Below are 53,388 nucleotides of genomic sequence, written 5' to 3' on the forward strand. Positions count from 1 at the left end.
TGGAACGCATTGGTGGCCGCGAGCCGGCAGGAATGGAGCAAACTGGAATAGTCCTCCTACGCATGTAGCAGGTGACGACGATGGACACGAAGACCCGCATCAGCAATGCAGAGCGCCTCGGCCGCTGGGTCGGCGGGATGTGGCGTGCAGGCGTCCGTCGCGAGCGCCGGCTGGCCGGCTGGCTGGTGGTGCGCGGCCTGCCTGCGGGCGTGGCCGCGGCGCTGCTGTGGGTGGTCAAGCTGGCCGTGCTGGGCGTGCTGCTGTACGCCGCGTTCTGGCTGACGCTGCTCGTCGTCGCCGTCATGGCGGTGGCCTGGGCGACGCAGCGCGGCGACGACGCGCCGGCGGACGACTACTCGTTCACCACGCTCGACGAGCTGCGGAACACGCCCGGCTACGACCCGAACCTCTACAACGACCACTCGCACGAGCGGTACGAGGACAACTGACTGGCTGGCCTGCCTGGCCGGGCGCGCCAACGGCAGGCCATCATGGGCGCTGTCGTTCGAGAGGGCGTGATCGAAATGGCGAAGACATGCATCGTCTGCGGGAACCCCGCAGGCTCCAAGGAACACGTGTTCCCCGCGGCGCTCGGGGGCCGGAGGACGAACTCCGGCATCTACTGCACCACCCACGACAACAGCCACTCCGGCCTGGTCGGGGCGATCGCCGGCCAGATCGACTTCATCAACGCCTACCTGGGCGTCCGCCCGGACCATTCCGACGCGATCAAGACGGTGCACGCCAACGATCCGCTGACGGGCGAACCGATCACCATCTCCGCCGAGGAGATCAAGTTCCAGCAGTCGCGCGTGCTCTCGCAAACGCCGGTGGAAGGGGGAGGCATCGCGATGCAGGTGGCGAGCCCGGATCGGCGGGCCGCCAAGGAATGGACGGCCGAGATGGAGCGCCAGGGCTACACCGTCGCGTTCCAATCCCAACCCACCGAAGATCGCTACATGCTCGGTGCCGTCCACCATCGCCGCGCGTTCGGCGGTACGTGCGGGCTTGGCGCCGTGGCTTACATCGTCCAGACCTTCTTCGCCCAGGAGTTTCCCGACGTCGCCAGGTCGGGAGCACTGTCCGGCTTCATCGCCTACACCCAGGCCGTCGCCAAGGTGGCCATCCTCGGCGGCTGCACGCGCATCGACGGCGAGCGGCCGGAACTGGTCGAGGCCCGAGCGATCCTGGCCGCCGCGCTCGCGGGCACGGGCTGCAGTGCGCCGGCGAACTGGGACTTCACCCGCATGGCCGGCGCAGCCCCCAACGCGTTCGAGTTCGGGCATCGGGTCATCGTCGGCGTCGATGGGTCCGATGGAACTATGTACGGACGCCTGTCGCTGTTCTCCGCCTTCGACTTTGCCGTCTGCCTCGGGACCGCGCCACCCGGCAAGGAGACGCGCGAAGTCACCATCGACATCGACCCGCTGGCCGAGCACCCGCCCCAGGACATCAGGAAGGTCACGGCGCACACCGCATCCAGCCGCGTCGATGCCTCGCAGCTCGGCGGCGATGCCCTCGCGAAAGCGATCGCCGATGGCACACAACAGCAAGTCCTCCACAGTCTGCTGGAGCGTTTGACCGACTACCAGCTCGCCAGGCTCGTGCGCACCATGGTCGCCTCCCTGGCGCCGCTTCCGACCTTGCAGGCGCTGGATCGCCGTGCCTTGATCGCGCAGTCGCTCGATGAGCAGTCGCAGCAGGTCTGGCGCGCGGTAACGTACATGATCGGCGGATTCAAACAGCAGTTGATCGCGGGAGGAGCCGAGCGCGTCGCGCCCATGCTCGACATGTTGGTCGCGCACGACGTGCGTTCCGCCAGCGGGTTGTCCCGGGAAGCACAGGCGATGCTGTCGCTGGCCAAGGCGGCGCTTGCCGACCAGATGGAACGGGACTTCGCCGCCGGCGCGCTCGACGAGCAGCGGATCGCCGACCTGATGGGGCGCGGGCCCGGGCTGCACATCGTCGGGTCCGCCGTGCTGGAACCGCTGCTGCAGGCGTTCGACCGCAATACCTGATTCGTCCCCGGCGGCTACCGCAGCTTCGGCGAGATCGCGCCCGCCCCCTTGCCGCCCGCCTGCGTCGCGCCCTTGGTGCCCTCCGACATGCCCTGCAGCGCGTAGCCGGCGCGGATGCCGACCCAGCTCAGGCCGGCCAGCCAGAAGCTGGGTAACACCACGAACATCGTCGCCATGACGAAGTTCAGCAGCATGTCCCCGAACGCGTTGTTCAACCCGATCAACGGATCGAAGTTGGTGTGCGGGCGATTCCACCCGAATCCCCAGCCATACAGCGCATCCAGGATCGTGCTGTCGATCCAGCGCGCCAACTGGAACCAGAAGTCGACGAAGAACATGGCGAACTGCACAACGCTCAGCGTGACCAGCGTCTTGAGATCGTAGGTGCCGATCAGTAGCACCAGTGGAATGCAGATCACCAACGCAAGCTTCAGCAGCGCCAGCACCATCGGCAGCGCCTGGCGCATCACGTCCATTGCGGGAAAGTATCCCAGCGACCCCACCGCCAGTCCCACGTCGCTGGCCGCGCGCGTGACGATGTTCGGCAGCGTCATCTCAATCTGCCCGCCGTAGTCGCTGTAGACCGCGCCCTGGTTCAGCTTCTGCTGCCGTGGCGAGGCGATCGCGCGGATCACCGAGTCGTCCACCTGGTCCCGGCTCAGGAACCCGGCCCACCCGGTGATGCGGGTCGTCAGGCTGGGGTCCACCTGCGCCAGCAGCCGCGCACGCAGCCCGTTGGTGTCGGACCACCATTGCCGGCAGGTTGGATAGCCTGCGCCGCTGGGGACCTCAGCCAGGCCCGCATCGCGGCCGCTGTTGTACGGCCAGCCCTCACGTGGCGACTTGGAGCGATAGGTGTCGTAGAAGCCGGGCGTGTCCACGAAGAACCGGGAGCCGATCCAGGTCACATCGTGCATCTGCTCCTCGGTCAGGTCGGGACGGTTCATGAACAGCCGCGCACGCGCCGGCCCGTAGCAATTGTGGGTGAAGTCGGCCACCTCTTGGGCCAGCACCGGGTCGTCGATGCGGGTGTTATCGATGTCCATGCGGATCTGTCGCAGGTCCGTGCCGCACGGGATGGCGGCGACGGAGGCGCCCGTCACCGCGCGCGAGATCGCGTGCATGAAGAACCACCACACCGGCACCTTGGCCGACTGGTTGTTGAGCGTGCTGAAGGACTGCGACCAGCCCGTCTCCGAAGGGGTCGGCACGTTGACCTGGCACTGGGTCGAGCGCGAGCGGTCGAACTGCAGCGTGTTGAAGTCGACGTCGATGAACGGGATGCCGGCGAACATGATGACCACGATCGCCACGAATACACGGTTCTCGATGCGGGCCGCGCTCAGGATGCCCTTGTTGCCTTCGTCTGCCCCCTCGCTGCGCGCCTTGAGCCATTCCTGGATCACGATTGCCAGGAACGGGATCGCGAACACACCGCTGGTGACCAGCACGTTCCAGATGCCGTTGTGGACGATCCACGAGACCAGCGTCAGGTAGTATTCCAGGTAGTCGGTGGTGTAGAGGGTCATGGGAGGCTCCGACTCATCTGGCCTACATGAAGCGGCTGACTTCCAGCGCAACGACCGCCAGCACCGCGGCGATCTCCACGCGCAGCAGGCGCTGGCGCGCACCGCCATCCGGCTCCCGCGCGTGCAGCCGGCGGCGCATCCACAGCCAGCCGTAGACCGTGACGGTGTAGAGCAGCAGCCGCCAAGCCAGGAACCAGCCCGCATGCGCGCGCATCCACTGGTGCCAGCCCTCGATGCTCCCGGCCATGCGGATGCCGACAAGGTTCACCACGGCGGCGGCGATCAGCACCATGACCAGCATCAGCAGCGCCAGCAGCGCGCGAGCACCGTAGCGGCGGACGGCGACCCAGCTCACGGGTTGTTTCCGTTCCGTGGCCGCTGCAGCTCGTCGAGCCGGTTGCGGGTCGGATCGCCTTCGTAGATGCCGCGGGAGCCGGTTGAGCGCGTGCTGTGGCGCTGGATGATGGCCGAGGGGGAGTTGCTCGCAAGCTCGCGGCGCAGTTCGAGTTCCGTCTTGAGGTTGTGGATCTCGCGGTCGAGGATGTCGCTCTCGTGGGTCACGGCCTGCTGTGCCAGCTCGTTCGCCGCCACGTTGGGCTCCTTGCGGCCGGTGAGCAGCGTGCGTTGTAGCAGTAGCGCCTTCTCCAGCACGCTGGACAGCGCCACTTCCGAGGCTAGCCGCCGCGCGAGGATGTCCTGGTCGGGTTCGTCGCGCAGCGCTTCGATCACGCCGCGGGTGATCGGCAGCGAGGCGCTGCTGGCCTCCCGCAGGTTCTCGAAGCTGGTGGGCCGCGTGCCAGCCACCAGTTCCTGCAGCACTTCCAGCTTGTCCTCGTATTCCTCTTGGATCAGCGGGGTCAGCCCCACGCCGGGCGTGGTGGTGGTCTTGGTGCAGGATTCACACGTGCGCTGTTCCTGTTCGCCGAGCACGCGCACGGCCCAGGCGACGGCATCGTCGGGCGAGCGCCAGGTCTCGCAGGCCAGGTTGCCGTTGCAGCTACCGGGATCGATGCTGCCGGTGTCGGTGACGTCGCGGCCGTTCAGGAGGTTGTAGCCCGCGCGGGTAACGTCGCCGACTACGCGAACGGGGCTCTGGCCTTGGCCGCCGGCGTTGTCGCCGCCTACCCAGGGCACGCCGTTGTTGCCGCGGTTGGCTTCGGCTTCGTCGATGGCGGAGACCGCATCGCCGCTCTGCGCGGACTGAGTCAGGGCCATGCCTTCGGCAATTTGGTCCCAGCTGCGTTGGCCGCCCGCCATGTCGGCCATGCGGTTCGCGATCGCGCGGCAGGTCATCTTGCTGCGGTCGAAATCCAGCCTCGCCTGCAGCACGCCGTTGGTGAGCAGGTTATAGAGGCCGGGGTCGGCGCGCTGGATGATCAGCGCGGGCAGCGAGGCGACCGCTGAGGTGGCGTTCTGGATCACCGAGGACATGATGGTCTGGAAGCCGTTGGTGATGCCGTTGAGTTGGTTCTGGATGGTGGCGCTCAGGCTCATGTCGCCGCAGATCAGGTTGCTGTTCCAGCCCACGCCCACGCCGATCGAGCGCATGTTGGCCGCGCCGCTCATCGAGACCGCGCGGCCGCCGCCGATGCTGTAGAGCACGTCGTCGCCGATCACGCTGCCCTGGTGCTGCACGCCGTACTCGTTGACGCGGGTCTGCGCGCGGATCTCGGTGCAGGTCAGCAGCAGCGCGAGGACGAGCAATGCGGCGTCGACGCGGCGGGTGTTGCGGGATGCGGTGCTGGCGGTCATGGCGTGCCTCAGTCGAAGTCGATGCTGCCCAGGAAGACCTGGCCCCGCCGCTCGCAGCAGCTGTACGGGCGCCAGAGCGCCCAGGCGTAGTCGCCCTGCTGGGCTTGGACGCGCGTGTCGGTGTGGGGGAAGACGGCGCAGGAGTTGGAGAGCGTGGGCGTCAGCTCCTGCCACTTGCCGGTGCTGGCGTCGGTTTCCATCAGCGCGCCGGCCGGCCAGTAGCCGTCGCGCTCGTCGGCCAGCAGGGGCTGGTAGACGTGCGGCTGGCCGCGGCGGGTGACGATGTCGCCGGCGCGCTGGGCGACGACGGCGCCGGACTTGTAGTCGTCGGTCTGGTGGAGGAAGCCGCCGCGCGGGTAGACGTTCCCCCACATGTTCAGGCCGGTCCGGGTGCCGATCTCGCGCCGGCCCGGGATCAGCGACTCGGGGTAGACCATCTCGGGCACGTTGTAGCGCCAGGCGAGCGTGTCGAGGGTGCTCAGCAGATAGGGCATGAACGCGGTGCCCGCGCCCTCGCAGGCGTAGCCGGAGGCGCTGGCGAACTGGCTGAACACCTGGCCGCCAGGATGGCCGATCACGTCGGCGTTCTTGAACTTGGCGAGGTTGTTCTCGTGTTCCTCGTTCGTGGTGCCGTCGCCGCCGTCCTCGGCGGTCGGGTTGGGCGGGCTCATGAACCGCACTTCGGTCCAGGGGTTCTCGCCGGTATTGCTGTAGCTCGACACCACGGCGTCGGGCACGTAGTGGCGCACCTTCACCGAGGTGCGCACGGTGCAGCCGGTCCAGGTGCAGTAGAGCCAGTAGCAGATGCCGACCACCCGGTATTCAAGGCAGTCAGGCGAGAGCGTGGAGGCGACAATCGTTCCGGTGTTGACGGCGTGCGACGACGCGGCGGCCGCGAGCAGGACGGCGCCCATGCTGGTGCGCAGGCGGCGCGAGGGCTTCATGGCCGGCTCCTGCGGTGCGCGTCGATGCGGGCGACGGCCTTGGCAACGTCCGCTTCGCCGTAGACGACATAGCGCTGGTCCACCACCACCGCAGGGATGGTGGTGATGCCGAGGCTCCAAGCGTCCACGACACCCTGGTAGGCGGTCGCGACGCGGGTCTGAAGCGCGGCGCCGCCGGCCTTAAGGCGCTGTTGGACGAGCGCGGTGCTGCGGGTGGCGTCGGCCGGCAGGTCGGTGGCCAGCTCGGCCTCGATGCGGGCGGCCTGGTCCAGCGTGATGACGCGCGCATCGGCCGGCGCCTGTACGGGGTGGCGGCTGTCGGTCACGACGATCAGGGCGTCGTTGGCCTGGGCGGCCGCATGGCCGGCGAACGCGGCGAGCAGCGCGACGGCCAGCAGGCCTCGCCGCAGCATCGGAGAATCGAGGGATGAGGTCGGCATGGTGAACTACCGTCGAGTGGACGATGGCGGTAGTCGACCGCAGTCGATGCGGGGGCACGACAAACAAACGGGCACCGGCGCGCCCCGATTTGCCGGGATGCGCGGAACGGCCTGGGGAAAATGGGAGCCGAAGCCCCTAGCTCAACGAGATCAGGTTCGGCAATGGACGCAATGACGCGACGCGCGCGGCCATTCTGTGTGCAGATCGTCAATGATCAGAGGATGCTGGTGTCTGCCTCGATCCGCGTGCTCGCGCATGTGAGGGTGATCCGGCGAGAGGTCGTGGTGATCGTGGGCGATGTTGGAAGGATCGCTGGCAGGCCAAAGCCTTAGCGCCAATACCACGCCGGCAAGGCCGATCAGCGACATGAGAGTGAAGGTCGGTTGCAGGCCAAAGGCGGCGCCGAAGCGCCCCGCCAACGGATAGCAAACCAGCCAACAGGCATGCGACAGCGCAAACTGCGCGGCGAACATTGCAGGCCGATCCTCGGCATGGGCGGAGCGACGCAACAGCCGGCCAGAAGGCGTTTGCGCCACGCTGTAGCCGAAACCGATCACCACCCAAAGCGGCAGCAACGCGATATAGGACGGAACCAGCGCCCCTATGGCTGTGCCGATGACCAGCACGGCAGCTCCGGTGACCATGACTAGGCGATCCGCCAACCTGTCGAGCAGGCCGGGCAAGACAAACGCAGCGATCATCGAGCCGCCCCCGAACGCCGCCAACGCCCAGGCCACTTCCGCTTCGCCCAAGCCGAAACGGGCTTTCACGAGGACGACCGTGTTCACGATCACCATGGCCCCCGCGGCCGACACGGCAAGGCTGATCGCCAGCAGCCCCCGCAGCCGGGGGGTGGCGAGGTAGAGGCGAATGCCCCGCGTGGTGCGCTCCCAGATGCCACGGCGCGGGCCAGGAATGGATGCGGGCAACGCCACGCTGACCACCAGCGCTGCCGAGACAAGAAAGCCAAGCACTGTCCCGGCAAACAGGTTGTGGAAACTGATGACGGTCAGCAGCGCCGCCGCCAGCACCGGAGAGATCAGGCTTTCCAGGTCGTAGGCCAGCCGGGAGAGCGACAGGGCCTTCGTGTAGTCGGCCTCGTTGGGCAGGATCTCAGGGATCGTCGCCTGAAAGGTTGGCGTGAATCCGGCGGACGCCGCCTGCAACACGAAGATCAGCACATAGATTTGCCAGACCTCGGTGACGAAAGGCAGGCAGAGGGCCACGGCTGCTCGAACCAGGTCCAGGGCGACCAGCAGCGATCTGCGCGGCAGGCGGTCGGAGAACGCCTGGGCGATCGGGGCGATGCCGACATAGGCCACCATCTTGATGGCCAGCGCCGTACCAAGCACCGCCCCGGCATCGGCGCCCGCCAACTCGTAGGCGAGCAGGCCCAGCGCCACCGTCATCAAGCCGGTACCCACCAGCGCGATCACCTGGGCGGCGAACAGGTGGCGATAAGCACGATTCTTCAGGACGGCCAGCATCGCATCACCTCAAAGCAGCTTGGCGAGCGCCTTCATTTCAGCCAAGACGGAGGCCGAGCCATGGTCGAGGCAATGGTCGATGTGGTCGTGGATCAGCGCACGCTTTGCCGCCGTCACCGCGCTTTCCACCGCCGCGAGCTGGCGGGCGATGTCGAGGCAGGGCTCCCCCGCGTCGATCATGCCGATGACGTGGCGGAGGTGGCCTTCGGCACGCTTGAGGCGCTTCACCAGATCGGGATGGCTTGAGTGTTTGCGCGATTCCTTCATGGAGGGACTGTATCCCCCCTGGGGGGATATGGGCAAGAGCACGAGGCTTCAACAGAACGTCTTGTTTTAGGCCAGTTTCGCGTCTCAGGGCGCAGCAAAAGGAAAAGCGGGAGCCGAAGCTCCCGCGGTGGATCACGATGGGACGTGCTGCTCGATGGCCTTGCGCGCGGGGACGCGCCAGAACCGGTCTACCAGCCGCCCCTGGAGCACGCGAGCCTGCAGGCGCAGGTTCTTGGCCGTGCAGTAGTTGTCCCAGCTGTGCTCGTAGGAGGCTTCGTCGTACAAGGCACGAGCCTCCTTGATTACCTGTTCCGCTTCCTGGTCGGAGGTGACGGGCAGGCACCAGCGGATGCCAGGCGTCCTCACTTCGCCGGTCAGCACCAGACGCTCGTTGCGATCGACAACGGTGAAGGACTCGGGGCGAAAGCTGAGGGCTTCATCGTCGTCGCTGAGATCAAAGCGATCCTCGGCATAGCATTGCTCGATCAGGGATATGGCCTGTTCGATGAGGCCGCACTGGCCGATCTCGAGCGTGCAGGGTCTCCAGAAGGTCCCGTAGATGGGATCGTCTTCGCGATACTCCACCTCGCCCCGGCAGGTGATGGTGAACTGGCGCCAGAACACGTCCTCGCGGACATAGGTGCCGGCGCGGTAGGGATCGGCGACAAAGGGGACGCCGTCGAAGTGATGGATGGCGGGTTGCATGGTGCGCTCCTTGGAATGGCACATGGGCACACCCGCCCCATCGGACAGGTGCGCCCGCACGGGGTGGAAGAAGGCCGCCCGGCGAGCGGGCGGCGATGGGACTAGATGAGGCCGTTGAGGGCGAACGAGTACGGCTCGCCCTTGCCGATCACGAAGTGGTCGAGCATGCGGACGTCGATCATGTCGAGCGCCTCGCGCAGCCGTTGGGTCAAGACCCGGTCGGCGGTCGATGGCTCGGTACCGCCGGACGGATGCTGGTGCGCCACGATCAGCGCCGCGGCGTTGTGGACGAGCGCTCGCTGCATGATGACGCGGGGGTGTACGTCCGCAGAGTCGATCGTTCCTCTGAACAGGACCTCGAAGGCGATGACCTGGTGCTTGGTGGTCAGGAAGACGACGGCGAACACTTCGCTGGGCTCCTGCATGAGCTGCAGGCGCAGGTAGTCGCGTGCGACATCGGGCCAGGTCAGCGTTGGACCGCTGGCATAGAGCCGGTGCTCCAGTAGCGCGATGGCTTGCGCGACGATCCAGTCGTCGTGTTCGCTGTTGGGGGTGGTGGACGCGGCTCCGATGGCATCTTGGACGGTCAGGGACGAAAGCATGGGTATGGCCTCCATGTTTGAAGTCGGAGGCGCGCCCATGGGAGGGACTGGCCCTCCGGGACGATGGGTGGATACAGCGGGAAGAAGTGGCATCCACCATCGCGGGTGCGATGGCTGTTCGCGTCGAGGGATGCGATGCGAACGGTTCGGTCAGCGCGGTATCACCGCGCCGTAGCCTCGAAGACCGTGGCTACCTGGGCATGTCGCCATCGTCGATGGCGGACAGGTCCGGGGGCTCGGCCGGCGCGGCCGGCAATTCGTTGGACGTGAGCAGGTCCAGCGCGGAGAGCAGCGCGTCGGCCTCGACCGGGCCGGGCAGCAGCAGGGATTGGCCGGTGGCCTCGTCGCGCACGCGCAGGGTTGGCGTGGCGTTGATACCGTCGCGGCTGCCCTCGCGTGCCTGGGCCTGGATGCGCGCCACGGTGCGGTCGCTGTCGAGGCAGGCTTGCAGCGCGGCGGACTGGCCGGGAAAGCGTGCCTCCTCCGGCACGCCCTGGCCGTTGCCGCGGGTGTGCTGGTAGAGCCAGGTCACGGCCTGCCAGAACGCGGCCGGTCCGCCGGTCTCGCCGGCGCACTCGGCCAGGCTGGCGAGCTGGGTGGCCGTCGGCTCGTGCGCCGGCAGCGGCAGGTGGTGCCAGCGCAGGCGCGTGTCCGGGTGCTGGTCGATCCACGCCATCACTTGGGGGACATACGCCTTGCAGTACGGGCACTCCAGGTCGGCGTAGAGGATCAGCGTGAAGCGGGCCTCGGCGGCGCCGTGGTGCCACGGCGGGCCGGCCTGCTGGGCCGGCGTGGCGGCCGGGGCGTCATTGCCGGCCGGCAGCGGCGGCAGCGGCGCGTCGGGCGCCGGTGGGCCGGACAGGAACCAGGCCAGCAGCAACAGCAGCACCAGCGCTGCCGCGGAGGCAGGCCAGACAAGGCGGCGCCAGGCGCCGCGGGGGGACGGGGTCGTCGTTCGCATCGCTGTCCCTGTGGTCGAATCCGGGCCGATTGCCGGGGGTCGAGTCCATCACCTGCGCGCGGGCGCAGGGGGCAACAATCCGGCATGGCCGGGTTCCCCTTGTGAGGTGGTATGTGACAAAACCTCTGCTATATTCTCCATGTAGCAGAGGAATCGTCACAGTGGCAAACACCAGCACCCAGCGCGACCAGGCGCTCAAGCTCCTGGGCGCCCGTTCCACGATGCGGCAGAGGGACTTCGCCGCCCGAGGCATCGACCCGGAGACGCTTGCGCGCCTGGTCCGGGAAGGCGTCGTCGTGCGTCCGGCACGGGGGCTGTACCAGCTGGCCGACGGGCCGGCCGACGCTCGCCGGGCGCTGGCCGAAGCCGCGGCGCTTGTGCCCAAGGGCGTCGTCTGCCTGGTGTCGGCGCTGCAATTTCACGAACTCACCCTGCAGATGCCGTCGAGCGTGTGGATGGCGATCGAGCGGACCGCCTGGCGCCCGCGGATCGACTACCCGCCGATCCGGTTCGTGCGCTTCACCGGGTCGGCCATGAACGAGGGGGTCGAACGGCATCGCATCGAGGGCGTGGACGTGGCGATCACCGATCCGGCGCGGACCATCGTCGATTGCTTCCGCTATCGCGAGAAGATCGGGATCGACGTGGCGCTGGAAGGACTGCGCGAGGGCCTGCGGCAGCGCAAGGCGACGAGCGATCAGCTGTGGCGGTACGGGACCAAGGCCCGGGTCTGGTCGACCATGAAACCCTATGTCGAGGCGACGGTGGCCGATGGCGCGTGAACCCCTGAAGAATGTCGGCGCATCGGTGCGGGCTCGCCTGCTGCAGCGCTCCCGTGACGAGCGCACCGACTTCCAGATCCTGCTGACGCGCTATGCGCTGGAGCGGCTGCTGTACCGGCTGAGCGTGTCCGCCCATCGCAACCGCTTCATCCTCAAGGGTGCAATGCTGTTCGTGACCTGGGTGGAAGCGCCGTTCCGTCCGACGCGCGATCTGGACTTGCTCGGCTATGGCGAGAACAGTCCCGAGGCAATTGCCGAAGCGTTTCGCGCGATCCTGGCCCAGCCCGTCGATGACGACGGTGTGGCGTTCGATGTCGATGGGCTCGAAGCCGCGCCGATCCGCGAGGAACTGGAGTACGGCGGCGTGCGGGTTCGCACGCGGGCCACGATTGCCGGCGCTCGCGTTCCGATCCAGGTCGATGTGGGTTTCGGCGATGCGATCACGCCCGGGCCGATCGAGATCGACTACCCGGCGCTGCTCGATGCGCCGGCGCCGCACCTGCGGGCGTATCCCGTCGAGACAGTGGTGGCGGAGAAGTTTCATGCGCTCGCGTCGCGCGGCATCGCCAACAGCCGGCTGAAGGATTTCTACGATCTGTGGGTGATCGCCTCGACGTTCGAGCTGGAGCGGATGCCGCTGGCCGCGGCCGTCCGTCAGACCTTCGAGCGGCGCGACACGGCGCTACCGCAGGAGCGGCCGACCGGGTTCACCGCTGCCTACGCCGAGACCTGGGGCGGACAGTGGCAGGCGTTCCTGACCCGCGAGCGGATGGCGGCAGCGCCGGGGGACCTGGCAACGGTGATCGCGGACCTGGAGCGCTTCCTGATGCCGCTGCTGGAGGACGTGGAAGCATCCTGGCGCTGGAAGCCTGGTCATGGGTGGCACGAGGCAAGGTAAGCGCGTATTCCGCACAGGCACGTTCGCGATTCACCCAATCGCCTGACTGCGCCAGAGCGCGACGTCACCCTAGCGCGGTTAGCAGACCCTCGTCGCCGTGCATCGAAAACGGTTCGATGCCGCGGGCGCGGTCGATCTGCTCGGCGATCTTGTAGGCGGCGTCCAGTTCGCTGATGCCGAATGCCTGCATCATCCGGAAGCGCTCGGCCTTCTCTTCCGGTTCGGTCTGCGCCAGCGCCAGGTGCAGGCTCGGCGGTACCGCGCGGAACAGCAGCTCCATGCTGCGCGAGAGGATCACGCCTTCGCTGAACTTTCCCGCCTCCTTGCGTGCGGACAGCATCAAGGCTTTCTGTGCGGGCGTGAGTTCGCGGAACCTGGCGATCTTCTCGACCTCGTCGGGCGGCATGCTGAGGCAGATCCACCACTCGATCATGTTCAACATGGCCTCTGCCGCCTTGGGCAGGTCGTCCAGGTTCTGCGTGGCAAGCCAGAACCACGCGCCGAGCTTGCGCCACATCTTCGTGATCTTGACGATGTAAGGCGCCAGCAGCGGGTTCTTGGTGATGATGTGGCCCTCGTCGGTGACGTTGACGATCGGCCTGCCGAGGAACTGGTCGCGCTCGGCGATATTGTTGACCGCGTTGATCAGCGACGTGTACGCGACCGAAAGCTGTGCGTTGTATCCCTCCCGCGCGTAGGTCGCGAGGTCGACGATGGTGATGTCCGCCTCGGGCCATGGCGTGCCGGGGCGGTCGAACATCTCGCCGTCCGCGCCCTGGCAGAACATGTCCATGGCGTCGGCCATTTCCAGCAGCCGGGTGCGCCGGGTCTCCGGAAGCGTGGCGTCGCGGCCGCGCTCGCGCAGCGCGTCGCGCACGTCGCGGGTAAGCACGGTGCGCTGCTCGGCAACGCAGCGCTTGGCGGCGTCGAGAATGCACTGCCGGATCAGGCTGCGGTCGGCGCGCGTCATGCGCGCTTCTTCCTTCTCCTCGCCGCCGGTGATCATCAGCCGGGCGGTGATCTCCAGTTCGCCGAGCACGTCGCGCTGCTCGTCGCCGCTGTCCTCCTCGTCCTTCTCCTCGTCCAGCGCGTCGGCATCGAGCGTCTGTACCTGGCTGGGGGTCTCGACCAAGCGATGCGCGTCGGCGAACGGCGCCAGGCTCACGCCGGAGCCGGGCGCGAGCTTCACGCGATTGACGGTCATGCCCAGCCGGGCGGCATGGTCGCCGAGCAGGCCGAACGAGTTGCCGGCCTCCACGATGAACATGCGCGGCCGGTAGATCGCCGCGACCTGGTTGAGGATGTTGTTGAGGGTGGCGCTCTTGCCCGATCCGGTCGGCCCGAAGAAGAACATGTGCGCGTTCATCTGCCGGTCGAGGCGGTTCAGCGGATCGAAGGTGACCAGGCCGCCGCCGCGGTTGAATACGGTGATGCCGGGGTGCCCGGTGCCTTGGCTGCGCCCCCACAGCGGCGCCACGTTGACGGCGTGCTGCACGAACATCAGCTGCGTGTACCACTGACGCTTGTCCTTGGCCGGGTCGTAGACGCAGGGCAGCCAGCGCAGGTAGGTGTTGAGCGGCGCGACCTCGTCGTCTTCGCGCACGGGCTGCAGGCCGGCGTTGAGCAGGACATTGCCCAGCTGCAGGCCGCGCGCGTCGAGTTCGGCCAGGTCGCGTCCGCGCAGGTAGAACGTCAGCGCGCCGCGATAGAGCTTGTGCGCGCTGCCGATCAGCCCGCGCGCCTGCTCCACGTCGTGGCGGGCCTGTTCGGACGCCAGGGTCTCGCCGACGGCTTTGCGCGCCAGGTGGTTCAGGTGCGCTTCGAGCACGTCCTGCGGCGTCGCCACCAGGGTCAGGCAGAGGGTCGTGTCTTCCGGAAGCTGGTCGAACAGCGCATTGATCGCGTCGCCGCCCTTGCGGGTCTCGCCCGTGATGTGGCCGGTGGACGGCGGCACGCGCAGGCGGTCGACGCTAATCGCCCGATGCGGCAGCTCGTCGAAGTACCACAGGCCCTCGGCGACGTCCGAACGCGGCTGACCGAAGAACAGCCGCTGCGCGAAGTCCGTGCCGCTGGCCAGCTCGATCTCGCCAGGCTCGGCTTCGTCGGGATAGCGGGCCAGTGCGTAGAAGCGTTCGCGGTCGGCTTCGCTCGGCCCCAGCAGCGTCGGGTTCGGGTTGAACCAGCGCAGCAGCCAGGCGTGGATGTCGGCCGCGCCGAGGCGCCGCGCGCGCACGCCGGCGTTGGCAAGTCCGCCGACCAGGCGGTCGCAGACGATGTGCAGCGCCTGTTCTGGCGACTGTCCGCGGCGGCTCGGTCCCTGGCCGACGCGGCGATACACCACCATGCGCGTGCGTCGCGACTGGCCGCGCCAGGGCAGGCGCGTGACGGCGGTGTCCTCGAACAGTCCGCCGGCCTTGGCGATCGCGTGCAGGTGATGCCCGAACGATTGCAGGTAGAACTCGCTGAAGGCGGTGCCGCGCGCGCGCGGCTGCAGGTAGTTGCGCAGGTTCTCCAGGTAGCGGTCCCAACTGGTTTCGTCCTGCGCGTAGAGCTGGACGACCCAGGGGTTCTCGTCGAGTTCATCGAACGAGTCCTGCAGCGCGTTTTCCAGGGTGTCGCGGACCTGACTCAGCCATTCGGGTTCGCGGCCCTCGGTCCCGACCGGCTGCAGCTCGAAGAAGGCCGCGACCGAAGCGCCGTCCTCCAGCAACATGCACTGGGAGTCCGGCAGGTACTCCGCCCACGGCAACAGGTCCGCGAACGATGGCGCGACGTCGTACAGGGCCTGCTCGTCGGCGACCGTGGCCCGACGGCGGGTCCGCGGGCCGCCTCCGGGTTCGGGGATGCCGTTCGCGCGCAACTGGGCAACGTGGCGTTCCCAGGCATCAGGCGGTGCCGATGTCGTGGCCGGCGCCGGCCGAGTTCGGTGTTTGAGGGAGGGCCACGCGAACATCAGTAGTCCTCGATCCGCTCGCCGGGCAGCGCGTACTGGATCCGCTGATACAAGGGGAACACCGTCGTGTAGCCGGGCACCGGCGCCTGGTCCGTGCCGGCTAGGTGCGGAAACACGTACATCACCAGGTCTGGGTTCGGCAGGCGGTGGAACTGGCGGTAGATCTCGTTCTGCGCGGTGCGCGTGTAGCGGGCCTGCTCGGCGGGAGCGGCCCGCACATCGGTGGCCGTGAGTGGACGGCGCAGCGACTGCCGGGCATCGAGCAACCGGCGTTCGCTCGGTCCACCGGCACCACCGCCGGTCTCGGCGTTCCAGATGTCGAGCATGGTCTGGTCCGAGCGCGGCATCAGCTCGTCCTTCGTGGTCGCGCAGCCGGCCAGCACTAGGGCAATCCCCAGCGCGGCCAGCGCGTCAGTCCAGGTCTTGCGCATGGGTGGTGTCTCCGAGTCGGTGATCGACGCGGCGGCCGGCCGGGTCGTAGTCGATGGTCAGGGGTTCTTCGAGATGCACGGCGACCTTGGCGCCGGGTTGCACGTAGACGGCTGCGAACGCCTGGCCGTAGAGCTTGTTGACCCAATCGGCCATGTCGCGGACACCGCCGGCCAAGATGCGGCCCATCGCTTCGTTGCCGGTGATGCCCACCGTGCCGATGGAGCCATCGGCGCCGACGTAGGACATGCGGCCGCTGGCGGTGTCGATCAGGGAGGCCACGCCGGCGCCGGCAGCGGTGATCAGTGCCTGGCTGCCGAGGTACTGCTGCGCGTTGGAGCGGCGGTCGCCGCTGACGCAGGGAATCCCGTGCGGGTCACTGATCCAGCCGAGGCCGTCCTGGGTGGTGTTGCCATCGTTCTGCTGGCGGTTGCCGCCGCGCTCGCGATCTTCGGGAACGGTGCGGATGGTCCCGTCGTTGAACACGAACGTCACCGAGCGGATCTGGCCGCGCACGCACGAGAGCGTCCAGTCGCCCGACGCGGTTCCGCTGACGACGGCACCGGCCACGTCGGGGATATCGATGCCGTTGGCGGTGAGGTTGTCGGGGCCGATCAATACCTTGAACGGGTAAGGATCGTTCACCGTCCCGTCGATCGGCACGCGGCCGATCAGTGCCGTCATGGCGACCGATCCCATCAGCGTGGAGTTCGTCGGGACGGTGTAGACAGGCTTCATGCCCGGCTTGCCGGCTGCGCGGCGACCAGCGTCCACGGCGTCGTCGGTGGCTTGGCTAATGCCTTCGCCGGCCTCTCCAAAGCTCGTGGGAAAGCTGAAGTTGTCCGTGCCGCCTGGGGAACGTCCGCGTCCTTCCTCGCGTGCGTCGTCCGGCTCGACCCAATGGATGGCGTCGCTGCCGGCACCGGTACTGTCGCCCGGTTCCAGGCCCAGGCCCACTGGCAGGTCGGCGTGGCCGTCCCGGCGACCGGTCACGCCGTCTAGGCGTTGCTGTAGCTCCTGCAGCAGGCCCTGGGTCTGCTGCCGTTCGGCGGCGGCCTGCTCCCTGTCCTGTCGAAGCTGGTTGCGCTCGGTTTCGATTGCGCTCTGGATACGGCGATCGACGGCACCCTCGCGCTGGCGCAGGCGTTCGTTCTCGTCGCGCTGCGCCTTGTTCTTCGTCACTGCTGTCTGCAGTTCGCCGCGCAACTGCCGGACCTGCGCCACGAGCGTGGCGACTGTATCGCGGGGCGTATCGCCCGTGATCCCGAGCGCGGCGGCTTCCTCCGGGGTGAGTTGGTCTGTTGGTCCCGGGGGGGAAGTGTCACCGCCACCGGAAAGCAGCTTGAAGCCGACGAAGACCAGCAACAGCACCATCGGGATCATCAGCCACTTGAGCAGGCCGTTACTCTTCATCGCGGCCTCCGTTACTGTCGCCAGGTGCGGCAGGCACCGGCAGGTTGAGCGCGGCGTCGACGGGAGCAATTGCCGGCAGCAGCGCCTGCGGAAGGCCATGTCCGCGGGTGACGAGGTAGACGACCGTGGTGTCCTCCGGTGAGCCCGCCGGCCCGAGGTCGGGGTGCTGGAACGCCGCGGTCAGGAAATCGCCCTGGAGGGCGCGGGGGTCGAGATCGAGCCAGTGCTTCGCGATGTTGCGCAGGCGTACGGCGCTTACCCACAGATCACCCAGGCGCCAGGCTGCCAGCGCCTGTGCGTGCACCGGCAGTGTCGGCAGCAGCGAGTGCAGCGGCAGGTCCTGACGCAGATTGGCGCGCGTGATGCCTGGTACCGGCTCGACCGTGCGCAGCGGCGCGTAGAGGTTTTGTGCCGCGTAGCGGGTAAGCACCACCGGCACGGGCGTCGGTGGCGCCAGTCGGTCGGTCGGCGCGGTGCGCGTTGTCGCGTCCTTCCCGGTCGTGCCGCGCTGGCCCGTCGCCGGTGCCGCGGCCACGATGCGGACCGGTTCTAGCGGCGGCTGTCCGTCCTGCGGCGTTTCGGCCGCGATGTCCAGCAGGATCACCGTGCCGCTGTCGGCATCCTGGAGTTGCAGCCGCGTCGGTTCGATCGGCTCGCTGGCGCGCAGGTAGACGGCACCGGCCGCGCTCTGCACACGCAGTCGTGCACCAACCGATGCGGGCACGCCGATGCGCACGTTGCGGTCGATGAAGATCACCCGTTCCTCGCCGACGACGAGCGGCACCGCCAAGGGGAGCCGTTCCCAGCGCAGGATCTCGACGGCATGGACAGGAAGGGACAGCGCCAGCAGCAGCGCGGCACCGAGGGTGGCGAGTGGGCGGTTCATGGTGTGTCTTCCGCGGGAGGGGGCGGCGCGGGAATCGGCGCGGGATCGGCAGGAGTGGCGATGCGCTGCGGTGTGCCGTCGTAGCAGTCGATCGCCAGGCCAAAGGGGTTGCGCTGCGGATCGACGTCCGCGCGCACGACCTTCAGCGGGTAGCGCACGAGCGCGCGCTTGACCTGCTCGGCGCCGTAGTACTCGTCGGCGGTGACGTCGAGCGTGACGACCCAATCGCGGTCCGAGACCGTGCGCACGCGCGTGGCGGGGCTGGAGCCGTAGCCGCGCCCCGGAATCTCGTAGATGCCGCGCACGCGCTGGCGCAGCTCGCCGGCATTGCGGCGGTACTCGTAGTCCTGTCGCAGGAACGCCTGGCAGGCCGGCGTGAAATAGGCCGACAGCGCGTGCAGGTTGCGGGGGTAGTCGTCGTCGCCGTTGGTCGGCCAGCGCTGCAGCTGCTGCCAGACGTAGAACGTGAAGGCGTAGACCGACTCGGGCGGCACCTCCCACCATTTGCGCGTGCTGCCCGAGCGCAGGTCCGGGGGCACGTGGATGGTCAGGTCGCGCGGTGCGCTCCACCAGCCGAACCCCATCACCAGCGCCAGTCCGACGACCACGCTAGCCCCGATGCGTAGGGTCTTGATGTGCGCTTCGAGGCGCAGGACCTCGTTCTTGAACCGGCTCATGGTGTCCGGCTCCTACGCGTGGTCCAGTAGCCCGAACGCGTCACCAGGTGACGGCCGCCGACGAACCGGCTTAGTGATGAGTGGCGCGTTGTCACCCGCCATTGCAGTTGCCGGTACAGCCAGGTGTCCGGGCGTCCGCGCTTGAGACGGCGCAGCGCCCCACCGCCTCCGAACACCCCGAGGGCGACGGCCGCGACGATCGCCGTGGGCAGCAGCGCGATCGTCGAGAGCGCCAATGCCAGGGGCACGCCAACGCCGAACCCCATGGCCGCCGACAAGCCTGCGCAGACCCACAACTCGTCGGCGGTCAACCCGCGCACGACGACCGGATGTCGGTTGAGCCGATGCGGGAGGAACGCAACCGTGCCGTCCGGCCGGAAGTCTTGGTCAGCCATGCCGACGGCCTTAGAGGATGCCGGTGGCTTCGGTCAGCAGCCAGATCCCCACGACCAGCAGGATCGCGCCGACAGCGACCGTCAGGCCGAACTGGCCCCACGTGGCGCGGCCGTTGTGGATTTCGGCGTAGCGCGTGTAGGCGTGGTAGCACACGCCGACGAACATCGATGCGACCACCAGCAAGGCGATCAGCATCACGATGTCGTAGCCGTAGTTGCGCAGCGTCTCCATGATGCCGCTGCCCTGGCCGCGCGAAGGGTCTTCGATCGTCGGTAGGCCCTGGGCCTGGGCGAGCGGCGCGAACAGCACGGCGGCCGGCAGCGCGGCCAGTTGCGAAAGACGCGGGAAGCGAAAGCGACGGGATACCGGGTTCATGGGGCGACCTTTAGGAGAGCAGGAAGAAGGTCAGCACCAGGTACATCGCGATGAAACGGATCACGACACCTGCGAACTGACGCTGGGAAATCCGCTGCTCGGCCCAGCCGACATAGGCGGTCCGCATCGCCCACACGCCCCACACGAGGAGCACGGCGAATACGGCGCCAACGAGGACGACCGAGACGGCGGAAGGGGGAAAGCCACCGTTGGCCTGGAAGGCGGCGGTCTGGGCGGCGTTCATGGCGTGGCCTCCGGTTCACGGGAGGCGGAGGCCGCGGCCTGGCGGTAGTCGCCGAGCAGTACGGCCGGGTCGCGTGGCTGGGCGCGCGATGGCGTCAGGTAGTCGCGGATGCCGGCGCGGACGCGCTCAAGGTCGGCGCTTAGCCGGCAGTAGTCGAAGTGGTAGCGAGCGCGCTCGTCGCGAGGGCGCACGGTCTCCTGCGCGATCAGCTGGTCGATCGCGTCGAGCTGGCGCAGCGCAGCGGCCAAGCGCGCATGCTCGGGGCTCGCGTCGTCGGCATGGGCGTGGGGCGAGACGCCCAACGCCATGCACAACGCCAGCAACAGGCCCAGCACGCAACGCCAGTCGGCGGCAGGAGGAACGGTCATCCGCATTTGCCAATCCGCGAATCACGAGGGATGGCGAAATGCTCTCGGCGCGGTCCGATGCGCGCCGCAAACAATGCGGACTGGCGCCGGTCCGATTGATGGGCGGGCGTGGTGGCGCTAGAGGTACTTCTTGAAGGTGCTGGCAGCGATGCACACCGCCACGCCCAGCAGGATCGCGCTGGGCAGCAGGATCAGCAGCGGATGCACGCTGACCGGCAGCGCGAGGTAGACGATCCAGGGCAGCACGATCAGCGGCATCAGCGCCGCCTTGGCGCGGTGGTAGACGAAGCCGGATTCGCGGCCGGCGCCGAACTTGCGCACGTCGCGCCGCGCCAGTCCATCGACGAAGCCGACGAACGCCGCCATCAGGAACAGCGGCAGCGTCAGGGTCAGCACCAGGAGCCTGACGATGAAGGTAAGCGTGGTGTAGGCCGCGGCGATCAGGTAGCTCTCGCTCCACACGTAGACCTGGCTCACGTAGTAGCGGAAGTCGCGTGCGCTGTCCTGGCTGGGCGCGCGTGCACGGGCCGAGACGTTGCTCATCCATTCGAGCAGGCCGCTCTTCACGAAGATCCATTCGTAGGAACGCTCGACCAGCCAGTGCGCGGTGCGGCCGGGCTCCTGGACGACGGCGCTGCGGGTGAAGTGCGCGGACAGCTGCCCGAGTTCGTAGTCGAGCATGCCCTGGGCGTGGTGCCAGCCTTGCTCGGGCCAGAAGAAGTGCATGCCGACGCACTCGATCACGATGGACAGCAGCAGCGCTCCGATCAGCACGCCGAGGAACCGGAACGGCATCGTCACGATGCTGGCCAGCAGTCCCTGTTGGCGGGCCTGCTGGTGCTGGGCGGTGGTGGCCGGATCCTTCATGGCCGCGCTTCCTCCGGCGCGGCTTCGGTGCCGGCGATGTGCCGGAAGCCTTCAATCAGATCGTCCGGCAGCGGCGTGTCCTGCAATCCGGCTGCGGCGTTGCCTTCCCACCAGTCGCCTGCTTCCGCGTAGTGCTGGCGCATGTAGCCGGCGAGCTGCTGCAGGTCGTGCGGCATCACCTCGTCGGGATCGGGGGCCGGCAGCGGCATGCGGATCTTCCACAGGTTGCCGCCCTGCATCAGCGCGAAGGCTTGGCCCTTGGGCAGCCCGACCACGTGGGCCGATTCGATCATCGGGACGCTCGTGCTGGAGATGCGATCCTGCGTGTTCGAGGTGAAGTCGGTCGGGCCGTGGATGTCCGAGCTGTCGGTGGCGCCGCTCATCAGGGTCGTGGCGTAGACCTCGACCTTCGGCAACTGCCGGGTCAGCAGTTCCGCCGTCGCCGTCTCGCGCACGCGCAGCATGATCAGGTTGTTGAAGTTGCCGACGACCTGGCCGGCCTTGGCACGATTGCCGATGCGCGCTTCGATGTCGCTTAGCGTCTGCGTATAAGCGGTCACTTGCAGGCCGGCGCCACCGCCCTTGTTCACCAAGGGAATGAACTCGTCGCCCATGAGTTCATTGAACTCGTCCGCGTGGACGTTGATCGGCACATTCGCATCTGTCGTGGCACCTGGCAGGCCATCATCAATGCCGAACTTGTAGATGTGCCCAGCCACCGACACGAGATCGCTGAACATGCTGTTGCCGACTGCGGCGGCGACCTCGGCGTCCGACAGCGCATCCAGGCCGACGTAGACGATCGCGCGCTTGCGGATGATCTGCATCCAATCGAAGATCGGGCGCGGATCGGCGAGATCGGTATAGTCCGGCGCCAGCAACTGCGCGATCTTGCCGGTGGTTAGCTTCTCCAGCAGCGGCAGCAGGCTCGCGACGATCTTGTCGAAGTAGGTCCGGTCGTAGCGCACCGCGCTGCGCAGGCCGTCGAGCACCGGGTCGTATACGCGCACCTGCGACAGGTACTGTTCCAGCGCGACCACCCGCTTCTCGCGGCCGATCATGTTGCGCGGGATGTTCTTCTCGTTGAGCCGCGCTTCCAGCTGGACGATGACTTCCCACGCCTTCGGCTCGGTCCGGGCGAAGAAGTGGGCGGCGTACTCGATGAATAGCGCGTCGATGTTGATCACATGCCTTTGGATCAACTGGTAATCCGGGCGCTGTCCCAGCTCCACGAGGGCACGTGCGATGATGTTCACGAACCTCCACGCGAACTCCCTGAAGGCGGCTGAATTGCCCTCGCCGGAGAGCTGTCCGGCAATGCGCGTGGCGACTTCCGAGATACGGCCAAAGCGCCCCACGGCGTTGTAGCGGGAGCTGATTTCGGGCCAGCCCAAATGGAAGATGTAGAACTCGCCCTCGCGGCCGGCGCGTTTGGCCTCGACGTACATCCGCTTCAGGAGATCGGCATCGCCCTTGGGATCGAATACGATGACCACTTCGTGCTCGCCCGCGGCGTTGCGCCGGCGGATGTCCTGCGTGATGAAAAGTTCCGCCAGCCGGGTCTTGCCGACGCGCGTGGTTCCCAGGACCAGGGTGTGGCCCACGCGCTCGGGCAGCGGCAGGGAAACGTCGACTTCGTGCGGCTCAATGCCGTGCAGCCGCGGCATGCCGCCGACCGGCGGCAGCGGCCGCGCGGGATTGAGCGGGCTGTCCCAGGTCAGCGCCTTGGCGAGTTTGGAGACGGGAAATGGCGCGAACTCAAGCCGCTCTTCGAGCCGGCGTGCGATCCGGTAGGCGGTCGTCGGCTCGACGTAGCGCCGGAACTCCGGCCGGTAGGTCTGCATCAGCCGGTGCGTGTGCTTCTGTTCCCACCGGAAGCCCCTGCCGATGAAGAGCCGTTGCTGGCTCACCGGCACGTCACGGCTGGTCATCACGTAGCGCGGTAGCCGGCGGATGTTGCGCCGGTAGCGCAGGATCACGAGCGCATCGCGCAGCCGGATCGCGCCGTAGGTGAGGAAGGCCAAGGCGCTGCCCAGGCCCAGCAGCGGGCTTAGCGCGAGCGACCACGGTGCCGCCACGCACACCAGCGCGGCGCCCGCACACACCGCGACGGTATAAAGCTCCACCGCTGGCCGCAGCAATACCTCGATCGCGTAGCGCTGGGCCATCGCGGGGGCTTCACTGTTCGATGCCCGTGGCCGTCACCAACACCGGGTAGTGGCGCAGCCCCAGGCGCTGGGCCAGTTCGTCGCCGGAGGCCGGCGCCAGCGGCAGCTCGGGGATCAGTGCGCGCAGCGAGGCCAGAGCTTGCGGCGATTCGACCTGGACCACCAGCCCTACGGCGCCCAGTTCGCGCAAGGCCGGTCCCCGCTGGCGCAGCCAGGCGCGCGAGCGGTCGTCGTCGCCGATCAGGAATAGCGGCCGGAGTCCCGGCGCCTGGATCACCCGGCGCGCGACGTCGCCGGGCGACAGACGGACCGAGCGCACGGGCAGCATGTCCGCCTCGTCGAAGGCATGGTTGGGCACGCGGGGCAGTTCGATGCGCGGCAGCGGCCGGTCCGCGCGGGGCTGGAGATTCAGCGACTCGTAGTACGGCAGCGCGGACGCACCGCCCCGGTCTTCGACGACGACCAGCGGCGGAGACTGCGCCAGCGTCGCGAACGACAGGCACGACAACACCGCCAGCGCGGCAGCGGCACGAAAGGACTTCATGGCAGGTTTCTCCTGGTGGTGGCATCCAGCCGGAGTTCGCCGAGCACGCGCGCGAGGTGCTTGTCGACGCTGCGGCGATAGCGCGCGGCGGGTGCGCCGCCGGCGGGACGGTGATAACGGCCGATGGCGACGAGCCAGTCCTCGCCGGGGGTGTGCTGCTCGCGCAGGATTTCGGCCGCGATGGCGAGGTTGCGGTAGGGATCGAGCAGATCGCAGGGGTGCGCGTAGCGATGCCGCTGGTAGCCGACGTTGATCTGCCCGAGTCCTGCGTCGATGCGGGTCGGGGGCACCCGGCGCAGCGCGTGCTGCAAGCCGGCGCAGGCTTCGGCACGGGTGCCGTAGCGTTTCGAGGCGCCCGCGACGTTCAGCGTCCACGGCCAAGGGATCAGGCGGCCGTTGAGCCGGGTTCCGCTCTCTTGAAGGGCCACGGCGTACAACACGGTGGACGGAACACCGGCGCGCTGCGCGGCCAGCTGGTAGGCCGGTGGCGGAACCTCCTGCGCCGCGGCGGTGATCGCGGCCAGACCAAACACCAGGCCCAGCGCGATGCGCGCTACTGCTGCCGCTGCCATTGGCCGCCGACCTGCCCCACGACGGCGGGCAGGTCGCCCTGCACGCCGAGGGAAAGCCATCGGCCGCCGTCGTGGTTGAGGGTGATGTGGCCGCTGCGCACCTTGGCCGGGTCGATGCGGGTGCGGCGAGCCCATTCGCGGATGCGCGCGTCGTCGCCACGACTGCCGACGACGTAGATGTCGAAGGACGCTCCTTCGGCCTGCAGGCGCTGGACGGTCTCGTCGCAGCCGGAACAGGCATCCTTGATGAAGACCGCGATCCGTTCGTCCGCTTGCGTCATGCCGGGGGGCGCCGCACCCGCGCCGGGCAGGTTGACGCGCTGCATACCCGGCGCGAGCCGCTGCCAGGCGGCGTCGTAGGCGCGCTGGTATGCCAGCAGCTTCTCGACGCGTCGCGCTTCGATCTGGACCTGCAGGTCCGCGAACCTGCGCCGCTCCTCGTCCGAGCGGGCCTCGATGCCCAAGGCGGTCAGCGGGTCCAGGTTCGGCGACGACAGGCCCAGCGGTCCCTGCATCAGTTCGCGGTAGCGAACCCACTCTTCCGGTCGTAGCCCCCAGTCGCGCGCCTGGTCCTCGTCGCTGCGTGCGATAGGAGCAGGCCGCTCACGGCTGGGGGCCACGTTCGTTGCAGCAGCCTGCGACTGCTGGGCCAATAGGGACTGCGGCGCGCTAAGTGCGAGCGCGGCAAGCAGGCTAAGGGCGACGGTGGCGTGCTTCATCGGCGACACCTACCGAGCCGGCACCGTCAGGCGACGGGTCTCGGTGCCGTGCTGGAACACCGCGATGTCGCCCTCGATGGCGGTCAGGCGCCAGCCGGCCTCCTCCTCGTCCGGCCGCAGCAGCCGGGCCTGGTTCAGGGCGCTGCTCTCGGCCGGAAGAATCGACAGGAACCGTTCGCCGGCACGAAGCTCAGCGCCCATGACGCGAAACGGCGGCTCGACCGGCTTCGGCGGGGTCGCGGGAGCCGTACCAGGCGCGGTGGCAGGCCGCGGCGCCGGCCGGGCGGTCGGTCGCGCCTCCAACCGTTCGATGCGCGCCTGCATGGCCTGAAGCGCGGCATCCGCGGACCGGTCGCCCAGGGATTGTTCGAGCGCCGAGAGCCGGCGGTCGAGCGCCTGGCGGTCGGCATCGTAGCGAGCCTGCGGCACGGCAGGCGGCCGCGTGCGCGACTGTTCGGAGTCCTGGGATAGCTCGGCCAGGCGCTGCTCCAGCGCGGCGATCTGCGTATCCACCGTGCTGGCCTCAGCCGTGTCGGCGAGCTTGGTCAGGGTGACGTGGTTGACCACCACGCCCGTGCTGATCAGCAGCACCCAGGTGACGGCGGCGACGCGCAGCAAGGTCGCCCGCCGCGGGTACGCGGTGCCCGGCATCGTCGGGGTCATGGCCGGTCCTCCACCGCAAGCGGGAAGGTCTGCACCTGGACGTCGGCATCCGGAGCGGTGGTCGGCCGGGGTTCGGTCTCGGTCGGCGCTGAGGCGACGTGGCTGAAGCACACCAAGCGCGTGCCGTCGTCCACGTGGAGATCCCAGGCGGGGCCGGTCAGGGTCAGCAAGGCGTCGCGCAGGACCAGCGGCCCCAGCTGGTAATGGGCCGCCGGCAGCGGCAGCCTGCCCAGGGCCTCGGTGTCCTGGCCGCCGCAGAGCTGGTAGCCCGAACGCCGCAGGACATGGCGCAAGGCGTCGGCGACGGTGGCATGCAGCGTGTCCGGCGTGGACACCTCCACGACCTGCAGCAGCAGGTCCCGCTGCGCGGCGCTGGGCGCCAATTCGATCAAGGTGTAGCGGCCGTACCGGACCACCGGGACGGACTCTGGCGACAGGTCGGGTGCGACGGCGGCCGGTGCCTCGGGCGTCGGCGTCGGCGTGGGCGCCGTCGCGCAGCCGCCGAGCAACGCGGCCCAGAACAAGCCGAGCAGGCCGGACAGCAGGTGGCGTCCGGGATCACGAAACCAAGGATCGGAGGGGCACATAGCGTGGCGTCCTGAAGCGACGAGCCATCACCATCGCCGCGGCGATCCCTTCGGGCAGCAAACAAAGCGAATCCTTCCGCGCCGGATTAACTGGCGCGGGGGATGCGCAAAGAAAGCCGCCTGGGTGCTAGTGTTTGTCCACGACCGGATCCGGCTCTCGGGCAACAGGACAGGAGCATCGGAATGGACAGGAAAATCGCAGTCGAACGGCTGATTCAACAGGTGAAGGACTACGCCAATGGGCGGGCAAAGGACGTAGCGCGAGGCGCAGAGACTCCACGGCTTGCGGCCCTGCTGGTGCAGAAATACGGGCGCGGCGTGGTCGACGCCATTGCAACGGCGTTCGACGATCCGCGCGCCGCTGATCCCATATCGAGGGTCGTGGATGATGAGACGGCAAGGCTCGACCCGCTTTGGCGTGAACACGATCGCGAGCGATGGGCTGGTCATCCGGCTGATGTGATCGTCCACAGCTAGATCCGGATACCAAGAAGAACGGCCCCGAAGGGCCGTCGTAGTGGAGGAAGTGCCTGCGTCAGTCGTCGGCATTGGTGGGAGCTGGACTCTCTTCACCTGGCGCAAGGTTGAAGTGCGAGACAAGTTCGCCTATCGGCAACTGCTCGCTGGTGATCTCGACGTCGGTGTGCTTGAGGAATGCCGCGAACCAGAAATGGCTGTCGGAGACGTTGAGCGTGTCGGCCTCCGTGCTAACGAAACGGTCGTCGCTGCTCGAATCCGTCTGGTCCGAGCCTTCCTCGTCGTCATGCGACAGGTACTGCGCGCGGTAGTCGAACTTCTCGACCTTGTAGAGGCCATGCTCCTTCACCACCGCCGCGAGGCGAAGAATCTTGCGCGCGGTGGAGAGGTCGATCGAGAACTCGACGACGGCCGGCAAATCAGCAAACTCGTCGCTGGAGGACACTTCTGTACGAAACAGCTTGTCGTCTTGCATGATGATTCTCCTGGGAAGGATGAGTGATGAGGTAGGGATACGGAAGAAAGAAAGGCGGCCCTCGAAAGAGCCGCCGGCATGGAGGAACTAGGCGGCGACCAGTTGCCTGGCCAGCGCCACCTCGACGGAATCCCCGTCTTGGTTCAGGACATCGAGTCCCGACTCCGGCACGTCTCCCGACGTGCTCTGCGACACCATGATCTTCTTCGCCATCAACCCCAGGCAGGTCATCTGCGAGGAGTTGGTGTAGCCGAGATAGATCACGCGCACGGACTGCTTCTGCCCGATGCGCCACGAGCGCCGTGCTGCCTGCTGCAACGAGTAGACGTTGTAGCCGCTCTGCATGAAGACGATCGTGGGGAACTCCAACAAATCGAGGCCCGTCTTGACCAACTCCGGGTTCGTGACCAGGACATCGATCCCGCGATCGAGCTGCTCGGCAATCCAGTCTTCCCGGCGGGACGCATCCACGCTTGCGCGCAGCACGGCCACCTTGAAGCCTTCCTGCTCGAGCAACACCTTGAGGCGCGACGTGGTATCGCGCGTGCCGGTGTAGACCGAATAGACCAGGGTCTTGCGCCCTTGCGCTTTCTCCTGCTTGCAGATGTCGATCAGCTCGCGCTCTTTCGGCGTGATCTCGAACTCGGTGAACTGAGCCGGGACGAACGCCAAGGTGCCGCGCGTGCGCGGGTGCACTACGGTTTCAGGCCGGAAACAACAATCCGGCCAGGCCAAGAGCACGTTGAGCACTACGCCCAACAGGGTCGTGTCGCGCTTCGCCAGGGCTTGCTTCAGCGCCTGGGTCAGCCGACCCGACAGATCGCGGTAGGCGGCGGCTTGCTCCGCCTCCATCGCGACTTCGCGGAACTCCTCGTCGTAGGGCGGCAGCACGTTGCCGCCGATGTCCTTCAACTTCAGGAAGACCGTGAACGGCAGGATGCAACGCAGGACGCCCTTGGGACCGAAGCCCGGCGCCTTGACGGTGCGCACCGACACCTTCGAGCCCTTGGCCGTCTTGTGCGCGGTGGCCTTGCTCTCGGAGTAGATGTCCTTCAGGACCCCGTGGTCCCTCATGAACGCCATCGCGGCCGACGTCATGCTGCCGCTCTTGGTCGGCCGGTAGCCGTCTTCGATCATGCGTCCGGGCAGCGCCCGGAACAGCAAGTGGAACAAGTCGTCGCCGTAACCGCCCATCAGGGTGCCGGTGAGCAGCAAGGTCTTGCGCGACTTCGCGGCGAGGACGCCCATGGCTTGGCCCTGGGCGCTTCCGCCGTTCTTGTACTCATGCGCTTCGTCGGCGACCAGCAGGTCGAACGTGCCGTGCGGCAAGTAGCGCTTGATGAACTCGCTGGGCTGATAACCTCCCGTGCCGAATCCGAACTCCATGTTCGCCATGGCGCGTTCCATCCGGTGCGCCTGTCGATCCGAGAAGATCAGCTCGCCACGCTCATCCATGAGGTTGACAAACTCATAGATGTTGTCCCCAAGCATCGATGCCAGGAAGGCATCACCGAACTTCTGCATCAGCTTCTGCGCGGTGACCTGGCCGATCGTCGGAATGCGGGTCAGGGCCTTGAGGACGGCGGAGGACTGGTCGCTGGCGGACAGGCTCCGGGGACGAATCAGGCTCCACAACGCGGAGCCGCAGTGGCTGCACTTGCGGCGCTGCTCCTCGGCTTCGAGGTCGACCGGATTGATCGGCTCGCCGTCGAGGTCGGTGATGACCTGGCCGCAGTCGGGGCACGCGCCCACGTCGCCGTCGAGCGTCCGGTGCCGGGTGAAAACGGGTTTCCAGTGGAACCCCATCCTCATCCTGACGCGCCCAAGGACAAAGAACTCCTGGCCCTGCGCCGGCACGTTCAGCTGCTCGCGCAGCTTCATGAGCTTGACGAGCGTATCCGGGCCATTGAGCACCCAGACGCGCGCACCGGCGACGGTTTCCTGGATCTCCCTCCGCCACTTGTAGACCAGGTGGGGCGGGCTCAAGACGAGCGTGCGGCGGTAGCCTTCGGCGTTGAGCACGGCGGCCGTGGCGATGCCGACGGTGGTCTTGCCGCAGCCCATTTCGCCATTGACGATCGCAGCGCGTTCGCCGCGATCGATCAGCAGCTCGCTGACGGCGTGGACCACGTCGGCCTGGGCCGGGAACAACTGGCGCTTCAGGCTTGCCAGGACCAGTTGGCGATGTGCCCGCGGTTGCCCGGTGTAGACAGGCGGGTTGGCCCGATTGAGGGCTTCCAGCAGGTCATCGCCGCATTCGGCGACGAAGTCCTGAAGGCTCATCGTGAGAGAGGAAGATTCCGCATCGAGCAGTTCGCCCTGCAAGGCAGTGCCTTCCGCGGATGGAACGGTGTCGAGATCGAGAGACATGGTGGTGCTCCAAATGAATGGGGCACGCACCTCCCTTGTGGGGCGATGATGTGCCCCGTGGATGGGAAGAATGGCGACGGCTTGCGCCGTCAAACTGGGATCAGTACTCGCTGGGCAGCAGCAGCGTCGTGACGCTGCGGTCCCACTCGGTGACGATCCAGAGAGTCAGGTCTGGCGCGACCTGGTAGGACGAGAACAAACGATCCTCGCCCGAAGCCAGCGCCAGGTCGTTCTGGCGTCGGTCTTCGTCGGACAGGTCGCCCCAGTCGCCGCTGAGATGGCGGCGCAGGTACGCGCTGGGATTGAGCCGGCCCCGTTGGATCAGGTCGGAAATCCCACGAGTGACGATCATCTGCCCCGGCGAAAATCGCGGTTGGGGCACGAGGCTGATGAAAACGGCTTCTTTTGCCATGGTGGTAGCTCCTTCGTGGAAAGAACGGGGCCACGGCAGCCCATCGGGGCGGCGTGGCCCCATGGGGTGGACAGAAGCTGCGTCGTGCAGCAGGCGATCAGCGAATGGTCAGCACCTCGCCGCGCGTCGGCGAGTCGGGTGTCAGATCCAACGCACGGATGACCGGAACGAACTTGTCGGTCAGGATGCGCGTCTCGGCCACAGAGCCATCGTCGCGCTCGGTGTACTCGGTCTGGAGCGTCTTCTCCTTGTGCGTGTCGCCTTTGACGGCGAGCACGCGCCCGGTCTTGGACGTCACCACGCCGGAGATCGCGCCTGCAGCCAAGGCCAGGGCGGTATGCCATTCCGACAAGGCCCGCGCCGGCGGCCGCAGCGACTGCTGTGCCGGCCCGAGATGGACATCGAGCGCGGGCCAGAGTCCTTGCAGCCGGCCGATTTCGATGCCGAACTGCTCGGGCTCCATCGTCACGCGATAGAAGTGCTCCGGCTCCGCCGGGATGGCGGGAACGACATACGGCTGGAACGGCCACTCGATGGGCAGTTCTTCGGCTTCGGCATCGCCTTGCCCGATCTGCAGCAGCAGGCCGCGCGTGGCTTTTGCCGAGTCCGATGCCTGGTCGCGCTGGCGAATGCGCCGACCGAAGATCACCACCTGCTTGAACTGCGTCTCCACCGCTCGGTAGATGCGCAGGTCCGCGAAGTGGCGCACCAGCCACCCGACCAGTTCGGCGTCGAGGACGTAGTGCGGCACGATGAACACCAGCACCCCGCCATACTGCAGTAGCGGCAGCGAGCGCTGGTAGAACAGCTTCTCCAGTCGGGCACGGCCCTGGCCCTGATAGCCGATGTTGCCGTTCACGTCCTTGGACAGGTCGCCGTAGGGCGGATTGAGCCAGACCAGCCCGAAAGACTGCCTGGAAATGATCGTGTCCATCAGGTCGCCATGGATGCAGTGATCGACCATCTGCCGCGCGTGCCGGGCGCGCTCGCCGTCGTACTCCACGGCGAACGCCCGGACCTGCTCGCGCCCGAGGGCGTGAGCGGCTTCGGCCACGGCGACGCCTTCGCCGGCGCACGGATCAAGGATGCACATCGGCCCGGTAGCGGGCGCCAGTGCAGCGAGCGCTCTTTCGAGCGTGGGTTCATCGGTGGGGAAGTACCCGTTTCGGACGAAGTTGCGGGCGAGTCTTGGAAACATCAGAGCCATCGGAATCTCCTGGTAGCGAAGATGAAAGGAAGCGGACGTACACGTGCACGTCCGGAACGGAAGTCCTCACGCCACTTCTGCAAGCAGTCGTTCGGAGATGGTTCGGATCGCGGATGCGTCCGGGGTAAGTACGTCGTCGCGGATCAGCGCACCCAGTGCCTTGCTCAGCACGGGTACGTTGATGGCGAGCCGGTGGCCTTCCAGCGGCCCAAGGGCGGCAGGAAGGCGGGTCAGCATCGCCTGCGTCTTCAGCAGGTCCAGCACGGTGTCGCGCCAGTGATTGAGCAGCGGCAGCGGGCAGGTGTCTCGCACCAGCGCCCACAACCGTTCGACCCGGTGGTCCGAGTCGCGTGGCAGAAGTGCAAGCGCGCTAGCGTTGGCCTTGTCGGGTTTCACGCAGCGGCGATCGAACAGCCACAGATGGACCATCGACCCGAACAGCGTGCGGCGGTAAGCACGGGTGCTGCGCTTGTCCAGATGTTCGACGTTGCCGACGAACACCGGGATCGAGCCGCCTTGCTCGGTCAGGATGTGGAACTGGTCCAGTCCCTGCTCGTCGCGCCCGAGGGTCAGGCGAGCCAGGAACTCCTGGACGGCCGTATCGCGCGCCCAGACGGAGAGGAAGACCAGGTTGCCCTGTTCGTCGCCGACAAAGCCGTCGGTCATGAGGTCAGGACATTCGTCGATGCGGTACAGTGTGGTGGAAGAAGTGTTTGCGGGCATGGTGGTGTCCTCGGATGAACGGGAACAGCACCGCCCGCTGGGGCAAGTGCTGCCCCAGGGGGTGGAAGAAAACCGTTCAGTCCGGCTCGAACTGCCGGGTGTGCGGGTTGAAGTGAAGCGCCTCGTCCACCGCGGTGATCGGCGTGAAGCCGTCCAGGTAGATGCTGCCGAGGTACTGGTCGCGGTAGGTCAATGCCTGCCGTGCCTGTTCCTCGGTGAGGCCGTTGCTGATGAAGTACTCGAGCATTTCCTCGTCGGAAGAAACTTCGTCGTTGGACAAGCTCCCTTCAACGAGCTTCAACAGCGAGGGCGGGAGCGCAGCCAGGATCGAGTCCATGTCGATTCCTCCTGTGCGGACTAGGAGCCGCAACCGGCCGGGCAGTAGCCCAGTTCGATGCCGTGCGTGCAGAAGCCGTTTTCGGCGAGCCAGTCCTGGGTTTCCTGCCGTTCGGCAGGTGTCGCGTAACCCCATTCCTGGGCCGCGATTTCCAGGGCCTGAGCACGCTGGCTTTCCGGCAATCGACTGACTTTCGCGTCGATCTCCGAACTGAAAAGCGTGACCCAGTGGTCCCAGGACAGGCCGCAGCCGCGCTGGGCGTTTGCTGCGGCCGTCTTGCAGATTTCCCGCCACGCGGGTTCATCCAGCGTTGAACGAGTGGTGTCGTGAGCGATGGTGGACATGATGGAGACCTCCAGAAGAAAGCCAGGGCCTCCCCCGCATGGGGAAGGAACCACAGCGGGTGGATGAAGAACACCGCGGATGCGGCGTGGCGATCAGGCCGCGGCAAGCTCCGCTTCGTGCTGCCACTGTTGCAAGGTGGCATCGAAGCTGTAGCCGAGCTTGCTGAGGCGGGTGCATTGCAGGCGCAACGTGCGGCGGTCGATGGTCGGGTCCAGCTTGACCGTCTCGCCCAGCGGCCACAGCAGGCCGAAAAGTGCGACGTCTTCGGCGTCGGAACTGCCAGCTGCCACAGGGGCTGCGGGCGCTTCCATGCCGAAGGGCCGGGTGTCGATCAGAGGATCGTTCGTGGTCGAGGCCGGTACGGCTGCTGGCGTTGCCGCCATCGCCGTCGGCTGTTCCTCGTCGATCGGATCGACCTCCTGGACGTTGAAGGTGCGGGCGTCCTCCTTGCCCAGCTTGTCGATGCCGGACAGGGTCATGCCGTTGAGGCTGGCGCGCAGTTCGATGCGGACGCCGCCTTGGGACAAGACGGGCTTGTTGAAGATGCGCCGGATGGCGAACTCGCCCTCGTACTTGCCTTCCTTGTACTGCTCGAACTCCGGATCTTTGACAACGAAATCACCCAAGCAGCAGGTGAGCAGGCAGACATTGAACGGTCCGTTGCGGCCCCGGATGGTGCGCAGCTTGAGCTGGCCGGGAACGACGATGGACTCCAGGTGGGCGTGACGTGCAGCGTTCATGTGACGACTCCTTTGATGATAGAAAACAAGGCTCCCGACCGGCCGGATGGACGGGGGATGACCTCATGGGAAAAGGAAGCGGGTGCCGGTCGCGAAGGGCCGGAACCGGGAGGGAGATGACGGACGCGGGATGCGCTAGGACGGATCAGAACCAGTGCGGTGTGACGCACCGCAGCCTCGAAGGTCTAGGCTGCCTGGGCATGCTGCCGGCGACGCCGGCGGACATGGGGGTAAGGTTGCGGCGAGGTTCGACGCCAAGGGGAGCGGCAATGCGATTCCGGTTGCTCCCCTGTTTCTGATCTATGCGGCGTGTTCTTGCGGTGCCGGCGGTCTTCCGCGCAAAGAAAACGGACCACGCCCGATGGGGTGGTCCGTTGGGTAATACGCTTTCAGTTCACGCATGCCTTCGGCCAGCAGCCAAAGAGCGCGATTCAAACGCACGTTCTGGTCGATGCCCTGCACCGGCCGGGTACGTTGCCGGCGGCCGTTGGCCGTGCGGCCGTCCAGTCCGCCCTTGACCAGGTTCTCCTGGACCCGGTTGAACGTGGACCACAGGTCGGATTCCCGGTCATCGAAGCGCCGCGGCCGCAGCAGCTGGCTTTCGGTGATAGGCACCGAGCCCGAGCCCGCGTACTTCAGCGTCAGGGCCGAGTGCGCGAACACTTCTGCTTCGCCTTCGTCCAGCGTGATGGCGCGCATGGTGTCCCGGGAGTGCTCGATCCGCTCGAAGCTGCTGAGGACTTCATAAGCGCCTTCGATGACGTGGCTCGTGACGTCGCCCTTGTGGGGCACGCGCACGTCCAGGGTCGTGTCGCCGCAGACCAGGCCGTTGTGGCAGACGAAGCGGAACATGCCGCCCAGCATCTGATAGCTGCTGGTGCCGTCGTGCGAGTTCAGCAGGATGATCTCGTTGGCCTCGGCTTGGCCATCGATCTGGCTGGCATGCCGCAGCCGCAGCATGTGCTTGGTGAAATCGCGGCGATCCTCCTGCCGCACGCGGGTCTGGCAAACGAAGAACGGCTCGAAGCCTTCCTTGCGCAGCTTCTCCAGCACGGTGGCGGTCGGAATGTAGCTATAGCGCTCCGACCGGCTATCGTGCGCGGCCTCGGCGAAGATGGATGGGGCGACGGTGCGGATCTGATCGTCCGACAGCGGGCGATCCGAACGCAGCACGGGGGATCGCGACCCAAAGCGGGATGCGAGTTGCATGGCAGTCTCCTTGGAGAAAACGCAAGCAGTCCCGCAGGCCAGAGGCCGGCGAGGACCGATTGCAGGGATGAAGAACAGCCCGGAAGGGCCGAGGGAATCCGGGTCGAACCCGGTGCAGCCTCACGCCGCCGACACCGAGGTGCCGGCGGCATGAAGACTGGGAGGAACACGCAGGACCCGGATGGGCCTTGCAGATCAGAACGAAGCCGCCAGGGCGGGCTCCTCTTCAGGCACTTCGACGTTCGCCTCCTGCGGAGCAGGCTGCGCGGGCGTCTGGGTGCCGTTGACGTCCTCGGCTTGGGCGCTCGCCTCGGACGCGGTAGCGTCCTGGGGTGCGTCGGCTTCGGAAGTGGTCGGGTAGACCCGCTGACCGTTGACCTTGATCAGGCCGATGTGGATCAGCTTCGACTCCAGGCTCGCCGCGGCTTCGCCGGCCCGTTCACCCTTGGTGCGGATGTACGGCTCGGCCTTCATGCCGTTCAGACGAAAGGCGATCAGTACCTTCTTCTTCGCCTCGACGGCCTGCATGCAGCGCCGCACCAGGTGCTCCGCGTCGCGGTTGGCAACGATGGTGTCGATGTACCGGTAGTCCGGATCGTCGACCGGTCCGCTGAGCACACCGAGGGTGCACGCAAGGAACGGATCGCTCTCCGCCGGTCTCACCAGCTTGGGACGGTTGAGGTAGCCGATGCCATGGGTGATCAGGTCGTACTGCTCGATCGTCGCCAGTTCGGCGGGATCCAGCGGCTCGGCCTTGAGCAGACGCGCCTTGAGGCTGGCTGCCGGCTCGCCCTTGCGGTCGCCCTTGGGACGGATGAACGGATCGACCCACAGGTCGCCGAGACGGAAGCGCACGAGCGGACGCTGCTCCGGATCGTCGTTGCCGACGTAGCGTTCGACCAGTTTCTTCGCCTCCGCACCGGACACTTTCACGTCGAAGTAGCGGCGCTTCTCGTCGTTGGCGGAACCCACGAGGGCGGCGATGGTGCAGGCCAGAAACGGCTGTGCCTTGCGGCCGCCGGTGGCTTTCACAACGCGGGCGCGCTGGATGTAGCCGATGCCCGAGGTGTGCAGGTCGAAGTAGGACTTCTGATTGAGTGCTGTGGTCATGGTGAATCTCCAGACTTAGGATCAAGAACAGCGGAGACACACCTTTCCCACGGCGGGGAGGTGCGTAACCCCGCGATGGGTTGAGGAACATGGGTGCATCACCACCGGCGAGCCGGCGGTCGTTCGCGCGAGGATGCGATGCGAACTGGTTCAGTCACACGGGTGAGCCGTGCGCAACCTTGAAGACCGAAAGTTGCCTGGTTGACGCTGACAACGTCAGCGGAACGTGATTTGCAGCCTACGCGCGGGGCCTGCCGTCGCGAGCGGAAATGGGTATCCGTCCGAGACCGCATTGGCCGAAGGCGGCCGCCTGAATCTGAAGGGCTTCCCGCCGCGAGGGCGGGAAGCAAGGCCGGGATCAATGCCGGACGGACTTGGGGCCAGACAGGTGCTGGATGCGGATGAAGCGCCAGGTGCCGTCGTCGATCAGGCGTTCCAGAACGCTGCCGAGATCGTCGAAGAACACGTCCTCTACCCGTTCAACCTGCGTGCCGTCCCGGTGCAGCTCGATCACGTACTGGTCGGCAGCGCGGTCGTAGAGCACGGTGACCTGGCCCTCGAACTTCCCGGTTGCAACGGAGAAGCGGATGGCTGGCGGCGTCTTGAGGATATTGGCCGGCGTCGGATCGACCCAGCTGAAGTCTTTGGCGCCCGCATCGACCAGCATGTGGGTGATGCGACGGAAACCATCGGGGGCTGGCAACTGCTCCAGCTGATTGATCAACTCGGCCAGCTCGGGGCAACGCGGCGCCGGTATCGGCAGCTTGGCCGGTGCACTGCCCAGCACGAACGTCTGCACCGTGTAGGGCACACCATCGGCGGTTCGTTCGGTCCGCTCTTCGGGTGTGTCGGCCCGCAGGCCGTCGAAGCGGCGTCTGGCGTAGGGTTCCACGTGAACCTTGGCGCCTTCGGCGGGATCCTCGGTCAAGAGTGCCCGATCGAGCACCGCGAACTCAGCGCGGCCTGTCTTGACGACGATGACCTCGGCGGTCTTGGCGATCACCTTGCCGTCGAACGGCTTCGGGTCGACCTGGAATCCCAGGGCCGAAACCTTGGGCTGGCCGTCGAAGATGTTGAACTTGAAGCTGCGGACATTGGAAGGCACATGGCCGTGAACCAGTGTCGGCATCTGATCGCGAATGGCTTGGGTATCCATGGGAGGCTCCTTGAGGAAAAGTCAAGGGACTCCCGCCCGCAAGGGAGGATCGTCCCTTGTGGGTTGCGTGATGGACGCGAAGCGCGTCCGGGGATGAGGAAACGACCAGCACGGCAAGCCGCGCCGCAGTCCTGAAGGTCTCGACTGCCTGGGCATGCTGCCGGCAACGCCAGCGAACATGCAGACAGCCTGAAGGAGTGCATGCCTGGAATCGCCGGGGAATCGGAACTTCGCCAGTACCGGGTTCCGGAAAAGAAAGAGCCCCGGCATGGGGGCTCAGGGTTCACTCGTCTTCGTACAGCGGCAGGCCGTCCAGCACAGGCGCATCGGCGTCGAACACCAGCATGCGGACGTCGGCCAGCGCGGCCAGATGAAGCACCTCGACGAGGCATTCCGGCATACCCTTCTTCCGATGCTCCTGTCGCAGTCGTTCGGCGGTGGTGCCGTCGACCAGTTGCAGGTTCTCGTCGGTCCAGGGCGTGGCGATCAGCTTTACGCCGATCGCCGGGCTGTAGGGGATGCGGAATGCGACGAACAGGAAGCGGCTCGGGGTCGCAAGATCGGCCAGATCAGCCAGATAGCGGCCTGCCTCCTCGGTGATGTGCGCGAAACTGATTTCCCAGCACCGGCTGTAGTAGCCCGTCTCGAACTTCAGGCGTCGCACGACCTCGCGCGCAGCTTCCTCGGAGTACGTGTCGCCCACGTGCACGGGCTGGCCGTCGAAGTCGTCCGCAGCGACGGCGTAGACCACCGCGCGCACGATGCCCTCGGTCGGACATTGGGATTCCAGCTCTTCAGGCACTTCCTGCCCTTCGGTGATCAGCGCGAAATCCTTGCCGATCAGGCAGGGAAACAGCGCGACCTGATCGTCGGGCAGGTACGCCTGGCTGGCGTGCAAGGGTCGCCAAACCGGCGGGCAGTCCTCCTCATGCGTGATGAGGAGGGTATGAACGATGCGCGGGTTCAGATACCCGCGGGCGAAGGGGTTGTCGATGGTAGACATGGGATTCGCTCCAGCAGAGTATGGCTGGGTCCATCCCCGGCTGGGGATAGATTCCCCAGCGGGTCGATAGAAGTGGCGTCCGGTCAGGCCGGCACAGGTGACGGTGGATCACCGAGCAGTTGCTCGATCACACGCCTGCGCAGGCGTTCGCGAATTGATTCCTCGCTGATGCCTGCAAGCAGCGTCTGCGTCTCTTTGGCGATCCTGGCGGCGGCCTTATCGAGGTCGTCAGCAAGAAGCGCCTGGTGCAGATCCAGCCCCAGGTCCAGTGCCTGGCGGGAACTACTGAACACGTTCAGCTCACGGCTGAGGAAGCAACCCTCGCCGCCGAACTCGAACAGGCGTGGCTTGCTGCAATGCCAGCAGCCCTCGAACTGGATGGCGGCCAGGTTATGGCCGTCGTTGAAGCACGAGGCGATGAGCAGCAATGCGTCCAGGTCCGCGGAATCCTCGAACCGATGATGTTCGATGAGGTTCTGCAGCTCCAGGTTCTGATCTGCGCCGAAGTGCGGGGCCAGCACTTCAAGGATCATTGCCATCGACGGGTCTTCCTCGTCCGGGACCGGAAGATCGAGCACGGTAGCGAGGTCGGTCAGCGCCTCCAGTACGTCGTCCCATTGCGGGTCGTTGGATTCGGATATGCGCGCAATGTAGGTCTGTCCGTTGCCAGGATAGGACGCATCCAGATTGAAACCGTCGAACAGCGCGGTGATGACGGGTGTGACCCTTTCGAGCATCAGGACGCCGGTGGCGTCGTAGTAGTTGTTGGCCATGGTGGCTCCTTGGGATGAAAGCGCGGAGCCACGCCCCTGCGGACGATGGCATCCGCAGGGAGAAGCCCGAGGCCACGAAGGCTCCGGGCGGTGAAAGGCCGGCAAGGATCAGTCGCCGAAGTCCGTGGGATCGCCCAGGGCCTTCAACAGATCGATCAAGCCGCCGTTGGCGAGCTGGTACAGCGCGTTGTAGTCGTCGCCGGTCGGCACCTGCTCCAGGCGGTCGAGCCGGGCATCGAGGTCGAGGATGCTCTGGCGCACTTCACGGGCGAGCACCAGGGCTGGCGAGGGTTTCTCGCCATCGTCGGTCGCGCCCAGCGCCGTGAGTACGGCTTTGGGCGACAGCGCATCCTTGAGGGATTCGTACACTTCCGGCGTTTCGATGCGGCAGACCGCCTCGGTCTGCTCGCTGCCGATGGAGAATTGAGTGATCTCGTCGTCGTCGGCACCTTCGGTGTCGTAGTCGACGATCACGATCCGCGGATGCGGGATCGCACCGGACCAATCCTGGACGATGACGGTTTGGACGAGGCCGCCTTCAAGGACGACGGCGATGGAAGGGATTCGGGACATGGTCGCTCCTGGGAAAAGAAGGAGGGACATGGCCCCGAACGGGGACGCATGTCCCTCGTGGGGTTGGAAAAGAGAAAGCTGCTGGCTTGCCGGATGAGGTTCACCAGCCGGTGTAGTGCAGCGTCAGGTCGGCGATAACCTTGCGTCGCTGCAGATCGAGGCCGCCGAGGTCGGACAGGCCCTCGAAGCCGCAGCGTTTGAGCATCGCTCCGCCTTCGTGGCTGTTGTAGAAGCTCACCATTGCGGCGAGGAACATCCGCTGCCCGCCGCTCAGGACGCCCAGGGCGTCGCTGATCATCAGCAGGTTCGGACGCAGGTCCCACTTGGTGGTGGCTTTTTGCAGGCCCTCGCGCGTGCCGTCGCCGAACCATTCGGCGCCGGCGATCCTGGCGCCACGCTTCCAAGCCTCGAAGAAAGCCTGGGGCGCGTCGGTGAAGTGCTGTTGTTCCAGCACGATCTGATCAAGTACGTCGGACGGAAGAGACGAGTTCATGACGGTACTCCGGAGGGAGAGTTGGAATCAGGGTTCGAGACGCTGCTGCCAACGCCCGGTTGCCAGGGCGCGATCTGCGGCGTGCCGGGAACGGAAGTACTCAGCGGACTCCCGGGAGACGGGACCGTCGTCATCGGCTGTGCCGATGTAGTGACCCGCGGCGCTGTGGCGTATCCGCAGCGGCAGGCGCTTGCCCGTGTAGGCCAGGGCGAGATAGCCGATGGACTCGGCTCGGGCGTTTGCGGCGTTCAGTGACGCCGGTGTGGATCCAAGGGACATGGCTTCTCCTGGTTGAGGACCGGGAGGCCATATCCCGACGGGTATGGAACTCCCGTGGGGTGGAGGTGAAAGCATCGGCGTCGGGGGAAGACGCTCGTCCGCAAAACGATGCGAGGCGGACTGGTTCGGTCGGTGCGGGGAACCGCATCGCAGCCTTGAAGACCGGGGCTGCTGGCGTGGTGCTGACGGACGTCAGCGACACATGTGCGCAGGATTGGCCGCGCGCGTGGGCGCGTCATGCGGAAATCGGCATTCATCGCTCCCCCGATTGCCGGTCGGCGACGCCGCTGTCGTGCGGCGACGTCGGGGCTGGGAAGCGAGGTGGTGTTTGGGGTCTCCTGCTCGGGAGAGCGAAGGCTCGGTGTGCCGGGGCCGTAGCTCAGGAAAGCGGGAAGAAGACGCCGAAGGCGGCTAGCGCCTTCGGCTGCGAAGGAAGAAGCCACCCGTGGGCTGTCGCAGGGATCTGGCCGTCGGTGGAGCCTGTCGCTGCATCAGCAATCACACCCGACCCATGTCGTGGCTGGGGTCGAAATCGTTCGGCACACATCCGTGCACAAACGGAGCCCGTTGTTCCACCGGCGGGCACCGGCATCGATTACCGTCGACCCGAGGGGTCTCCCGAGGACTCGCTGGGCAACGGATGCCGGCAAATCCTCGGGGGACCTCTCGGGAGAGGCGGAAGAACACGGATCAGTGGAATGGCGTCGAACGCGATTCGGGGAGCAAGGGCCTTCTCGTCCCGCGGGCCTTGGGGGCGCGGCGGGACGCGCACACCGTCGCAGAAGGTGACGCGCGCTAGGGATGTCCCGCGGGGTGCGCGGGAAACGGGCCTCGCCGCCGCTGGCGCGGCCGACGTGGCGCAGGGTTCGAGAGCGTCAGGACGCCTTGGGTGAGGTACGCCGTTTGCGCGGCGCGCTGCGCTTGCCGGCCGAGGATTCGACAGCCATCGTGCCCTTGCAGTCCGGATACCAGCTGCAGGACCAGAAGGCGCCGCTCTTGCCGCTGCGCTGGCGCATTGGCGAACCGCACTGCGGACAGGCCGGTGCAGGCGGCAGCTTGATGGGAAGCGTTGCAGCGCGGTACTGCTGCACGAGCTGGGTAACCCAGGCAGATTGCTTGGCGATGAACGTGTCCAGCGTCATCTGCCCGGCTTCGATCACGTCCAGTGCCTGCTCCCACACCGCTGTTGTGCCGGGATCGGCAATCGCTGCGGGCACGGCGTCTATCAGGGTGAAAGCCGCGTCGGACGCGCGGATCGCGCGCCCCTTCTTCAGCAGATAGCCACGGCCCAGCAGGCCGCTGATGATGTTGGCGCGCGTGGCCTCCGTGCCGATGCCGGTCGTATCCTTGAGCTTCTGTGCCAGCCGCGGATCGGTGACCAGCTTGGCGACGGACTTCATGGCCCTGACCAACTCGCCTTGGGTATACGGCTTGGGCGGCAGGGTCTTCAGTGTCTTCAGATCGACGGCGCCGATCGGACAGAACAGGCCGGTGTGCAACGCCGGCAACACCTGGCTGCGCTGCGTGTCCTCATTGTCCGCATCATGCGGTTCCGGCGCCGCCAGCGCCTGATGCCATCCGGGGACGATGATCTGCTTGCCCACCGCCACGAGCGATTGTCCGGCGCAAGTCAGCTGGGCCACGGTGCGGTCGAACTCATGAAACGGCAGGAACTGCGCGAGATAGCGGGCGCGGATGAGCCGGTACAAAGCCAATTCCTTGTCGTTCAGCGCCGACAGGTCGATCGGTTCGAGCGTGGGAATGATTCCGTGGTGCGCGGTGACCTTGGCGTCGTTCCACGCGCGCGAGCGTTGGCTGCGGTCAAGCCGGGCGACCAGCGGGCGAAGGCTCGGATCGGTCTTGACCAGACTGTCGAGCACGGTCGGTACTTCAGCCAGCATGCTCTCGGGCAGGTAGCCGCAGTCCGGCCGTGGATAAGTCGTTGCCTTGTGTACCTCGTAAAGAGATTGCGCGATGTTCAGGGTCTCCTGCACATCGAGCCCCAGCTGTTTGGAACACACTTCCTGGAGTGTGCTCAGATCGAACGGCAGCGGCGGACCTTCGCGCATGCGTTCGGTCCCGACCGACGCCACCCGGGCACTGCCGGCGGCGCGCATGCTGGCGACCGCCTGCTGCGCCACGGGCTGCTGCAGGCAGCGGCCTGCCTCATCGGTGCAGCCCTTCGGCGCCGTCCAGCTTGCCGTGAAAATCTGGCCCGCATGGGTTAGCGAGACGTCGATGGGCCAGAACGGAACGGAGACGAAACGCGCGATCTCGCGGTCGCGATCCACCACCATCTTCAGCGTCGGTGTCTGGACGCGGCCGACCGACAACACGCCGTTGTAGCCAGCTTGTCGACCGAGCACGGTAAACAGCCGGCTGAGATTCATCCCCACCAGCCAGTCCGCCCTGGATCTCGCCAGGGCCGAGTAGTACAGCGGCAATGTCTCGCCGGAAGGCTTCAGCGCGCCGAGTGCCTTGCGGATCGACGCATCGTTGAGCGCTGACAGCCATAGCCGCTGAATCGGCCCCCGGTAGCTGCACAGGTCGATGATCTCGCGGGCGATCATTTCGCCTTCGCGGTCGGCGTCGGTGGCAATCACCAGCTCGGTGGCCTGGCCGATCAGTTGCTTGACGGTCTTGAACTGCGTGGCGGTCGCGGCCTTGGGCTCGACGCGCCAGCGATCGGGGATGATGGGTAGCTGTTCGATGGACCAGCGCTTGTAGCGCTCGTCATAGCCTTCGGGCGGAACGGCCTCGACAAGGTGGCCGATGCACCAGGTGACGACGGTGCCCGCGCCGCTGTAGCAGCCGGTGCCGCGCTGGCTGGCGCCCAGCACGCGGGCGATGTCCTTGCCTTGGGACGGCTTCTCGCACAGAAACAAGCGCATGAAGCCTCCTGGGTGTGCGTGACGGTCATCGAATGGCCCTCAGCATTCCCGGCAGACTCGTTTGTGGCAGCAAACAACGTGGAAACCGCAGACTCCCGCTTTGCGGACGCTGGCGCAGCGCCCGGAAGTCGCGCGCTGGCGCAGGCAGGTTGCCGGCATGGATTGCCGCAATAGCGCGACGGCCTGCGCTGTACCAGGAGCGTCTGCATTGGCGGCGCAGCGCTCCATGGACGTCAGTGGAGCTATCCCCTGGGGATAGCCGGCGGCTGGATGCGGCGAGGAAGCGGAGCAGCGATCGGCGAACGGATCGCCGCTCCACCAGGTTTCATGTGGAGTCCGAGCCCGAATCCGAGTCGGTGCCGGCCGGCTTGGCGCTGAGCTTCACCGACTCCACGCGGAACGGCAGGATGCCGACGCGGCGCGCTTCGATCTTGAACGTGGTGCGCTCGTTCTCCTCGGCGTCTTCCCACTCGTCCTTGACCGTGCGGCCCTCGACCAGCACACGCATCCCCTTCTGGTACAGGGTCCGCCAGTGCTCGGCGTCGCGATGCCACAGCTCGACCGGCGCCCAGTAGCCGCCGCGGTCCTCGTAGCCATCCTTGGTCGGGATCGGATTGTCGAAGTAGACGTTCAGGCGCAGCAGCCTGCGCGGTTCCTCGTTGCCGTTCGGGAACTCCCGGTAGTCAGGCGCAGAACCGATGTTGCCTTCGCCAACGAAATGCGTGCTCATGTTTGGACTCCTTGGGTGGGTGGGATGACCGGCGCTACCGATGGTTGGCGCAGGTCTTGGGGGTGGTGTCGGATCAGGTGCGGGTGGCGCCGTTGGACGCGCTTCGGGCCGTGCTGGCCCCGTTGCGGCGCTGGTAAACCTCGTGCGCCAGATCGAGCTTGCTGGCGCATTCGAGAGCCTGTCGTCCGAGCGTATGCAGCAGGCTGATCTGCATGTTCAGCACGACGCGCTGGACCTCCATCGCGAACAGGTCGTCGATCAAGGTGTCCGGCGTGGCCGGGCTCTCCATCAATTCCTGCCACAGGGCCACGCCCATTGCGGAGCGGTCCTGCCTGCGCCAGCGCAGGAAGACGGTGCCTGCGCCAGTGGTCTGCTGGGCCAGTTGAATGGGCAGCAGGCGGAAGGGATAAGTGCCGGCCTGCGCCAGCACGCGCCGCTGCGCCAGTTCGATCAGCGCATCCCGCATCGCGTGACACCGGCTGGCCCAGTCCTGGAGAGGTCCCTTACCCTTAAAAGGCTGTAAAAGGCCCTTTAGAGAGGCTGCGTGTTCCAGTTGCTGGAAGTCAGTCTGTTCCAGGCTGAAGAAGCGCCGGGGAGCGCTGGCGTCGGTCGCGGGCTTCATGCCGGCTCACCCTCGTCGGCCGCGCTCGGTTCTGCGCTTGGCTGACCGTCGTCGACTTCGTGCGCAGCTTGACCGTCCTCCATCGCCTGGCGGCGGGGCGAGGACGACAAGGGAGAGCGCCGCGCGATGGGCGGGGCGTAGCGCGAGCGCCGCGTGCCTTCGAGCACGTCCTGCGGCAGTTCTCCGTACTTCTCGAGGGCAGCACGCGCCGCGGCGTTCTTGGCGGCGAAGTCGTCGCGGGTGCAGCCCGAGTAGCGGTATTGCTGGGCCAGCGAGAAGAGGCTGCGCAGCGCGTGGGCGCCTTCGTTGAGCCAGCGTTCCAGCGTCGAACGATCGATCAACGCGGTGTGGTGGGCCAGGATCAGCTTCCGGGCCAGGTCGTCGTAGTCCGCCAGCAGATAGACCGCCATGAAGCCCAGTTGCGCGTTCACGAACAGGGGCAGCTTCACCGGCTGCACGTTGAGGTTCTCCCCCAACGACAAGGCGGGCGGCACATCCGATAGCGCTTGGTCGACCTGTTCGCGCAGCGCCTGCAGGCTGGCCTTGGTCTGCGTGAGCTTCTCCTCGATCCGAAGCATCCACCAGTCCGAATACGGGTCGTCCTGCTCGGCGCCGCGCTTCATCTTGTTCATGACCGCGATGTAGCCGTTCAGCCCGACGATGCCCGCCCGTCCTTCCGACGGTGCGCGACCATGCCAGATGCGCGAGGCGTGATGCGTGTGCAGCGTGAGCGACATGGCGCTACGCAGCGATCCGAGATTGAGTTGCAGGGGTTCGTTTGCCATGAGGACGACTCGCGGGTGATGAACGAGCCGCCAGCATCCCGGCGCGCGGGAAGGCCGTCAGTCAACAAATCGAACGAGCACGATGCCGGTTTGGGAAGCCTGCGGAAGGCTTCCTGTCGCAACTATCCCCAGGGGATAGCGCTATGGAAGGCCAAGGAAATCCAGTCGGACAGGGCTCGACGTCAGCGCGTCAACATTGGGCTTGGTTCTGGCAACGGCTGGCGAGAAGGCTTCCTGCTGCAACTATCCCCAGGGGATAGCGCCATGGAGCGCCAAGGACATCCGCTCGATCAGGACTTGTCCAGCATCGAACGCAGGTGCGCAAGGTGGGCGCGAACCACGTCGGGGCTGGCGGCCTTCGGTGGAGGCGCGATCGGTTGAGTCGCCGCTGGCGGACTCCTGGTGTCGCCCTGTCCGGCCCAAGCTTTGAACTCACCGCGGATGGCCTTCTGGATGATGCCGAACAGGTAACCGGCGGGGTTGCGCACCGTGCTGCCCCGGCAACGCGCGTTCCACTCATCGAGCACCGACTGGCGCTGTTCGGCATCGACCCGCTGCAGGGCCACCAAGGCTCCGGCCTGTTGCTCATGCTTCATCTGCTGGAATCGTTCCGGGAGGCGAAGGTGCTGCAACGCGCGCGGTACTGTACGTACTTCTTTGATACTGAGTACTTCAGTACGGTCCTGCTTCGGATTCCGAAGGAGGTCGGTTTTGCTGGCTTCCGGGCCTGCTTCGGAATCCGAAGCAAGCTGTGATCGGCTCCGAAGAAGGGCCGCGAAGCCTTCTTCGGATTCGTGGTCGGTGTCGTCCTGTGGATAAGTCTGAGGTTCGCCTTCGACCTGCCGGGACATGCGCTGTGCCAGTACCTGGAGACGGGTCGGCAGCACGTGGCCGTTGATCAGCGGATCGCCGGCCACTTCCCGCAGTGCCTGTTGCCCCACGCGCTGGATCGCCTTGCTCGCATGGGTCAGCGCATGGCTGACCAGTTCCAGGTAGCCCGAATCGAGCTGCATCGCCTCGAACGGGCTCAGTGGTTCGTCGTGGAGCACGTAGAGGTTACCGAGGATGCGGCCGCTCCTGGCGTCGCGGCGGCGTCGCACCAGGCTGAGCCAGCGCGTGAGCCTCAGCACTGTCAGGGCACGTGCGACGGTCTCGTGGGAAGCCTTCGGCGCACAGGGCATTGATGTCAGCCACGGGCGCAACTGCTCGTAGGTCGGCCACGCAGTCAGGCCATCGTCGTTGAGCATCAGGCGGCACACCTGCCAGGCGTTGCGTTCCAGCGGGGTAAGCCGGCGGTCGAAAAACAGGCCCCGCGGCACCGCTTCGTGTCGGTTCCCGCTGAACAGGAAGCCATCTTGCGGCGTGCTCGTGCCGGTTCCGGTGCGTGCCGCTTCCAGGCGCCCCAATGCGCCGTCGAGCAAGGTCGATAGCGATACGGGACCAGTCGTGCTGGATCCAGGCGTCACCATGGACCTACACCAGCCCTTGATCGATCCAGCTCCGTATCGCGGCCCAGATCACGGACATGGGTAATGACAGCGACTCGGCCAGGTCCATGGTCAATGTCAGCATCGTCGTTTCATCGTTCAGGGCGATGCCGCGTTCGTCGAGGGCGGGCTTCCACTGGCGCCACAGCGCTGTTTCCTGTTCTTCGTTCAGGACCGGGTGCCGACCCTTGCGCTTTGGCAGCCCCAGGATTTCACGGCGCAGCGCGACCTCCTGATGGGTAAGACCGAAGAACTTGCTGACCATCTCGGTGCTGGCGCCCAGCCGGAGCATGCGATCGACGGTGTTGATCTCGTGCTCGATGTCGTGCATCTGGCTGACCAGCCGCCATAGCATGTCCGTGTTCACCTTGACCGAGCACCAGGGCACCCGCGCATTGGCGAGCAGCGCGACCAGCGCCGGTTGTTTGAGCACGTCCAGTTCGCGCTCTCCGAACCCCATCGCCAGGCAGCGGCGCAGCTGGCCGTTGCGCAGGTCGTGTAGTGCCTGGGCGACGACAGCTTGGTTCAAGGGATGGGGTGCCGACATGATCGCCTCCGGTCCGCTGCTCAGGTCGTGGAGCCGCTGGTCGTATCGGCGTCCAGGTCCATCAGGCGACGTGCCAACCGGAGCAGGCGAAAGAGCTTGACCAGTCCGGTGTCGCTGAGACGGGGTATGTCCGCCGTGCCGAGCGCGCTTCCTAACAACAGCGCACCGAGTGTCGCTTCCAAGTCCAGCGGCTGAGGCGGCCGTTCGGCGCCCTGGCGCTGGCTCAGGGCATGCAGTAGCGCCAGGACGGTTCGACCGAATGTCGGCAACGAGGAAGGGTCATCGAGGTGACACGTGAAGCCGACGCCCGCGTCGGTTGCCTCAATGCGGTTGGCAAGCTGCGCCTCTCCGGCGATCTCATGGGCGAACTGCGCGATGTGTGTGCGCAGTCCGTCAGGCGTATCCAGCCCCGGTTCGATGTACCAGACGTCAGAGATGGGAAACAGGCCGCCGGCTTGGACGGGAATTGCCCGTAGCACGCTGTCTCGGAAGTCGGGACGATCCTCGCCGGTATGTTCCGCGACCAGTTGCTGGATCGCCTGCAACCGCTCAGTGCTTGCCGCGGGCGAGACGATGTGGCCTTGCAGTCGGTGTTCTTCGTCGCCTTCGGATGGCGCGTGCGTCGAAGGGGCCGCCGATGGAGCCTTGGGTGGCTGGGCCTGCCTGATGGCGGGCTGGGATTGGCTCTCCTTCGTGACGTCGGCCGCCTGATGAGTTCCCGCTAGGGGTTGGAGCCTGAGCGGCGGCGTGGCCGACATGGAGGCAGGCTCCGGCGTCGAAGGTTCAGTAGGCAAGCTCGGCGGACTGGTCACGGCGCGCTGCCGGCTTTCGACATTGACGATATCCAGTTCCAGCGCGTTGTAGTCGATGCCCAGCAGGTCCGACATCTGGCCGATCAGTTCGTCCTGGACGCGTTGGGCGGTGAAGGCGTCGGGCCGGGTATCGAACTGCGCCAGGACTTCATGGAACAGCGTAGTGAAATCGGTCGGCAGCGCCTTGCCCTGTGCCCGCGTCTCCCAAGCCCATTCGGCGGCCTTGCGAAGGACGGCCAGCCGCTCGGCTTGATGTCGGCCGAGCCCACCATAGAGGATGTTGGGGATCGCGGGCAGCAGGTAGCGCACGGTGTCTTGCATGCGACTGATGTGCGATTGCTGGATCGGATAGCCGTCGGCAGCAAGGCGGCGGGCGAGTTCGGACTGCGACAGCGGTTTGCTGTTCTCCTGCTCATACAGCTCGCGTGCTTTTTCGATGCCCAACGCACGTTCGATGAACGTGAGGCCGCCATGTAGTTCGTTCTCGGCCAGGTGACCGGTGAGTGCGATGATTTCGCCGCGTTCGGGCCAGGGGCGGAACAAACAGGAGATGCGGAAGAAGCGCTCGTCCTTCGTCTCCGACCACAGCTCGCGCAGGATCGCCAGCCGCGTGTTGCCACCATTGCGGATGATGTAGTGGTCGGCGTCGGGACGTCGGGTGATCGGTGGCGGCGCGTCCAGGCCACGCTCACGGATCGACGCCTTGATTTCGTCGTACAGCGGATTGCGGGTGATGCGCGGATCCAACTCGTAGGGGCGCAGCTCGTCGAGCGTCACGACCATGGGCGTGTCCGCGATGGGATCGCTCAGTGTCCGTGCGGCGGGGCCTTGCCGTTGGAAGCCCTCGGCCAGCAGCTTCGAGGCCATGTCGGCCGGCGTCAGCTCAGCCATGGCCGTCTCCTGGCTCGCTGGCCTGCCGATCGGCACGCCGCAGCTGGGCTCGCGCGTTGCGCGCGGCCCGGTGGTCGCTGGCCGTGGAGCAGGTATAGATGGGCGGCAGGCCCGGCTTCGTGAACTTCAGGTGGCCGCCGGGCGTGCGTACCACCTCCCAGCCCTCGCGCAGCGCGAAGGCGATCAGGCCGCGAAGCTGCTTGTGCCCGCGCGTCAGGTCATGGGCGCTGGACATGGCCTGTCTCCCGCGGCGCCTTCCCGTCTACCTGGCTGAAGGCCGCCTGCCAATGCGGCAGCAGCTCGCACGCGACCGCGCGGATCGTCTCCAGCGCGCTTGGTGCGCTGCGTCCGGTGGGGCGCCGGTTCTCCACCCGATGCACGGGCAGTCCCTGCGTCGCCGCGCGCGGATAGGCTTCGATCGCCGGAACGGCGGTGTCCAGCACGCGCACGTCGCTGCGCCCGTCGAATATCTGGCGCAATGCCTGCTGGATCACGCGGGCGTTGGCCGACACCGGATGCACGCGGTTGAGCAGCAGGCTCAGATGGGGCGGCTTGATGCCCAGATGCCGGTAAGGCGCGATGTCCTCGATCAGCTGCAGCGTCCCTCGCCGCAACTCTCGGGCCGCGAGGATTTCCGGCGTCACCGGCGACAGCGCCATGTCGGAGGCCAGGACGGCCATCTCCAGGAGCGCGCTGCGCGCTCCCTGCGTGTCGAGCAGCACCAGGTCGTAGCTCGCCTGGAAGGTGGGGAGCAGATGCCGGAGCCGCAGGCGCCCATCGGGCGCATGGAGCAGCAGCGTGTTCAACTGCCCCTTGTCGTCGTTGGAGAGCACCACGTCGAGCCGATCGATGTACGTCCGGGAAACCAACTGTTCCAGGTCGCGCTCGTTGAAGGCCAGCAATTCGTAGATCCCGCTCGGTGCGCGATGCGCGAGCGGGTAATAGCTCGAAAGCGTCGGCTGGACGTCCAGGTCGACCAGCAGGACGCGCAGCCCTGCGTCGGCGGCGAACCCGCCCAGGTTCGCGGTCGTCGTGGTCTTGCCGACGCCGCCCTTGGTGGAAATGATGGAGATGACCAGCATCGTCTGATTCCTCGTCGCGTAGGTGAAGGACGGGGCTAGACGCGCTGGTTGCGGCGTTCAGCGATCCATTGCTCGACTTCGTGCGAGTCCCAACCGACTGCGCGAATCCCGAGACGAATGGCCTGCGGGAACTTGCCGGCCCGCATCAGGTTGTAGATGTGCGCGCGCTTGAATCCGGTCTTTGCCTCAACCTCGTCGCGGCGAAGGATGCGGCGCTCGCCCGCCGGCAGCGGAAGGGATTGGTCCTCCGTCATGGGGATCACTCCTTAGCGCTCAGGAGCGCTTGTTAGGGTGATCCGTAGTTGATTAGTCCTTGCCGGGGATGAACACCGCAAATGCGGTTTCCGCGACCGCAGATACGGGCTTGCGTTTGCGCTAGTGCGCCGCGCGCAACTTGCGGCGTGCCTGGGCGAACTTCGACTGCAAGGTGCGTTCGGTGATACCCATCAGGGATCCATGGTGCGCGATCAGCGCGCTGATCACCGCCTCCTGGCTGGTGAAGCGTGAGTACGGTACGCCGGATGGGGTGCGGCCGAGCATGACATCGAGCATCGCGCCGATGACGTTCAGGTAAGTCGACTCGGACCGATCGCTGAGCGGACAAGGTGCGCAGGACGCAACCGGAGCATCCTGCTTTTTCATCTGTTCCTGCAGCGTCCGCAACTGATGGCGGCACAGGTCAAGTTGTGATTTCAGCACTTCGCGTTCCACCAGCAGGGCACGGCCGGCTTCGATGGTGATGACCGGGTGGGCAATGCGCTCGGAGCGCGAGAAGAGAAAGGGCGGACGCTGCTCGGGATAGGTGTGAAGCATCCACCGCTTCAGGTCGACATGGCGAATGGTGAGGTCGGGGGAGTCCCAAAGCGACTCGTCGTGCATCGTGATGCCGTTCTGGCCGTAGGGCAGCTCGCCGTGGAAGATCGCGTCGTAGATGCGATCGGAGTAAAGGCGCAGCTCGTTGCAATGCGGGCAATCCAGGGTTGCCGGAAGCGTCCGTGATCGCACACCGGCCAGGATGTCCTCCCGAAACCGGAACAGCCCGGCCCATCGGATCGCGGCATCAATAGGCCGGTAGTACACGGCCGAAAGTGAGTTCCGTTGCATGTGGCTGTCTCCGTGCTGCCGCTACCTCATCGAAGGCTCCTCTGCGCCCAGCTCAAGGCTGATGCGTCGATATCCTGAGACCGGCGTGGTCGGGTAACGGGCCACATTGCCGGAGGGTGTTCAGCCGCACGAAGAGAGGGAGTTACCCTTCGACCCCTCTGGGCGTAGCATGTGAACTGCCAACAGCCACGTCCGCCGATGGCGGGCTGGCGGAGGGTGACTGCGCTGGTGGTGACGATGCGGATCGTCACGGCGACAGGCGGCAGGTCACACCACTGTCATGGTCGTGAGCGTCCAGTGAGCCGCCGTGCTTGACAAGTCTCGTTCCGAATACTGTGTGCTACTTGCGATCTATCGAGGGACGAAATCCGGTCCTGTCGTCGCAAGTGATGCCTGGCACCGGGTCGATCTCACCTGTTGCAGACCCGTTGGGTCTGCTGATAGATCGAAATGGAATTGCCAAGCGGGTGGACGCGAGCGTAGCCGACCCCTCCGGCTTGATCGCATGGGGCGCCAGGCGCAGCGATGCCAGGCAGATGCCGGCCACGGCAGCCGAGCTACGGCGCTACGCCGAACAGGCTTTCGGCGGCTGCCGCTATCAGCTTGGCCTGCGGAATGTCCGCGCCGGGCGCTACCAAGTCGAGCCAGGCCTCCAGCCTGGTTTTCGACAGAGTCACGGCATGGACTTCGTGTCGGGCGGTAGGGCTGAGCTGGTGCGCTTGCCGGTGGCGCGCAATCGGCGTGCGGGCGGTGGTGCCAGGGCCAGGTCCTGGAGCTTCCGTCCAACCCTGTCGTCGGCGGCAAGCGCTTGCAGGTCCTCCTCCAGACCGAGCACGGCCAACACCCGGACGTAAGAACCCAGCGTCGCACCCGGGTCGCCGGCTTCCACCTTGTATACGGTGGTCCGTGAGATACCCGCCCGCTGCGCCACGACGGCGTTGCTCAGCTTGCGCCGTAAGCGGGCCAAGCGCAGCCTCTCGCCCAGGTCGGAGAGCAGACGTTGCTCCTGTGGGAAAACGACGGGAGGTTTGCGAGGCATGTTTCTATTTTGGGCAAAACGTATGAAGATTGTCCATAATAGCGTTAACTTCTCCGAGACTGTCGCGGCACCGTCTGCGGCGGTCCGCTTGGCAGCGTGGGAGCCCTGACACTGGCTGTCGGTAGCCGTCGTTGGCCCCCGGTGGAACGTCTGCGTTGCCCAGCTTTGTGAAGCCGGCTAGACTAAGTCCAAGCGTCAGTCCAAGCGCTGCGCGGACTAGCGGGAAAAGCGTTCCAACTCAACCACATAGGAGTTGGATTCGATTCGCTTCACCCGCTCCACTTCAGCTTTCCATGGTGTTCCAAGGACGTCCATGGAGTGTTGCAAGTCATTGTCACGGTTCGGCTTTTCCAGAAAAGCCGTTCCAGTGACGTCCAGCGAAATCCACTGACGGCCGGCCCAAACTGGTACAAAAAGTGGCCCAAACAATGCGCGAACTTCCCCTGCCGCATTGTTGCTGGAGGAGCCGAGGTCCGATGGGAAACATGGCACTCAACTCGCTTTCATGGAGTTGGGATCATGCTTTCAGACCTCATGGCCCGGCAGGCCAAGTCCACCGGCAAGCCATACGCACTGGCCGACTTCGACGGCCTCTATCTCTACGTTTCCGCCATCGGCACCAAGGCTTGGCACTTCCGCTATTCGTGGTTTGGCAAGCGTGAGCGCATCACCCTAGGCAACTATCCGGCGCTTTCCCTGAAGGACGCCCGTGCACTTCGCGATGAAGCCCGCTCGCTGCTCGCCAAGGGCGTCAATCCCCACAGCGAACGCAAGCGCAAGCGGCACGCGATCGTCCTGGCCGGCGAGCACACCTTCATGGCCGTCTACGAGCAATGGCTGGCCCATCGCCGGCTCTCGCTGGAGGAAGGACGGCAGACCAGCCTGGAACAGATCGGGCGCGTCTTCAAGAAAGATGTGTTCCCCTCGCTACGGCACCTGACCATCTACGAAATCACCCGCGCGCACCTGCTGGACATCATCGGCAAGGTGGAGAAGCGCGGCTCGCTGTCCGTGGCCGAGAAGCTGAGGACCTGGTTCACCCAGTTGTTCACCTACGCCACGGTGGCGATTCCCAACATGGGCGATAACCCGTCCAGGGACCTGGAAGTGGTCGCGCTGCCGTTGCCGCCTGTCGAACACAACCCGTTCCTGCGCATGCACGAGCTGCCGGTTATGCTGCAGACACTGCGCAAGTACCGCGGGCGCCTGAACACGCAGTTGGGCATCCGGCTGCTGATGCTCACTGGTGTGCGCACCGGCGAGCTTCGCTTCGCCACGCCCGATCAGTTCGACCTCGACCGGGGCCTGTGGGTCATCCCGGTGGCCAGGCTCAAGCAGCGCGCGCTGCTGACCAAGAAGAAGCGCAAGCGTCTCATCGACATCCCGCCCTACATCGTGCCGCTGTCGGTGCAGGCGCAGGAGATCGTTCGCCACCTGTTGGACCAATGCAAGCCTGCCCAGGTCCATCT

The 53,388-nt window shown here is 66.4% G+C and carries 60 protein-coding genes and 1 pseudogene (2 of these 61 only partly in view); 7 read left to right on the plus strand and 54 right to left on the minus strand.

What is annotated here, in order from left to right; genetic code table 11:
• The 3 genes in view from Z164_RS0104250 to Z164_RS0104260 are tightly spaced (at most 42 nt apart) and all read left to right on the plus strand, a layout consistent with a single transcriptional unit that may run on beyond the window.
• Positions 1 to 51, plus strand: partial view of a type II toxin-antitoxin system YhaV family toxin gene (locus Z164_RS0104250; protein ID WP_024889497.1) — the 3' portion only. It extends 408 nt beyond the left edge of the window; only the last 51 of its 459 coding nucleotides appear in the window; its start codon lies off the left edge, out of view; the stop codon is at positions 49 to 51.
• A gap of 29 nt (positions 52 to 80) precedes the next feature.
• The gene (locus tag Z164_RS0104255) at positions 81 to 449 is read left to right on the plus strand and encodes a DUF3742 family protein (protein WP_024889498.1); all 369 of its coding nucleotides are present in this window, start codon (positions 81 to 83) and stop codon (positions 447 to 449) included.
• Positions 450 to 491: 42 nt separating this feature from the next.
• Entirely contained in the window at positions 492 to 2,018 is a 1,527-nt protein-coding gene (locus Z164_RS0104260; RefSeq protein ID WP_201769565.1) for a hypothetical protein, read from the plus strand.
• Positions 2,019 to 2,032: 14 nt separating this feature from the next.
• On the opposite strand, the gene Z164_RS0104265 is transcribed toward Z164_RS0104260, so the two are convergent.
• From Z164_RS0104265 to Z164_RS0104310, 10 genes are all read right to left on the minus strand, one after another.
• On the minus strand, positions 2,033 to 3,547 hold the full coding sequence (locus Z164_RS0104265; RefSeq protein ID WP_024889500.1) for a conjugal transfer protein TraG N-terminal domain-containing protein: 1,515 nt from the start codon (positions 3,545 to 3,547) through the stop codon (positions 2,033 to 2,035).
• Positions 3,548 to 3,569: 22 nt separating this feature from the next.
• Complete coding sequence (locus tag Z164_RS20000; RefSeq protein WP_043689284.1) at positions 3,570 to 3,902, minus strand: hypothetical protein; 333 nt, start codon at positions 3,900 to 3,902, stop codon at positions 3,570 to 3,572.
• Entirely contained in the window at positions 3,899 to 5,299 is a 1,401-nt protein-coding gene (locus Z164_RS0104275) for an integrating conjugative element protein (protein WP_024889501.1), read from the minus strand. The genes Z164_RS20000 and Z164_RS0104275 overlap by 4 nt, the downstream gene beginning before the upstream one ends.
• Positions 5,300 to 5,307: 8 nt before the next feature.
• Positions 5,308 to 6,213, minus strand: coding sequence for a TIGR03756 family integrating conjugative element protein (locus tag Z164_RS0104280; RefSeq protein WP_377005530.1), 906 nt, complete (start codon positions 6,211 to 6,213; stop codon positions 5,308 to 5,310).
• Positions 6,214 to 6,239: 26 nt separating this feature from the next.
• Positions 6,240 to 6,683, minus strand: coding sequence for a TIGR03757 family integrating conjugative element protein (locus Z164_RS0104285; protein ID WP_024889503.1), 444 nt, complete (start codon positions 6,681 to 6,683; stop codon positions 6,240 to 6,242).
• Positions 6,684 to 6,833: 150 nt separating this feature from the next.
• Complete coding sequence (locus Z164_RS0104290; RefSeq protein ID WP_024889504.1) at positions 6,834 to 8,171, minus strand: MFS transporter; 1,338 nt, start codon at positions 8,169 to 8,171, stop codon at positions 6,834 to 6,836.
• A 9-nt stretch (positions 8,172 to 8,180) separates the two neighbouring features.
• Positions 8,181 to 8,438, minus strand: a complete 258-nt coding sequence (locus Z164_RS0104295; protein ID WP_024889505.1) for a metal-sensing transcriptional repressor — start codon at positions 8,436 to 8,438, stop codon at positions 8,181 to 8,183.
• A gap of 132 nt (positions 8,439 to 8,570) precedes the next feature.
• Positions 8,571 to 9,143, minus strand: a complete 573-nt coding sequence (locus Z164_RS0104300) for a hypothetical protein (protein WP_024889506.1) — start codon at positions 9,141 to 9,143, stop codon at positions 8,571 to 8,573.
• A gap of 101 nt (positions 9,144 to 9,244) precedes the next feature.
• Positions 9,245 to 9,745, minus strand: a complete 501-nt coding sequence (gene radC / locus Z164_RS0104305; protein WP_024889507.1) for a RadC family protein — start codon at positions 9,743 to 9,745, stop codon at positions 9,245 to 9,247.
• A 190-nt stretch (positions 9,746 to 9,935) separates the two neighbouring features.
• Complete coding sequence (locus Z164_RS0104310; RefSeq protein WP_236621745.1) at positions 9,936 to 10,634, minus strand: DsbA family protein; 699 nt, start codon at positions 10,632 to 10,634, stop codon at positions 9,936 to 9,938.
• 233 nt (positions 10,635 to 10,867) lie between these two features.
• Here Z164_RS0104310 and Z164_RS0104315 point away from each other — a divergent pair, with 233 nt between their 5' ends.
• Together Z164_RS0104315 and Z164_RS0104320 are read left to right on the plus strand one after the other, a co-directional pair.
• Complete coding sequence (locus tag Z164_RS0104315; protein WP_024889509.1) at positions 10,868 to 11,488, plus strand: type IV toxin-antitoxin system AbiEi family antitoxin domain-containing protein; 621 nt, start codon at positions 10,868 to 10,870, stop codon at positions 11,486 to 11,488.
• Positions 11,478 to 12,386, plus strand: a complete 909-nt coding sequence (locus Z164_RS0104320; RefSeq protein ID WP_024889510.1) for a nucleotidyl transferase AbiEii/AbiGii toxin family protein — start codon at positions 11,478 to 11,480, stop codon at positions 12,384 to 12,386. The genes Z164_RS0104315 and Z164_RS0104320 overlap by 11 nt, the downstream gene beginning before the upstream one ends.
• A 64-nt stretch (positions 12,387 to 12,450) precedes the next feature.
• Here Z164_RS0104320 and Z164_RS0104325 read toward each other — a convergent pair whose 3' ends face one another.
• The 16 genes from Z164_RS0104325 to pilL2 form a co-directional block, all read right to left on the minus strand.
• Positions 12,451 to 15,339 carry a conjugative transfer ATPase gene (locus Z164_RS0104325; protein WP_024889511.1) on the minus strand — a complete coding sequence of 963 codons (2,889 nt, stop codon included), beginning with the start codon at positions 15,337 to 15,339 and terminating at the stop codon, positions 12,451 to 12,453.
• Positions 15,339 to 15,770: a TIGR03751 family conjugal transfer lipoprotein gene (locus tag Z164_RS0104330; protein WP_024889512.1), complete on the minus strand. Its 432-nt coding sequence runs from the start codon at positions 15,768 to 15,770 to the stop codon at positions 15,339 to 15,341. The genes Z164_RS0104325 and Z164_RS0104330 overlap by 1 nt, the downstream gene beginning before the upstream one ends.
• Entirely contained in the window at positions 15,751 to 17,181 is a 1,431-nt protein-coding gene (locus tag Z164_RS0104335; protein ID WP_024889513.1) for a TIGR03752 family integrating conjugative element protein, read from the minus strand. The genes Z164_RS0104330 and Z164_RS0104335 overlap by 20 nt, the downstream gene beginning before the upstream one ends.
• A complete protein-coding gene (locus Z164_RS0104340) occupies positions 17,171 to 18,067 on the minus strand; it encodes a TIGR03749 family integrating conjugative element protein (protein WP_024889514.1) in 897 nt (298 codons plus the stop codon). Before Z164_RS0104340 ends, Z164_RS0104335 begins: the two co-directional genes overlap by 11 nt.
• Positions 18,064 to 18,744, minus strand: a complete 681-nt coding sequence (locus tag Z164_RS0104345; protein ID WP_024889515.1) for a PFL_4703 family integrating conjugative element protein — start codon at positions 18,742 to 18,744, stop codon at positions 18,064 to 18,066. Before Z164_RS0104345 ends, Z164_RS0104340 begins: the two co-directional genes overlap by 4 nt.
• On the minus strand, positions 18,741 to 19,139 hold the full coding sequence (locus Z164_RS0104350) for a TIGR03750 family conjugal transfer protein (protein ID WP_024889516.1): 399 nt from the start codon (positions 19,137 to 19,139) through the stop codon (positions 18,741 to 18,743). The genes Z164_RS0104345 and Z164_RS0104350 overlap by 4 nt, the downstream gene beginning before the upstream one ends.
• A 10-nt stretch (positions 19,140 to 19,149) precedes the next feature.
• Positions 19,150 to 19,515, minus strand: coding sequence for a TIGR03745 family integrating conjugative element membrane protein (locus tag Z164_RS0104355; protein ID WP_024889517.1), 366 nt, complete (start codon positions 19,513 to 19,515; stop codon positions 19,150 to 19,152).
• 10 nt (positions 19,516 to 19,525) lie between these two features.
• A complete protein-coding gene (locus Z164_RS0104360; protein ID WP_024889518.1) occupies positions 19,526 to 19,759 on the minus strand; it encodes a TIGR03758 family integrating conjugative element protein in 234 nt (77 codons plus the stop codon).
• Entirely contained in the window at positions 19,756 to 20,127 is a 372-nt protein-coding gene (locus Z164_RS0104365) for an integrative conjugative element protein, RAQPRD family (protein WP_081770089.1), read from the minus strand. Before Z164_RS0104365 ends, Z164_RS0104360 begins: the two co-directional genes overlap by 4 nt.
• A 117-nt stretch (positions 20,128 to 20,244) precedes the next feature.
• Positions 20,245 to 20,994, minus strand: coding sequence for a TIGR03747 family integrating conjugative element membrane protein (locus Z164_RS0104370; protein WP_024889520.1), 750 nt, complete (start codon positions 20,992 to 20,994; stop codon positions 20,245 to 20,247).
• Positions 20,991 to 23,162 (minus strand): type IV conjugative transfer system coupling protein TraD, encoded by a 2,172-nt coding sequence (gene traD, locus Z164_RS0104375; RefSeq protein ID WP_024889521.1) that lies wholly within the window; start codon positions 23,160 to 23,162, stop codon positions 20,991 to 20,993. The genes Z164_RS0104370 and traD overlap by 4 nt, the downstream gene beginning before the upstream one ends.
• 10 nt (positions 23,163 to 23,172) lie before the next feature.
• Positions 23,173 to 23,706: an integrating conjugative element protein gene (locus Z164_RS0104380; RefSeq protein WP_024889522.1), complete on the minus strand. Its 534-nt coding sequence runs from the start codon at positions 23,704 to 23,706 to the stop codon at positions 23,173 to 23,175.
• On the minus strand, positions 23,703 to 24,278 hold the full coding sequence (locus tag Z164_RS0104385) for a transglycosylase SLT domain-containing protein (protein WP_024889523.1): 576 nt from the start codon (positions 24,276 to 24,278) through the stop codon (positions 23,703 to 23,705). The genes Z164_RS0104380 and Z164_RS0104385 overlap by 4 nt, the downstream gene beginning before the upstream one ends.
• Complete coding sequence (locus Z164_RS0104390) at positions 24,260 to 24,997, minus strand: TIGR03759 family integrating conjugative element protein (RefSeq protein WP_024889524.1); 738 nt, start codon at positions 24,995 to 24,997, stop codon at positions 24,260 to 24,262. The genes Z164_RS0104385 and Z164_RS0104390 overlap by 19 nt, the downstream gene beginning before the upstream one ends.
• 9 nt (positions 24,998 to 25,006) lie before the next feature.
• On the minus strand, positions 25,007 to 25,660 hold the full coding sequence (locus tag Z164_RS0104395; RefSeq protein ID WP_024889525.1) for a PspC-like choline-binding domain-containing protein: 654 nt from the start codon (positions 25,658 to 25,660) through the stop codon (positions 25,007 to 25,009).
• Positions 25,657 to 26,247, minus strand: a complete 591-nt coding sequence (gene pilL2 / locus Z164_RS0104400; protein ID WP_024889526.1) for a PFGI-1 class ICE element type IV pilus protein PilL2 — start codon at positions 26,245 to 26,247, stop codon at positions 25,657 to 25,659. The genes Z164_RS0104395 and pilL2 overlap by 4 nt, the downstream gene beginning before the upstream one ends.
• A 183-nt stretch (positions 26,248 to 26,430) precedes the next feature.
• On the opposite strand from pilL2, the gene Z164_RS21730 reads away from it, so the two are divergent.
• Positions 26,431 to 26,724 (plus strand): hypothetical protein, encoded by a 294-nt coding sequence (locus tag Z164_RS21730; RefSeq protein WP_081770064.1) that lies wholly within the window; start codon positions 26,431 to 26,433, stop codon positions 26,722 to 26,724.
• Between the two features lie 58 nt (positions 26,725 to 26,782).
• Here Z164_RS21730 and Z164_RS0104405 read toward each other — a convergent pair whose 3' ends face one another.
• From Z164_RS0104405 to Z164_RS0104530, 28 genes and pseudogenes are all read right to left on the minus strand, one after another.
• A complete protein-coding gene (locus Z164_RS0104405; protein ID WP_024889527.1) occupies positions 26,783 to 27,199 on the minus strand; it encodes a hypothetical protein in 417 nt (138 codons plus the stop codon).
• Positions 27,200 to 27,286: 87 nt separating this feature from the next.
• Entirely contained in the window at positions 27,287 to 29,569 is a 2,283-nt protein-coding gene (locus Z164_RS0104410) for a helicase-related protein (RefSeq protein ID WP_024889528.1), read from the minus strand.
• A 100-nt stretch (positions 29,570 to 29,669) separates the two neighbouring features.
• Positions 29,670 to 29,981: a hypothetical protein gene (locus Z164_RS0104415; RefSeq protein ID WP_024889529.1), complete on the minus strand. Its 312-nt coding sequence runs from the start codon at positions 29,979 to 29,981 to the stop codon at positions 29,670 to 29,672.
• A gap of 97 nt (positions 29,982 to 30,078) precedes the next feature.
• The gene (locus Z164_RS0104420; RefSeq protein ID WP_024889530.1) at positions 30,079 to 31,188 is read right to left on the minus strand and encodes a DUF6094 domain-containing protein; all 1,110 of its coding nucleotides are present in this window, start codon (positions 31,186 to 31,188) and stop codon (positions 30,079 to 30,081) included.
• Between the two features lie 66 nt (positions 31,189 to 31,254).
• Positions 31,255 to 31,911, minus strand: coding sequence for a hypothetical protein (locus tag Z164_RS0104425; RefSeq protein ID WP_024889531.1), 657 nt, complete (start codon positions 31,909 to 31,911; stop codon positions 31,255 to 31,257).
• 76 nt (positions 31,912 to 31,987) lie between these two features.
• Positions 31,988 to 32,248: a hypothetical protein gene (locus Z164_RS0104430; protein WP_024889532.1), complete on the minus strand. Its 261-nt coding sequence runs from the start codon at positions 32,246 to 32,248 to the stop codon at positions 31,988 to 31,990.
• Between the two features lie 20 nt (positions 32,249 to 32,268).
• On the minus strand, positions 32,269 to 32,592 hold the full coding sequence (locus Z164_RS21735) for a conserved plasmid protein (RefSeq protein WP_081770065.1): 324 nt from the start codon (positions 32,590 to 32,592) through the stop codon (positions 32,269 to 32,271).
• A 93-nt stretch (positions 32,593 to 32,685) separates the two neighbouring features.
• The gene (locus Z164_RS0104435) at positions 32,686 to 33,333 is read right to left on the minus strand and encodes a DUF3275 family protein (RefSeq protein ID WP_024889533.1); all 648 of its coding nucleotides are present in this window, start codon (positions 33,331 to 33,333) and stop codon (positions 32,686 to 32,688) included.
• A 384-nt stretch (positions 33,334 to 33,717) separates the two neighbouring features.
• A pseudogene (locus Z164_RS0104440) lies at positions 33,718 to 34,542 on the minus strand (DUF932 domain-containing protein); the annotation flags it as partial.
• Positions 34,543 to 34,737: 195 nt separating this feature from the next.
• Positions 34,738 to 35,652 (minus strand): DUF3577 domain-containing protein, encoded by a 915-nt coding sequence (locus tag Z164_RS0104445; protein ID WP_024889535.1) that lies wholly within the window; start codon positions 35,650 to 35,652, stop codon positions 34,738 to 34,740.
• 358 nt (positions 35,653 to 36,010) lie between these two features.
• Positions 36,011 to 36,808, minus strand: a complete 798-nt coding sequence (locus Z164_RS0104450) for a hypothetical protein (RefSeq protein ID WP_024889536.1) — start codon at positions 36,806 to 36,808, stop codon at positions 36,011 to 36,013.
• A 283-nt stretch (positions 36,809 to 37,091) separates the two neighbouring features.
• Positions 37,092 to 37,811 (minus strand): DUF5983 family protein, encoded by a 720-nt coding sequence (locus Z164_RS0104455; RefSeq protein WP_024889537.1) that lies wholly within the window; start codon positions 37,809 to 37,811, stop codon positions 37,092 to 37,094.
• Between the two features lie 83 nt (positions 37,812 to 37,894).
• On the minus strand, positions 37,895 to 38,584 hold the full coding sequence (locus Z164_RS0104460) for a hypothetical protein (protein ID WP_024889538.1): 690 nt from the start codon (positions 38,582 to 38,584) through the stop codon (positions 37,895 to 37,897).
• 108 nt (positions 38,585 to 38,692) lie between these two features.
• Positions 38,693 to 39,157 (minus strand): hypothetical protein, encoded by a 465-nt coding sequence (locus Z164_RS0104465; RefSeq protein ID WP_024889539.1) that lies wholly within the window; start codon positions 39,155 to 39,157, stop codon positions 38,693 to 38,695.
• Positions 39,158 to 39,257: 100 nt separating this feature from the next.
• The gene (locus tag Z164_RS0104470) at positions 39,258 to 39,650 is read right to left on the minus strand and encodes a hypothetical protein (RefSeq protein WP_024889540.1); all 393 of its coding nucleotides are present in this window, start codon (positions 39,648 to 39,650) and stop codon (positions 39,258 to 39,260) included.
• Positions 39,651 to 39,677: 27 nt separating this feature from the next.
• Entirely contained in the window at positions 39,678 to 39,929 is a 252-nt protein-coding gene (locus tag Z164_RS21740) for a hypothetical protein (RefSeq protein ID WP_081770066.1), read from the minus strand.
• Positions 39,930 to 40,804: 875 nt separating this feature from the next.
• Positions 40,805 to 42,820, minus strand: a complete 2,016-nt coding sequence (locus Z164_RS0104475) for a DNA topoisomerase III (RefSeq protein WP_024889541.1) — start codon at positions 42,818 to 42,820, stop codon at positions 40,805 to 40,807.
• A gap of 325 nt (positions 42,821 to 43,145) precedes the next feature.
• A complete protein-coding gene (locus Z164_RS0104480; protein WP_024889542.1) occupies positions 43,146 to 43,550 on the minus strand; it encodes a single-stranded DNA-binding protein in 405 nt (134 codons plus the stop codon).
• Positions 43,551 to 43,623: 73 nt separating this feature from the next.
• A complete protein-coding gene (locus Z164_RS0104485) occupies positions 43,624 to 44,172 on the minus strand; it encodes a DUF3158 family protein (protein ID WP_024889543.1) in 549 nt (182 codons plus the stop codon).
• On the minus strand, positions 44,169 to 44,957 hold the full coding sequence (locus tag Z164_RS0104490; RefSeq protein ID WP_024889544.1) for a PFL_4669 family integrating conjugative element protein: 789 nt from the start codon (positions 44,955 to 44,957) through the stop codon (positions 44,169 to 44,171). The genes Z164_RS0104485 and Z164_RS0104490 overlap by 4 nt, the downstream gene beginning before the upstream one ends.
• Before the next feature lie 290 nt (positions 44,958 to 45,247).
• Positions 45,248 to 46,423, minus strand: a complete 1,176-nt coding sequence (locus Z164_RS0104495) for an STY4528 family pathogenicity island replication protein (protein ID WP_425477212.1) — start codon at positions 46,421 to 46,423, stop codon at positions 45,248 to 45,250.
• 7 nt (positions 46,424 to 46,430) lie between these two features.
• Positions 46,431 to 46,991 (minus strand): DUF2857 domain-containing protein, encoded by a 561-nt coding sequence (locus tag Z164_RS0104500; protein ID WP_024889546.1) that lies wholly within the window; start codon positions 46,989 to 46,991, stop codon positions 46,431 to 46,433.
• A 20-nt stretch (positions 46,992 to 47,011) separates the two neighbouring features.
• Positions 47,012 to 48,694, minus strand: coding sequence for a ParB family protein (locus Z164_RS0104505; RefSeq protein WP_024889547.1), 1,683 nt, complete (start codon positions 48,692 to 48,694; stop codon positions 47,012 to 47,014).
• On the minus strand, positions 48,687 to 48,929 hold the full coding sequence (locus tag Z164_RS0104510) for a type II toxin-antitoxin system HicA family toxin (RefSeq protein ID WP_024889548.1): 243 nt from the start codon (positions 48,927 to 48,929) through the stop codon (positions 48,687 to 48,689). The genes Z164_RS0104505 and Z164_RS0104510 overlap by 8 nt, the downstream gene beginning before the upstream one ends.
• Positions 48,913 to 49,776, minus strand: coding sequence for a ParA family protein (locus Z164_RS0104515; RefSeq protein WP_024889549.1), 864 nt, complete (start codon positions 49,774 to 49,776; stop codon positions 48,913 to 48,915). Before Z164_RS0104515 ends, Z164_RS0104510 begins: the two co-directional genes overlap by 17 nt.
• 35 nt (positions 49,777 to 49,811) lie before the next feature.
• Positions 49,812 to 50,030 carry an AlpA family transcriptional regulator gene (locus tag Z164_RS0104520; protein WP_024889550.1) on the minus strand — a complete coding sequence of 73 codons (219 nt, stop codon included), beginning with the start codon at positions 50,028 to 50,030 and terminating at the stop codon, positions 49,812 to 49,814.
• A 121-nt stretch (positions 50,031 to 50,151) separates the two neighbouring features.
• Positions 50,152 to 50,880: a hypothetical protein gene (locus Z164_RS0104525; RefSeq protein ID WP_024889551.1), complete on the minus strand. Its 729-nt coding sequence runs from the start codon at positions 50,878 to 50,880 to the stop codon at positions 50,152 to 50,154.
• Positions 50,881 to 51,553: 673 nt separating this feature from the next.
• The gene (locus Z164_RS0104530) at positions 51,554 to 51,919 is read right to left on the minus strand and encodes a helix-turn-helix domain-containing protein (RefSeq protein ID WP_024889552.1); all 366 of its coding nucleotides are present in this window, start codon (positions 51,917 to 51,919) and stop codon (positions 51,554 to 51,556) included.
• 519 nt (positions 51,920 to 52,438) lie between these two features.
• Here Z164_RS0104530 and Z164_RS0104535 point away from each other — a divergent pair.
• On the plus strand, positions 52,439 to 53,388 hold the 5' end (the start) of the coding sequence (locus Z164_RS0104535) for a tyrosine-type recombinase/integrase (protein WP_024889553.1). 976 nt of this gene lie beyond the right edge of the window; the window shows 950 of its 1,926 coding nt (coding positions 1–950); it begins with the start codon at positions 52,439 to 52,441; its stop codon lies off the right edge, out of view.

Origin of the sequence: Luteimonas huabeiensis HB2 (genome assembly GCF_000559025.1) — a bacterium.
In the GTDB taxonomy this organism is placed as follows: domain Bacteria; phylum Pseudomonadota; class Gammaproteobacteria; order Xanthomonadales; family Xanthomonadaceae; genus Luteimonas; species Luteimonas huabeiensis.

What these genes read in the sequence shown, in the direction of transcription:
- Z164_RS0104255 (WP_024889498.1), top strand. Translation starts at nt 81, where the DNA reads ATGGACACGAAGACCCGCATCAGCAATGCAGAGCGCCTCGGCCGCTGG.
- Z164_RS0104260 (WP_201769565.1), top strand. Translation starts at nt 492, where the DNA reads ATGGGCGCTGTCGTTCGAGAGGGCGTGATCGAAATGGCGAAGACATGC.
- Z164_RS0104265 (WP_024889500.1), bottom strand. Translation starts at nt 3,547, where the DNA reads ATGACCCTCTACACCACCGACTACCTGGAATACTACCTGACGCTGGTC.
- Z164_RS0104275 (WP_024889501.1), bottom strand. Translation starts at nt 5,299, where the DNA reads ATGACCGCCAGCACCGCATCCCGCAACACCCGCCGCGTCGACGCCGCA.
- Z164_RS0104280 (WP_377005530.1), bottom strand. Translation starts at nt 6,213, where the DNA reads ATGGGCGCCGTCCTGCTCGCGGCCGCCGCGTCGTCGCACGCCGTCAAC.
- Z164_RS0104285 (WP_024889503.1), bottom strand. Translation starts at nt 6,683, where the DNA reads ATGCCGACCTCATCCCTCGATTCTCCGATGCTGCGGCGAGGCCTGCTG.
- Z164_RS0104290 (WP_024889504.1), bottom strand. Translation starts at nt 8,171, where the DNA reads ATGCTGGCCGTCCTGAAGAATCGTGCTTATCGCCACCTGTTCGCCGCC.
- Z164_RS0104295 (WP_024889505.1), bottom strand. Translation starts at nt 8,438, where the DNA reads ATGAAGGAATCGCGCAAACACTCAAGCCATCCCGATCTGGTGAAGCGC.
- Z164_RS0104300 (WP_024889506.1), bottom strand. Translation starts at nt 9,143, where the DNA reads ATGCAACCCGCCATCCATCACTTCGACGGCGTCCCCTTTGTCGCCGAT.
- radC (WP_024889507.1), bottom strand. Translation starts at nt 9,745, where the DNA reads ATGCTTTCGTCCCTGACCGTCCAAGATGCCATCGGAGCCGCGTCCACC.
- Z164_RS0104320 (WP_024889510.1), top strand. Translation starts at nt 11,478, where the DNA reads ATGGCGCGTGAACCCCTGAAGAATGTCGGCGCATCGGTGCGGGCTCGC.
- Z164_RS0104325 (WP_024889511.1), bottom strand. Translation starts at nt 15,339, where the DNA reads ATGTTCGCGTGGCCCTCCCTCAAACACCGAACTCGGCCGGCGCCGGCC.
- Z164_RS0104330 (WP_024889512.1), bottom strand. Translation starts at nt 15,770, where the DNA reads ATGCGCAAGACCTGGACTGACGCGCTGGCCGCGCTGGGGATTGCCCTA.
- Z164_RS0104335 (WP_024889513.1), bottom strand. Translation starts at nt 17,181, where the DNA reads ATGAAGAGTAACGGCCTGCTCAAGTGGCTGATGATCCCGATGGTGCTG.
- Z164_RS0104340 (WP_024889514.1), bottom strand. Translation starts at nt 18,067, where the DNA reads ATGAACCGCCCACTCGCCACCCTCGGTGCCGCGCTGCTGCTGGCGCTG.
- Z164_RS0104345 (WP_024889515.1), bottom strand. Translation starts at nt 18,744, where the DNA reads ATGAGCCGGTTCAAGAACGAGGTCCTGCGCCTCGAAGCGCACATCAAG.
- Z164_RS0104350 (WP_024889516.1), bottom strand. Translation starts at nt 19,139, where the DNA reads ATGGCTGACCAAGACTTCCGGCCGGACGGCACGGTTGCGTTCCTCCCG.
- Z164_RS0104355 (WP_024889517.1), bottom strand. Translation starts at nt 19,515, where the DNA reads ATGAACCCGGTATCCCGTCGCTTTCGCTTCCCGCGTCTTTCGCAACTG.
- Z164_RS0104360 (WP_024889518.1), bottom strand. Translation starts at nt 19,759, where the DNA reads ATGAACGCCGCCCAGACCGCCGCCTTCCAGGCCAACGGTGGCTTTCCC.
- Z164_RS0104365 (WP_081770089.1), bottom strand. Translation starts at nt 20,127, where the DNA reads ATGACCGTTCCTCCTGCCGCCGACTGGCGTTGCGTGCTGGGCCTGTTG.
- Z164_RS0104370 (WP_024889520.1), bottom strand. Translation starts at nt 20,994, where the DNA reads ATGAAGGATCCGGCCACCACCGCCCAGCACCAGCAGGCCCGCCAACAG.
- traD (WP_024889521.1), bottom strand. Translation starts at nt 23,162, where the DNA reads ATGGCCCAGCGCTACGCGATCGAGGTATTGCTGCGGCCAGCGGTGGAG.
- Z164_RS0104380 (WP_024889522.1), bottom strand. Translation starts at nt 23,706, where the DNA reads ATGAAGTCCTTTCGTGCCGCTGCCGCGCTGGCGGTGTTGTCGTGCCTG.
- Z164_RS0104385 (WP_024889523.1), bottom strand. Translation starts at nt 24,278, where the DNA reads ATGGCAGCGGCAGCAGTAGCGCGCATCGCGCTGGGCCTGGTGTTTGGT.
- Z164_RS0104390 (WP_024889524.1), bottom strand. Translation starts at nt 24,997, where the DNA reads ATGAAGCACGCCACCGTCGCCCTTAGCCTGCTTGCCGCGCTCGCACTT.
- Z164_RS0104395 (WP_024889525.1), bottom strand. Translation starts at nt 25,660, where the DNA reads ATGACCCCGACGATGCCGGGCACCGCGTACCCGCGGCGGGCGACCTTG.
- pilL2 (WP_024889526.1), bottom strand. Translation starts at nt 26,247, where the DNA reads ATGTGCCCCTCCGATCCTTGGTTTCGTGATCCCGGACGCCACCTGCTG.
- Z164_RS21730 (WP_081770064.1), top strand. Translation starts at nt 26,431, where the DNA reads ATGGACAGGAAAATCGCAGTCGAACGGCTGATTCAACAGGTGAAGGAC.
- Z164_RS0104405 (WP_024889527.1), bottom strand. Translation starts at nt 27,199, where the DNA reads ATGCAAGACGACAAGCTGTTTCGTACAGAAGTGTCCTCCAGCGACGAG.
- Z164_RS0104410 (WP_024889528.1), bottom strand. Translation starts at nt 29,569, where the DNA reads ATGTCTCTCGATCTCGACACCGTTCCATCCGCGGAAGGCACTGCCTTG.
- Z164_RS0104415 (WP_024889529.1), bottom strand. Translation starts at nt 29,981, where the DNA reads ATGGCAAAAGAAGCCGTTTTCATCAGCCTCGTGCCCCAACCGCGATTT.
- Z164_RS0104420 (WP_024889530.1), bottom strand. Translation starts at nt 31,188, where the DNA reads ATGGCTCTGATGTTTCCAAGACTCGCCCGCAACTTCGTCCGAAACGGG.
- Z164_RS0104425 (WP_024889531.1), bottom strand. Translation starts at nt 31,911, where the DNA reads ATGCCCGCAAACACTTCTTCCACCACACTGTACCGCATCGACGAATGT.
- Z164_RS0104430 (WP_024889532.1), bottom strand. Translation starts at nt 32,248, where the DNA reads ATGGACTCGATCCTGGCTGCGCTCCCGCCCTCGCTGTTGAAGCTCGTT.
- Z164_RS21735 (WP_081770065.1), bottom strand. Translation starts at nt 32,592, where the DNA reads ATGTCCACCATCGCTCACGACACCACTCGTTCAACGCTGGATGAACCC.
- Z164_RS0104435 (WP_024889533.1), bottom strand. Translation starts at nt 33,333, where the DNA reads ATGAACGCTGCACGTCACGCCCACCTGGAGTCCATCGTCGTTCCCGGC.
- Z164_RS0104445 (WP_024889535.1), bottom strand. Translation starts at nt 35,652, where the DNA reads ATGACCACAGCACTCAATCAGAAGTCCTACTTCGACCTGCACACCTCG.
- Z164_RS0104450 (WP_024889536.1), bottom strand. Translation starts at nt 36,808, where the DNA reads ATGGATACCCAAGCCATTCGCGATCAGATGCCGACACTGGTTCACGGC.
- Z164_RS0104455 (WP_024889537.1), bottom strand. Translation starts at nt 37,811, where the DNA reads ATGTCTACCATCGACAACCCCTTCGCCCGCGGGTATCTGAACCCGCGC.
- Z164_RS0104460 (WP_024889538.1), bottom strand. Translation starts at nt 38,584, where the DNA reads ATGGCCAACAACTACTACGACGCCACCGGCGTCCTGATGCTCGAAAGG.
- Z164_RS0104465 (WP_024889539.1), bottom strand. Translation starts at nt 39,157, where the DNA reads ATGTCCCGAATCCCTTCCATCGCCGTCGTCCTTGAAGGCGGCCTCGTC.
- Z164_RS0104470 (WP_024889540.1), bottom strand. Translation starts at nt 39,650, where the DNA reads ATGAACTCGTCTCTTCCGTCCGACGTACTTGATCAGATCGTGCTGGAA.
- Z164_RS21740 (WP_081770066.1), bottom strand. Translation starts at nt 39,929, where the DNA reads ATGTCCCTTGGATCCACACCGGCGTCACTGAACGCCGCAAACGCCCGA.
- Z164_RS0104475 (WP_024889541.1), bottom strand. Translation starts at nt 42,820, where the DNA reads ATGCGCTTGTTTCTGTGCGAGAAGCCGTCCCAAGGCAAGGACATCGCC.
- Z164_RS0104480 (WP_024889542.1), bottom strand. Translation starts at nt 43,550, where the DNA reads ATGAGCACGCATTTCGTTGGCGAAGGCAACATCGGTTCTGCGCCTGAC.
- Z164_RS0104485 (WP_024889543.1), bottom strand. Translation starts at nt 44,172, where the DNA reads ATGAAGCCCGCGACCGACGCCAGCGCTCCCCGGCGCTTCTTCAGCCTG.
- Z164_RS0104490 (WP_024889544.1), bottom strand. Translation starts at nt 44,957, where the DNA reads ATGGCAAACGAACCCCTGCAACTCAATCTCGGATCGCTGCGTAGCGCC.
- Z164_RS0104500 (WP_024889546.1), bottom strand. Translation starts at nt 46,991, where the DNA reads ATGTCGGCACCCCATCCCTTGAACCAAGCTGTCGTCGCCCAGGCACTA.
- Z164_RS0104505 (WP_024889547.1), bottom strand. Translation starts at nt 48,694, where the DNA reads ATGGCTGAGCTGACGCCGGCCGACATGGCCTCGAAGCTGCTGGCCGAG.
- Z164_RS0104510 (WP_024889548.1), bottom strand. Translation starts at nt 48,929, where the DNA reads ATGTCCAGCGCCCATGACCTGACGCGCGGGCACAAGCAGCTTCGCGGC.
- Z164_RS0104515 (WP_024889549.1), bottom strand. Translation starts at nt 49,776, where the DNA reads ATGCTGGTCATCTCCATCATTTCCACCAAGGGCGGCGTCGGCAAGACC.
- Z164_RS0104520 (WP_024889550.1), bottom strand. Translation starts at nt 50,030, where the DNA reads ATGACGGAGGACCAATCCCTTCCGCTGCCGGCGGGCGAGCGCCGCATC.
- Z164_RS0104525 (WP_024889551.1), bottom strand. Translation starts at nt 50,880, where the DNA reads ATGCAACGGAACTCACTTTCGGCCGTGTACTACCGGCCTATTGATGCC.
- Z164_RS0104530 (WP_024889552.1), bottom strand. Translation starts at nt 51,919, where the DNA reads ATGCCTCGCAAACCTCCCGTCGTTTTCCCACAGGAGCAACGTCTGCTC.